The 57,671-nt window shown below is 38.5% G+C and carries 59 protein-coding genes and 3 pseudogenes (2 of these 62 only partly in view); 13 read left to right on the top strand and 49 right to left on the bottom strand.

Annotated features, from left to right (window positions below):
- On the top strand, window positions 1–1,066 hold the 3' portion of the coding sequence (locus tag H0Z36_RS01475) for a methyl-accepting chemotaxis protein (RefSeq protein WP_296863200.1). The gene continues 443 nt to the left of window position 1, outside the view; only the last 1,066 of its 1,509 coding nucleotides appear in the window; its start codon lies beyond the left edge, outside the window; it ends in the stop codon at window positions 1,064–1,066.
- A gap of 32 nt (window positions 1,067–1,098) precedes the next feature.
- On the opposite strand, the gene H0Z36_RS01470 is transcribed toward H0Z36_RS01475, so the two are convergent.
- Window positions 1,099–2,685 (bottom strand): DEAD/DEAH box helicase, encoded by a 1,587-nt coding sequence (locus H0Z36_RS01470; protein WP_296863198.1) that lies wholly within the window; start codon window positions 2,683–2,685, stop codon window positions 1,099–1,101.
- A 207-nt stretch (window positions 2,686–2,892) separates the two neighbouring features.
- On the opposite strand from H0Z36_RS01470, the gene H0Z36_RS01465 reads away from it, so the two are divergent.
- Together H0Z36_RS01465 and H0Z36_RS01460 are read left to right on the top strand one after the other, a co-directional pair.
- Window positions 2,893–3,963: a VanW family protein gene (locus H0Z36_RS01465; RefSeq protein ID WP_296863197.1), complete on the top strand. Its 1,071-nt coding sequence runs from the start codon at window positions 2,893–2,895 to the stop codon at window positions 3,961–3,963.
- Between the two features lie 22 nt (window positions 3,964–3,985).
- Window positions 3,986–5,014 carry a glycosyltransferase family 4 protein gene (locus H0Z36_RS01460; protein WP_296863195.1) on the top strand — a complete coding sequence of 343 codons (1,029 nt, stop codon included), beginning with the start codon at window positions 3,986–3,988 and terminating at the stop codon, window positions 5,012–5,014.
- Window positions 5,015–5,032: 18 nt separating this feature from the next.
- Here H0Z36_RS01460 and H0Z36_RS01455 read toward each other — a convergent pair whose 3' ends face one another.
- Together H0Z36_RS01455 and H0Z36_RS01450 are read right to left on the bottom strand one after the other, a co-directional pair.
- Complete coding sequence (locus H0Z36_RS01455; RefSeq protein WP_296863193.1) at window positions 5,033–5,887, bottom strand: DegV family protein; 855 nt, start codon at window positions 5,885–5,887, stop codon at window positions 5,033–5,035.
- Between the two features lie 157 nt (window positions 5,888–6,044).
- A complete protein-coding gene (locus tag H0Z36_RS01450; RefSeq protein ID WP_296863191.1) occupies window positions 6,045–8,219 on the bottom strand; it encodes an acetyl-CoA hydrolase/transferase C-terminal domain-containing protein in 2,175 nt (724 codons plus the stop codon).
- Between the two features lie 314 nt (window positions 8,220–8,533).
- Here H0Z36_RS01450 and H0Z36_RS01445 point away from each other — a divergent pair, with 314 nt between their 5' ends.
- Window positions 8,534–9,301, top strand: a complete 768-nt coding sequence (locus H0Z36_RS01445; RefSeq protein WP_296863189.1) for a 3-hydroxyacyl-CoA dehydrogenase — start codon at window positions 8,534–8,536, stop codon at window positions 9,299–9,301.
- A gap of 42 nt (window positions 9,302–9,343) precedes the next feature.
- Here the strand turns inward: H0Z36_RS01445 and H0Z36_RS01440 are convergent, their stop codons facing one another.
- The 3 genes and pseudogenes from H0Z36_RS01440 to H0Z36_RS01430 all read right to left on the bottom strand — a co-directional run.
- Window positions 9,344–10,513, bottom strand: a complete 1,170-nt coding sequence (locus H0Z36_RS01440; protein WP_296863187.1) for a MalY/PatB family protein — start codon at window positions 10,511–10,513, stop codon at window positions 9,344–9,346.
- A gap of 397 nt (window positions 10,514–10,910) precedes the next feature.
- The gene (locus tag H0Z36_RS01435) at window positions 10,911–11,066 is read right to left on the bottom strand and encodes a S1 RNA-binding domain-containing protein (RefSeq protein WP_296863184.1); all 156 of its coding nucleotides are present in this window, start codon (window positions 11,064–11,066) and stop codon (window positions 10,911–10,913) included.
- An 86-nt stretch (window positions 11,067–11,152) separates the two neighbouring features.
- A pseudogene (locus tag H0Z36_RS01430) lies at window positions 11,153–12,133 on the bottom strand (integrase core domain-containing protein); the annotation flags it as partial.
- Window positions 12,134–12,605: 472 nt separating this feature from the next.
- Here H0Z36_RS01430 and H0Z36_RS01425 point away from each other — a divergent pair.
- Together H0Z36_RS01425 and H0Z36_RS01420 are read left to right on the top strand one after the other, a co-directional pair.
- Window positions 12,606–12,869, top strand: coding sequence for a hypothetical protein (locus tag H0Z36_RS01425; protein ID WP_296863182.1), 264 nt, complete (start codon window positions 12,606–12,608; stop codon window positions 12,867–12,869).
- 645 nt (window positions 12,870–13,514) lie between these two features.
- On the top strand, window positions 13,515–13,787 hold the full coding sequence (locus H0Z36_RS01420; protein WP_296863180.1) for a hypothetical protein: 273 nt from the start codon (window positions 13,515–13,517) through the stop codon (window positions 13,785–13,787).
- Window positions 13,788–14,591: 804 nt separating this feature from the next.
- On the opposite strand, the gene H0Z36_RS01415 is transcribed toward H0Z36_RS01420, so the two are convergent.
- Complete coding sequence (locus H0Z36_RS01415) at window positions 14,592–16,724, bottom strand: Tex family protein (protein ID WP_296863178.1); 2,133 nt, start codon at window positions 16,722–16,724, stop codon at window positions 14,592–14,594.
- Between the two features lie 258 nt (window positions 16,725–16,982).
- Between H0Z36_RS01415 and H0Z36_RS01410 the strand changes: the two genes are divergently transcribed.
- A complete protein-coding gene (locus H0Z36_RS01410; RefSeq protein WP_296863176.1) occupies window positions 16,983–17,561 on the top strand; it encodes a DNRLRE domain-containing protein in 579 nt (192 codons plus the stop codon).
- A gap of 179 nt (window positions 17,562–17,740) precedes the next feature.
- On the opposite strand, the gene H0Z36_RS01405 is transcribed toward H0Z36_RS01410, so the two are convergent.
- Both H0Z36_RS01405 and H0Z36_RS01400 read right to left on the bottom strand, forming a co-directional pair.
- Window positions 17,741–18,574, bottom strand: a complete 834-nt coding sequence (locus H0Z36_RS01405) for a transposase (RefSeq protein WP_296863360.1) — start codon at window positions 18,572–18,574, stop codon at window positions 17,741–17,743.
- A 36-nt stretch (window positions 18,575–18,610) separates the two neighbouring features.
- Window positions 18,611–18,958, bottom strand: a pseudogene (locus H0Z36_RS01400) (transposase); the annotation flags it as partial.
- 590 nt (window positions 18,959–19,548) lie between these two features.
- Here H0Z36_RS01400 and H0Z36_RS01395 point away from each other — a divergent pair.
- Window positions 19,549–20,304 (top strand): hypothetical protein, encoded by a 756-nt coding sequence (locus H0Z36_RS01395; protein WP_296863175.1) that lies wholly within the window; start codon window positions 19,549–19,551, stop codon window positions 20,302–20,304.
- Window positions 20,273–20,725, top strand: coding sequence for a hypothetical protein (locus H0Z36_RS01390; protein ID WP_296863173.1), 453 nt, complete (start codon window positions 20,273–20,275; stop codon window positions 20,723–20,725). Before H0Z36_RS01395 ends, H0Z36_RS01390 begins: the two co-directional genes overlap by 32 nt.
- Window positions 20,726–20,949: 224 nt before the next feature.
- Here H0Z36_RS01390 and H0Z36_RS01385 read toward each other — a convergent pair whose 3' ends face one another.
- From H0Z36_RS01385 to fabG, 9 genes are all read right to left on the bottom strand, one after another.
- Complete coding sequence (locus H0Z36_RS01385; protein WP_296863171.1) at window positions 20,950–21,810, bottom strand: ABC transporter permease subunit; 861 nt, start codon at window positions 21,808–21,810, stop codon at window positions 20,950–20,952.
- Window positions 21,811–21,844: 34 nt separating this feature from the next.
- Complete coding sequence (locus H0Z36_RS01380; RefSeq protein ID WP_296863167.1) at window positions 21,845–22,699, bottom strand: betaine/proline/choline family ABC transporter ATP-binding protein; 855 nt, start codon at window positions 22,697–22,699, stop codon at window positions 21,845–21,847.
- Between the two features lies 1 nt (window position 22,700).
- A complete protein-coding gene (locus H0Z36_RS01375) occupies window positions 22,701–23,768 on the bottom strand; it encodes an ABC transporter substrate-binding protein (protein ID WP_296863165.1) in 1,068 nt (355 codons plus the stop codon).
- 141 nt (window positions 23,769–23,909) lie between these two features.
- Window positions 23,910–24,593 (bottom strand): TrkA C-terminal domain-containing protein, encoded by a 684-nt coding sequence (locus tag H0Z36_RS01370; protein ID WP_296863163.1) that lies wholly within the window; start codon window positions 24,591–24,593, stop codon window positions 23,910–23,912.
- A 300-nt stretch (window positions 24,594–24,893) separates the two neighbouring features.
- Entirely contained in the window at window positions 24,894–25,532 is a 639-nt protein-coding gene (locus tag H0Z36_RS01365; protein ID WP_296863161.1) for a flavodoxin family protein, read from the bottom strand.
- Between the two features lie 22 nt (window positions 25,533–25,554).
- Window positions 25,555–26,205 carry an HAD family hydrolase gene (locus H0Z36_RS01360; protein ID WP_296863159.1) on the bottom strand — a complete coding sequence of 217 codons (651 nt, stop codon included), beginning with the start codon at window positions 26,203–26,205 and terminating at the stop codon, window positions 25,555–25,557.
- A 54-nt stretch (window positions 26,206–26,259) separates the two neighbouring features.
- Window positions 26,260–27,000, bottom strand: a complete 741-nt coding sequence (locus H0Z36_RS01355) for a flavodoxin family protein (RefSeq protein ID WP_296863157.1) — start codon at window positions 26,998–27,000, stop codon at window positions 26,260–26,262.
- 80 nt (window positions 27,001–27,080) lie between these two features.
- Window positions 27,081–27,536 (bottom strand): response regulator, encoded by a 456-nt coding sequence (locus H0Z36_RS01350; RefSeq protein WP_296863155.1) that lies wholly within the window; start codon window positions 27,534–27,536, stop codon window positions 27,081–27,083.
- A gap of 79 nt (window positions 27,537–27,615) precedes the next feature.
- A complete protein-coding gene (gene fabG, locus H0Z36_RS01345) occupies window positions 27,616–28,359 on the bottom strand; it encodes a 3-oxoacyl-ACP reductase FabG (protein WP_296863153.1) in 744 nt (247 codons plus the stop codon).
- 245 nt (window positions 28,360–28,604) lie between these two features.
- Between fabG and H0Z36_RS01340 the strand changes: the two genes are divergently transcribed.
- Window positions 28,605–28,994, top strand: a complete 390-nt coding sequence (locus tag H0Z36_RS01340; protein WP_296863151.1) for a hypothetical protein — start codon at window positions 28,605–28,607, stop codon at window positions 28,992–28,994.
- A 56-nt stretch (window positions 28,995–29,050) separates the two neighbouring features.
- Here H0Z36_RS01340 and H0Z36_RS01335 read toward each other — a convergent pair whose 3' ends face one another.
- From H0Z36_RS01335 to H0Z36_RS01295, 9 genes and pseudogenes are all read right to left on the bottom strand, one after another.
- Entirely contained in the window at window positions 29,051–29,428 is a 378-nt protein-coding gene (locus H0Z36_RS01335; protein WP_296863150.1) for a 4Fe-4S dicluster domain-containing protein, read from the bottom strand.
- A gap of 50 nt (window positions 29,429–29,478) precedes the next feature.
- Window positions 29,479–29,592 (bottom strand): annotated as a pseudogene (locus tag H0Z36_RS01330) (CGGC domain-containing protein); the annotation flags it as partial.
- A 63-nt stretch (window positions 29,593–29,655) separates the two neighbouring features.
- The gene (locus H0Z36_RS01325) at window positions 29,656–30,765 is read right to left on the bottom strand and encodes a C4-dicarboxylate ABC transporter (RefSeq protein ID WP_296863148.1); all 1,110 of its coding nucleotides are present in this window, start codon (window positions 30,763–30,765) and stop codon (window positions 29,656–29,658) included.
- Window positions 30,766–30,977: 212 nt separating this feature from the next.
- Window positions 30,978–32,126: an aminotransferase class V-fold PLP-dependent enzyme gene (locus H0Z36_RS01320; protein ID WP_366508829.1), complete on the bottom strand. Its 1,149-nt coding sequence runs from the start codon at window positions 32,124–32,126 to the stop codon at window positions 30,978–30,980.
- Window positions 32,127–32,157: 31 nt separating this feature from the next.
- Window positions 32,158–32,739, bottom strand: a complete 582-nt coding sequence (yedF, locus tag H0Z36_RS01315) for a sulfurtransferase-like selenium metabolism protein YedF (protein ID WP_296863146.1) — start codon at window positions 32,737–32,739, stop codon at window positions 32,158–32,160.
- A gap of 16 nt (window positions 32,740–32,755) precedes the next feature.
- Window positions 32,756–32,968, bottom strand: coding sequence for a hypothetical protein (locus H0Z36_RS01310; RefSeq protein WP_296863144.1), 213 nt, complete (start codon window positions 32,966–32,968; stop codon window positions 32,756–32,758).
- Window positions 32,969–32,982: 14 nt separating this feature from the next.
- Window positions 32,983–33,744 (bottom strand): acyl-CoA dehydratase activase, encoded by a 762-nt coding sequence (locus tag H0Z36_RS01305; RefSeq protein ID WP_296863142.1) that lies wholly within the window; start codon window positions 33,742–33,744, stop codon window positions 32,983–32,985.
- Window positions 33,741–34,877, bottom strand: coding sequence for a double-cubane-cluster-containing anaerobic reductase (locus tag H0Z36_RS01300; RefSeq protein ID WP_296863140.1), 1,137 nt, complete (start codon window positions 34,875–34,877; stop codon window positions 33,741–33,743). Before H0Z36_RS01300 ends, H0Z36_RS01305 begins: the two co-directional genes overlap by 4 nt.
- Window positions 34,878–35,049: 172 nt before the next feature.
- Window positions 35,050–36,888, bottom strand: coding sequence for an acyl-CoA dehydrogenase (locus H0Z36_RS01295; RefSeq protein ID WP_296863138.1), 1,839 nt, complete (start codon window positions 36,886–36,888; stop codon window positions 35,050–35,052).
- A gap of 218 nt (window positions 36,889–37,106) precedes the next feature.
- Between H0Z36_RS01295 and H0Z36_RS01290 the strand changes: the two genes are divergently transcribed.
- The gene (locus H0Z36_RS01290; protein WP_296863136.1) at window positions 37,107–38,171 is read left to right on the top strand and encodes a hypothetical protein; all 1,065 of its coding nucleotides are present in this window, start codon (window positions 37,107–37,109) and stop codon (window positions 38,169–38,171) included.
- Between the two features lie 298 nt (window positions 38,172–38,469).
- Window positions 38,470–40,095, top strand: coding sequence for a lipase (locus H0Z36_RS01285; protein WP_296863135.1), 1,626 nt, complete (start codon window positions 38,470–38,472; stop codon window positions 40,093–40,095).
- A gap of 61 nt (window positions 40,096–40,156) precedes the next feature.
- On the opposite strand, the gene H0Z36_RS01280 is transcribed toward H0Z36_RS01285, so the two are convergent.
- The 19 genes from H0Z36_RS01280 to H0Z36_RS01190 form a co-directional block, all read right to left on the bottom strand.
- Window positions 40,157–40,312 carry a hypothetical protein gene (locus H0Z36_RS01280; RefSeq protein WP_296863133.1) on the bottom strand — a complete coding sequence of 52 codons (156 nt, stop codon included), beginning with the start codon at window positions 40,310–40,312 and terminating at the stop codon, window positions 40,157–40,159.
- A 283-nt stretch (window positions 40,313–40,595) separates the two neighbouring features.
- Window positions 40,596–40,988 carry a DUF190 domain-containing protein gene (locus tag H0Z36_RS01275; RefSeq protein WP_296863131.1) on the bottom strand — a complete coding sequence of 131 codons (393 nt, stop codon included), beginning with the start codon at window positions 40,986–40,988 and terminating at the stop codon, window positions 40,596–40,598.
- A 14-nt stretch (window positions 40,989–41,002) separates the two neighbouring features.
- Window positions 41,003–41,374 (bottom strand): fluoride efflux transporter CrcB, encoded by a 372-nt coding sequence (gene crcB / locus H0Z36_RS01270; RefSeq protein WP_296863129.1) that lies wholly within the window; start codon window positions 41,372–41,374, stop codon window positions 41,003–41,005.
- 140 nt (window positions 41,375–41,514) lie between these two features.
- The gene (locus H0Z36_RS01265) at window positions 41,515–41,931 is read right to left on the bottom strand and encodes an arsenate reductase ArsC (RefSeq protein ID WP_296863127.1); all 417 of its coding nucleotides are present in this window, start codon (window positions 41,929–41,931) and stop codon (window positions 41,515–41,517) included.
- 116 nt (window positions 41,932–42,047) lie between these two features.
- On the bottom strand, window positions 42,048–43,109 hold the full coding sequence (gene arsB, locus H0Z36_RS01260; RefSeq protein ID WP_296863125.1) for an ACR3 family arsenite efflux transporter: 1,062 nt from the start codon (window positions 43,107–43,109) through the stop codon (window positions 42,048–42,050).
- A gap of 73 nt (window positions 43,110–43,182) precedes the next feature.
- The gene (locus H0Z36_RS01255) at window positions 43,183–43,581 is read right to left on the bottom strand and encodes a (2Fe-2S)-binding protein (RefSeq protein WP_296863123.1); all 399 of its coding nucleotides are present in this window, start codon (window positions 43,579–43,581) and stop codon (window positions 43,183–43,185) included.
- Window positions 43,569–44,255, bottom strand: coding sequence for a cytochrome c biogenesis protein CcdA (locus H0Z36_RS01250; protein ID WP_296863121.1), 687 nt, complete (start codon window positions 44,253–44,255; stop codon window positions 43,569–43,571). The genes H0Z36_RS01255 and H0Z36_RS01250 overlap by 13 nt, the downstream gene beginning before the upstream one ends.
- Window positions 44,239–44,685 (bottom strand): thioredoxin family protein, encoded by a 447-nt coding sequence (locus tag H0Z36_RS01245; protein WP_296863119.1) that lies wholly within the window; start codon window positions 44,683–44,685, stop codon window positions 44,239–44,241. Before H0Z36_RS01245 ends, H0Z36_RS01250 begins: the two co-directional genes overlap by 17 nt.
- A 72-nt stretch (window positions 44,686–44,757) precedes the next feature.
- Window positions 44,758–44,997: a thioredoxin family protein gene (locus H0Z36_RS01240; protein ID WP_296863117.1), complete on the bottom strand. Its 240-nt coding sequence runs from the start codon at window positions 44,995–44,997 to the stop codon at window positions 44,758–44,760.
- 26 nt (window positions 44,998–45,023) lie between these two features.
- Window positions 45,024–46,073: a permease gene (locus H0Z36_RS01235; RefSeq protein ID WP_296863116.1), complete on the bottom strand. Its 1,050-nt coding sequence runs from the start codon at window positions 46,071–46,073 to the stop codon at window positions 45,024–45,026.
- Between the two features lie 2 nt (window positions 46,074–46,075).
- Entirely contained in the window at window positions 46,076–46,462 is a 387-nt protein-coding gene (locus H0Z36_RS01230) for a metalloregulator ArsR/SmtB family transcription factor (protein ID WP_296863114.1), read from the bottom strand.
- Between the two features lie 196 nt (window positions 46,463–46,658).
- Window positions 46,659–48,647: a methyl-accepting chemotaxis protein gene (locus H0Z36_RS01225; RefSeq protein ID WP_296863113.1), complete on the bottom strand. Its 1,989-nt coding sequence runs from the start codon at window positions 48,645–48,647 to the stop codon at window positions 46,659–46,661.
- Window positions 48,648–48,851: 204 nt separating this feature from the next.
- On the bottom strand, window positions 48,852–49,151 hold the full coding sequence (locus tag H0Z36_RS01220) for a cyclic-di-AMP receptor (RefSeq protein WP_296863112.1): 300 nt from the start codon (window positions 49,149–49,151) through the stop codon (window positions 48,852–48,854).
- 6 nt (window positions 49,152–49,157) lie between these two features.
- Window positions 49,158–50,888, bottom strand: coding sequence for a chloride channel protein (locus H0Z36_RS01215; protein WP_296863111.1), 1,731 nt, complete (start codon window positions 50,886–50,888; stop codon window positions 49,158–49,160).
- 283 nt (window positions 50,889–51,171) lie between these two features.
- Window positions 51,172–52,788 carry a hydroxylamine reductase gene (gene hcp, locus H0Z36_RS01210; protein WP_296863110.1) on the bottom strand — a complete coding sequence of 539 codons (1,617 nt, stop codon included), beginning with the start codon at window positions 52,786–52,788 and terminating at the stop codon, window positions 51,172–51,174.
- A gap of 84 nt (window positions 52,789–52,872) precedes the next feature.
- A complete protein-coding gene (locus H0Z36_RS01205) occupies window positions 52,873–53,271 on the bottom strand; it encodes an Rrf2 family transcriptional regulator (RefSeq protein ID WP_296863108.1) in 399 nt (132 codons plus the stop codon).
- Window positions 53,272–53,371: 100 nt separating this feature from the next.
- A complete protein-coding gene (locus tag H0Z36_RS01200) occupies window positions 53,372–54,010 on the bottom strand; it encodes an ABC-2 transporter permease (protein WP_296863106.1) in 639 nt (212 codons plus the stop codon).
- Window positions 54,003–54,869 carry an ABC transporter ATP-binding protein gene (locus H0Z36_RS01195; protein WP_296863104.1) on the bottom strand — a complete coding sequence of 289 codons (867 nt, stop codon included), beginning with the start codon at window positions 54,867–54,869 and terminating at the stop codon, window positions 54,003–54,005. Before H0Z36_RS01195 ends, H0Z36_RS01200 begins: the two co-directional genes overlap by 8 nt.
- A gap of 1 nt (window position 54,870) precedes the next feature.
- Window positions 54,871–55,245, bottom strand: coding sequence for a GntR family transcriptional regulator (locus H0Z36_RS01190; RefSeq protein WP_296863102.1), 375 nt, complete (start codon window positions 55,243–55,245; stop codon window positions 54,871–54,873).
- A 171-nt stretch (window positions 55,246–55,416) separates the two neighbouring features.
- On the opposite strand from H0Z36_RS01190, the gene H0Z36_RS01185 reads away from it, so the two are divergent.
- Entirely contained in the window at window positions 55,417–55,683 is a 267-nt protein-coding gene (locus H0Z36_RS01185; RefSeq protein WP_296863100.1) for a YciI family protein, read from the top strand.
- Between the two features lie 49 nt (window positions 55,684–55,732).
- Here H0Z36_RS01185 and H0Z36_RS01180 read toward each other — a convergent pair whose 3' ends face one another.
- The 3 genes in view from H0Z36_RS01180 to H0Z36_RS01170 are tightly spaced (at most 19 nt apart) and all read right to left on the bottom strand, a layout consistent with a single transcriptional unit that may run on beyond the window.
- Window positions 55,733–56,227, bottom strand: coding sequence for a DUF2703 domain-containing protein (locus H0Z36_RS01180; RefSeq protein ID WP_296863099.1), 495 nt, complete (start codon window positions 56,225–56,227; stop codon window positions 55,733–55,735).
- Between the two features lie 19 nt (window positions 56,228–56,246).
- Window positions 56,247–57,407 carry an iron-containing alcohol dehydrogenase gene (locus tag H0Z36_RS01175; RefSeq protein WP_296863097.1) on the bottom strand — a complete coding sequence of 387 codons (1,161 nt, stop codon included), beginning with the start codon at window positions 57,405–57,407 and terminating at the stop codon, window positions 56,247–56,249.
- A gap of 8 nt (window positions 57,408–57,415) precedes the next feature.
- A protein-coding gene (locus H0Z36_RS01170) for a diguanylate cyclase (RefSeq protein WP_296863095.1) crosses the window boundary here: on the bottom strand, window positions 57,416–57,671 show its final stretch. Its footprint extends 1,340 nt past the window's final position; only the last 256 of its 1,596 coding nucleotides appear in the window; its start codon lies beyond the right edge, outside the window; the stop codon is at window positions 57,416–57,418.

Raw genomic sequence — 57,671 nt, 5'->3', positions numbered from 1 at the left:
TCTGGGAATAAGATATGTATCCTTTGCCCTAGCATCAGTAGCCGCTGCTTTCGGAGCCAAGGCAACACAACAACTGCTTATACTTGCTACTGACCGGGAGGAAAAGGCAATCAGCTATAATGAACTTTTAAAGCATGAAGCAGAGAATATAAACATAAGCTCTCAAAAATTGGCTTCTACTTCTGATGAACTTTTCAAAACAGCCGAAATAAGCAAAGAATCTTTTACTCAAATTAACCACGGCATAGAGGACATAGCTTCTACCAGCTCTGAACAGGCAGGACAGATTGAAAAGGCTTCCCAGACTATAAACCAGATGGTTCAGGCATTGCATGATATAGGAGAGGAAATTGAAAAAATAAGCAAACTCTCCCATGATTTCATTCAGATTGTCAACACCGGACGTAAAACCATTGAAAATCAAACAACCACTCTGGCAAAAACCTCAGAAATAAGCAAAGAAGCAACTTCTGCAGTGCAAGCCTTAAATAAACAGTCAGAGGAAATTGGAAAAATTGTACTTACCATATCAAATATCGCTGATCAAACCAGCATGTTAGCCCTTAATGCCGCCATCGAAGCAGCCAGAGCAGGAGAAGCTGGCAGAGGGTTTGCCGTAGTAGCAGACGAAGTTCGCAAACTGGCAGATGAATCGGCAGCAGCCGCCGCCAATATCCAGAACATTATCCGTGAAGTACAGAACAATACACATAACACGGCAAGCAAGATCGAAGAATCCAACCAGGCAATAGCAGAACAAATCGCAGTTGTAAATGAAGGACATGAACTGTTTAATAAAATAGACCAGCATTCTTCTATAATAGATAACGCAGTTCACAACATTTCCGCAACTATTGAAGAATTGATTGCCTCAAATGATGAAGTGGAACGCAATATTCAAAATATATCTACAGGTGCTCAGCAGCTCGCCGCTGCATCGGAAGAAGTTACTGCCATAACCAATGAACAGCTTAAAATAATAGAAAATATATTCGAGGCTGTCCAAACAATAAATCAGATGGCAGCCAAACTTAAAGAAGATGCTGATAAACTGCAAAATCTGTAAATAAAAAAAGGAGGAAATCCTCCTTTTTTTATTTACTGGCATAATTCATCCGGTAGGCCGGAATTATACTTAAAGAAATTCCCCTTTCTTTGCCTTCCCGGCTTAAAATCATTCATCGCCTTATAAACTGCATCTACCTGGCTGAGAGGAACCTCAATATAACACTCTTCTTTTCCTATTTCAATTTCTCCAATTTCATTTAAAGATAAAGCTGTATTATCAACTAAAAAACGAATTATATTATCAGCATCTGCACCATGAACTTTCCCCCAAGGAATCTCAACATTTACCATTTCCAATTCTTCAACAGCCCCATTTTCAATCTCTTCAAGCCTAAATTCCTGCCATATTATGTTTAAAAGGGTTTTTACTAAATCCTCCGTCCTATATTCCTTCATTAATTTTAAAGCCAAAACAAAACTCATTTCATCACTTTTCTCCGTCATCTTATCTTTTATAAGCTTTTCCATTCGCAAGAGTTGCTTTTCTTGGAGCTTTTCATTATTCACATTCAAAATATCTCGCTTTATCCTTTTACCGGTATAATTTTCAATCGCTCTGAGCCTATTTATCTGTTCCGGTTCTACTAAAGTTATGGCAGTTCCTTTTCTTCCCGCTCTCCCTGTTCTCCCTATCCGGTGAACATAGCTCTCAGGATCCTCCGGTATGTCATAATTAATTACATGTGATACATGCTTTATATCAATTCCCCGGGCAGCAAGATCAGTCGCTGCCAGGATTGATATGCTGCGGCTGCGAAAAGCAGACATAACCCAGTCTCTTTCCCTTTGCGACATATCCCCATGCAGACATCCCGCTTCATAACCCTTTTTACGTAAAATCTTCGCTAAATTAGATGTGCTTATCTTCGTGCGGCAAAAAATCAAACAGGCAGATATTTGGCTGTTGTCTAAAACAGCACATAAAGCTTCATTTTTAAAACCAGGTTTTACCATATAATACTTCTGTTCAATCATCGGGACAGTTCGTTCAGGAGATGGAATAACTATAATTTTAGGATTTTGCATGTATCTGAAAGCAAGTTTTCTTACTTTTTCACTAAGGGTAGCTGAAAAAAGAAAAGTCTGCCTTTCTAAAGGGCAAAATCTGAGAATTCTTTCTATATCAGGCAAAAAGCCCATATCCAGCATTTCATCCGCTTCATCCAGCACCAAAAACTTCACTCCACTAAATGAAATAGTATTACGCCGAAGATGATCTAGTATTCGGCCGGGAGTTCCCACAACTATTTCCGGTCTCTTCTTTAAAGCATAAACTTGCCTTTCAATCGGCTGCCCTCCATATATTGCTACAACACCGATCATCATTTTTTTACCTAAAAACGATATTTCACGCATTACCTGGACTGCCAGCTCCCGGGTAGGACACAAAACAAGAGCCTGCAATCCTGCTCCTTTTTCTATTTTATTAAGTATAGGAAGTCCAAAAGCAGCAGTTTTTCCGGTACCTGTCTGTGCCTGCCCCATTATGTCCTTCCCTTTTAAGGCCCATGGTATAGCTTCAATCTGGATAGGGGTAGGACAAATAAAACCTTTAGCCTTAATCATTTCTAAAAGCTCTTCTTTTAGCCCCATATTGCTGAATTCTTTATTTTCCAAGTAAATAATGCCTCCTTTGTTGTGCGGATATGTTCCCAATGTCTTTATAAATATACCATACTTGCCCTTTTCCATCTATGTAATATTTTGATCTTTTGTGCATAAACCCTTTTCATATCGGCAATACTATTTCTCGGAGAAAAATTTTATTGGAATATTTTTACATGTGTTTCATAGCTATTTTATATAATTCAAAGGAGGAATAGAATGAAAAACACAAAAAAAATTCCGAATACTTTTTTCGTCATACTAATATGCGGAATTATCTTCCTTAACCCGGCAGCCAGCAGTGCAGCTCCTTTAGAGGGATCAAATCCCAATGATTACATAACCGTAGAAGAACAGCAGAATGATTTAAATGCAGAAAAAAGTTATGTTGACAGTTCCTTTTCTTATCCAAATAAAATAAGCATCGAAATAGATGGCCAGTTAGCCAATCTTCAAAATTCTGCATTTATAAATGGCGACAACCGCGCTATGATTTCAGCCGAAGATGCAGCCCTTCTCTTTGGTTTTTCCCTGGACATGGCAGACTGCAACCAGATATGGCTCAAAAAAGAAGGGATAAGCTGGTCTTTTCGCGCTAACGAGCTTCAGGCACTGCAAAATGAAGAAACCATAATACTGGACACTGTACCTGTAATCATAGAAGGAGAATTTTTCCTTCCCCTGCGTTTGTTAGCGGAAGAAGCAGGGTATGCTCCTTTTTATAACCCGGCTAAAAAAATCTTAACCCTTAGAAGTGCTGGCTTTACAAAAATTTCCGACAACCTCCCGCTCTGGGGAACATTTAATGAGGTGCCTGTTTTCAATGATCTTTACCCCAACCATAAAATCATGACAGGTTACTATACAACACTGCTTAGCAAATTGCCTAACCGCACTGATAACATAAATTTAGCCTGTCAAAAAATAAATGGACAGGTTCTTTATCCCGGGCAGATTTTTTCATTCAACCAAATTGTAGGGGAAAGAACTCCTGCCGCAGGCTTTAAAAAAGCCCCTGTGTTTGCCGGCAAAAAAGTCCTGCCTGGAATAGGCGGAGGAATCTGCCAGGTTTCCAGCACACTCTACAACGCAGTTTTAGATATTCAGCTTAAAGTAATAGAGAGGCATCCCCACAGCATGAAAGTAAGCTATGTCCCTTATGACAAAGATGCTACTGTTTCCTACGGTATACAGGATTTCAAATTCTGCAATACCCGAAATCACCCGATACAAATATTAGCTCAAGTTTTGGATAAATATGTAATAATTGCAATCGCAGAAGTACCATAAAAATTTAACAAAGGAGCAGAAAATGAAAATAGCACTGTTAGCACCCATAGCATGGCGCACCCCTCCTGAACATTACGGTCCATGGGAGCGGGTAGTATCCCTTCTGGCTGAAGGGCTTGTTAAAAAAAATATTGACGTAACCCTTTTTGCTACCGGCAACTCTATCACTGCCGGCAAGCTTGCCTGGATATGCCCGTACCCTTATGAAGAAAACCGGGATATAGATCCTAAAGTTTGGGAAGCCCTGCATATCTCTCATTTATTTGAAGAGGCAGAAAAATTTGACCTTATTCACAATCACTATGACTTTTTGCCTCTAACCTTCAGCCGTTTAGTAAAAACGCCGGTTTTAACAACCATCCATGGATTTTCATCTGATAAAATCTTGCCGGTATATCAGAAATATAATAAAAACACTTATTATGTATCAATAAGCAATGCTGACCGCAGGCCTGAACTGGAATACATCGCCACAATCTACCATGGTATAGATTTAAACGAATTTACTTTCGTGGAAAAACCCGGAAAATATCTGGTCTACTTAGGGCGTATCCACAAAGACAAAGGGACAACTGAAGCAATACAAATTGCCAGAATAACCGGAATGAAGCTTTATATAGCCGGAATAATTCAGGATGAAAATTACTTTGAGGCAAATGTAAAACCTTATATAGATAACCGCAATATAGTATATTTAGGCTCAATTGATCCATATAAACGCAATATCCTTCTAGGCAATGCTTATGCCCTTATTCATACCATAAACTTTGCTGAACCTTTTGGCTTAAGTGTGGTTGAATCCATGGCATGCGGCACCCCGGTCATAGCATTTAATCGCGGTTCCATGTCAGAAGTCATAAAAGACGGAATAACTGGATTCCTGGTAAATAATATAGACGAAGCAGTCGACAAGCTCAAATATATCAGTTGTCTCAATCGGGCTGACGCTAGAAAATGGGTAGAAGAAAAGTTCAGTCAAAACCGAATGGTAGAAGATTATATCAAAGTATATGAAAAAATTTTAAAAAACAAAGATAAGGGGTGTCCATAAAAAAACACCCCTTTTTCTTTATCCTTTGTTAAGGAAAAATACCGAATATGTCCCGGCTCCCACATGAGAACCTATTGCAGCACCAATTTCGGAAATAACAAAATCCTTGCACCCAAATCTCTCTTTGATCATTTCTTTAATCTCCAGGGCTCCTTCATAATCAGCCGAATGATTGATTCCTATAAGCTGATAAGGCAAGTCTTCCGCAGCCCTTTCTTCCATAATTTCCAGCATCCTCTTTTTAGCTTTTTTAAGCCCTTTTACCTTTTCTAAAGGTACTATTTTACCATCTACAAAGTGAAGTATAAGCTTAATATTAAGCAAGTTCCCCAAAACAGCAGAAGTAGCACTTACCCTTCCGCCTCTTTTGAGCATTTCAAAATTGCCAACTATAAATATGTGTTCTATTCTCCTTACATTATCCTCAATTTCTGCAATAACTTCTTCTTTGCTCTTACCGGCTGCTACTGCTTTAGCCGCCCTTATAACCGTAAGCCCATATCCTACCGAAGCACTCTTGGAATCAATGACTGTTATCCTTTCCGGGGCTACCATATCCCGCGCTATACAGGCTGATTGATAAGTACCGCTCAGTCCGGATGAAAAAGCAATATATATTATCTCATCATCTGTTTCTTTTATAACCTTTTCAAACTCCTGCTGAAACTCAGCCGGATTTATCTGCGCCGTAACCGGAAGGACTCCTGGTTTTGATATTAACTCATAAAATTCCTTCGGATTAATATCCAATCGATCCCTATAAGTCTTGCCGTTTATAGTTACCGGCATATGAAACATCCTTACTCCAAGCTTCTCAATAACATCTCTATCCAGGTCACAGGCATTATCCGCATATATTCTTATATTTCCCACTTGCCTTCCTCCCACATAAAAAAATCAAAAGCCAGAATCATTATCCAACATTTTACTACTTCAAATAGATTTATACAACCTTTAAAAAGCTCTAAAAATAGTGAAAATAAGGGGACTGATTATCCCCTTATAAAAAACAGCTTATTAATCAATGCTATTATATCCATTTATTATTCCTCAAAGCAAAAACCACCATTTTTCTCATAAATCTTTCTTTTAAACCTTTAGGGCTATCCAACTGCATCATTTCCAGATATTTTACGGCAGACCGTGGAACCGGCCTTAAGAGCTCTAAAAATAAACCACTTGTCATTTTAAGAGGATAGCCGGTAGAAAGTGCTTTTAAAGCTTTGAGAGAACCGCCAAGTATTATTTCATCTTCGGTTAGATCAGTTCCGAAAGGATAAGGCTTAAAATACCCCTGTTTTTGATAAGGTCCCAAAATGGAAGCAATCTTTTCGGGAGTATTGTTTCTATACTCAGGAGGTATATCATAATTTTTAGGTATAAGTTTGGCCTTTTTCGCTTGTTCGAGGAGCCGATCCTGGAACCTGGAATCAGCAATCTTAATCATTTCCATTACCACTTCTTTATGTGGCTTACCTCTTATATCGGCAATCCCATATTCGGTAACGATAATATCCCTCAAGTGTTTAGGAACAGAACAATGTCCATACTTCAAAACTATATTAGATTTGAGTTTCCTCCCTGTTCCCTTGGTGCTCTTAATCATAATTATAACCCTCGCATCCGGCAAAGCATGACCCATAGCTACGAAATTATACTGTCCACCTATACCGCTTACTACTCTTCCGTCTTCAAGCTGGTCAGAAGCTACTGCCCCCAAAAGAGTAGCTACCATGCCGGTATTTATAAAGCGGGCATCTTTGCGCTGAAGTGCTCTTAACTCTTCTCCCCCATACAGTTGGTTAACCTTATCAACCCCTGACATGCCAAAAAGTTTCCTCTCTTCTTCACTCATCGTATTAAGCGCATCATAAAAAAACTTAGGCCCTATAAAAAATGCTCCTAAAAGAATCTGCCCGTTTAAAAGCCTTTTCCCTAAAATTTTTCTGATTTCTCGGCGCGCTCTGTCATCATTCATATCAGCAGAATATCTTTCTTCTCCATCTATGATAAAACCATCTTCGAACCTTAAACCAGGCTTTAAAATACCAAAATAGGTCAAAAAATTAAAATCTTTTTGATTAATTTGGGGCTTAATAGCTTCCATCTCTAATAATTTATCTATTATATCTTCTCTTATATTATCAGGATCTAATTCTTCCGCGTTTATAAGTTTCATCAAAGGAATGCTTTCAAAAACCCGGCGCTTTAAGATGCCATTTTTATACATCTGTATAAAAGCATCTATAAACATTTCAGAGGAACCATAAAGCCCTTTTTGCAAGGGTTCCAGTCCGCCTATTCTATCAATAAGCTTGCCATATCTTCGTGGGATTTCCAACTTATTAATAATCTCCCTGTAAACATCATTATGTTCATTCCGCATAATAAGCCCGGAAACAATTGAATCCCCTAATGCTCCAATCCCTACCTGAATAGTTCCTCCATCCTTTACTAAGGTACTTACATTGAGACCTATCGCATAATCAGATAAAGCAACCGCATCCTTAGGGGGAGCAAAAAGCGCATAGTCAAAATAAGGCCCTTCCAATATAATATCAAATTTTTCCGGCCCTACTACTGCATCCCCATACATAAAGGGCATATTTTTGTTTACTTCTCCGATAATAGCTACTTTTTCTCCACTCATTCTTTTTTTCATTGTTAATTCCATAGCTTCCAGGGTCACATCAGGATTGCAAGCAGTGGAATACATCTTTTTTCCGTTAATTTCACCAGAAGCTAAAAGTATTCCCACAACATTAACTCCGAATTCAGATGCGTCACGGGGAATATGAGTGTAGTTAGAGGCCAGGTGGTTTTGTTGAAGTTCAGCGGAATGCAAATTAGCTCCTGCTTTGCAGAAAAACTCGTAGATTTCCACATTAGAAGGAAGTTCTCCTTCCCTATAATCAATTATATAATCAAAGTCTGGTACTCCAGCAAAAATTCTTTCTGATAAAGGTTTTAAAAATCTTCGTTCAATTTCTGATTGGCCGCGCGGCTTCTCTAAAGAAAGAGCGGTAACAATTTTAAGCTTTATTTCAGGATCTTCCTTAGCCCTTCGATAAAGTTCATTAATAAGTCTGGCTGGTTTTCCTAAAGCTAAGGTCATAGCAAAAGTAATATCTTTGCCTACATAATTAATAATCTCATCGACACATTTTCGCACATCATCATAAATAGCTCCCTCATTCGGTGTCATTAAATCACCTGCCTCCAAAAATTTTACAAAATCATTAAGGTGTGATGTATTTAATAATATTTTATTAGCCTGCAAAAAATTCCTGCTTAAATTTTGCAAAATTTTTATTATTTAGAATTATCAATTTATTTATCTAAAAAACCGCTCAAATACAAACAATGCATACATATTGCTTAAAATCAATAAAACGAATTTTCTGAATGTGAATTTTTTCTCCACTAAATTACATTTGTGTGATATTATTATGGTATACGGGAGGGTGAAGCAAAATCTTCCCTTATTAACAAAAATATCTAAAAAGGAGTGGGAATGTAATGAAAATCGCTGGCAAAACCGCCATTGTTACCGGTGGAGCTTCTGGTTTGGGAGAGGCTGCAGTTGTTCGCCTGCACAACGCTGGTGCCAATGTAGTAATCGCTGACCTGAATGAAGAAAAAGGTAAAGCATTAGCTGAAAAATTAGGAGAAAAAGTTGTTTTTGTAAAGGCCAACATGACTTCAACTGATGACATTAAAAATGTTTGTGCAACCGCCAAGGAAAAATTTGGTGCCATTCACATTCTGGTAAATAACGCCGGCGTAGGCGCAGCCGGACGCACTATCGGCAAAGATGGTCCCTATAACATTGACTGGTTTAGGATGGTTATCGAAATCAACCTGATCGGTGCTTTCAATATGCTGGCACACGCTGCATTTGAAATGGACAAGAATGAACCAGATGAAAGCGGAGAAAAAGGCGTTATAATCAATGTTGCTTCTGTTGCTGCATTCGACGGACAGATCGGACAAGCTGCCTATTCCGCATCTAAAGGCGGCGTAGTTGGAATGACCCTGCCTGTCGCACGCGACCTGGCAAGACACGCTATCCGCGTATGCACTATAGCTCCTGGTATATTCGATACTCCAATGATGAAAGCCCTGCCTGAACCTGCTCGTCAATCCTTGGCACAGCAAGTTCCCTTCCCGCAGAGACTCGGTAATCCTGATGAATTCGCAATGCTGGTAGAACAAATCGTAGTAAATGGCTACCTGAACGGCGAAACCATCCGCCTCGACGGCGCAATCCGCATGCAGCCTAAATAAGCTGATATATTTTAAAGGGGTGGTTTAAACCACCCCTTTTTATCATTTAAAAGCCTCTCTTATCCTTCTGAGTCCTTCTTCCAATATGGTTCGAGGACATGCTATGTTGATGCGCATAAACCTCTTCCCCGCTTCACCAAACCAGTATCCCGGATCTAGAGCTAATTTGGCTTTTTTTATCATTATTTGATTCAATTCTTCATAATCAGCACAAACAGACCTGAAATCAAGCCAAACCAGATAGGTGCCTTCCGGTTTTATCACCTTTATCTGCGGCATATTTTCTTCTATATAACTGATTAAAAAATTAAGGTTGCCCTCAAGATAAGAAAGCAATTGGTCAAGATATTCTTCCCCATAGTTATATGCGGCTTCCAAAGCTACCATGCCAAAGGTATTAATATGCGAAGCCCGATGAATATTAAGCATTTTCTTATAACAAGCTCTATATTCAGAGTCAGGAATTATAACCACCGAAGTCTGAAGCCCAGCCAGATTAAAAGTTTTGCTGGGAGATACAGTCGTTATGCTTTTTCGTGCCAGTTCAGGGCTCAAAGAAGCAAAAGGAATGTGTTTATACCCTGAATAGACCAAATCACAGTGAATTTCATCCGCCACCACTATAACATCATTTTTTAGACATATTTCACCTAAACGAATAAGTTCTTCCTTTTTCCATACCCTTCCTACCGGATTATGCGGACTGCAGAGAAAAAGCATTTTAGCCTTTTTATCTTTGACTTTATCCTCTAAATCATCAAAATCCATATAATATCTTTCATCTTTAAGAAGCAGATTATTTTCTATTATTATACGCTTATTATCACCTATTACATGATAAAACGGATAATAAACCGGAGGCTGAATAATAATTTTATCCCCTTCTTCAGTAAAAGCGCGAACGATTAGATTTAATCCTGTAACTACTCCGGGACTGAAACACAGCCACTCACGCCTCAAATCCAGATTATGCCTTCGCTTAAACCATTTAATAACAGCTTCATCATATGCATCTGTCTTTCTGTTATAGCCAAAAATCCCCTGTTTAGCCCGGGCAATCAAGGCATCAATAACCGGCTCTGGAGCCTTAAAATCCATATCCGCAACCCACATGGGAAGGAGGTCTTCTTCCCCAAAAATATCCTTTACTCCGTCCCATTTCATACTCCCGGTGTTTTTGCGATCTATAATCTCATCAAAATCATAAGGCATAAAGTTCGCTCCTTAAAGTTATTTATTCACCTTAATATAGTATACAATAAAACCTCCTTTCTACTTATCTAAAACCAAAACTCTACAGCTCTTATGGATCCTTTTAGATGTAGTATAAGCGTCTGCCATTACTAATAATAACTCAATCTAACTTCCAATCTTTGCTGTAAATAAGTTAGATCCGACATAAATGCAGCCGAATTTAAAATTTTATTTTTTATATTAATATGCTTATTAGCATTCCCCAGCCCACAAAAAACAAGGGAAATCTTATCTGCCTCCTCGCGTTTCATTATACAGAGACAAATAAAATCCCCCTCATTCACCATTATCAATCTCAAATTCTAACGCTTCATAGTAAGACCAATTCGTCCTTTTTTAACATCTCTGATAAAACTTATGCCTCAACCTTATTCCTTACCGAGACCATTTCTAAAGGATGGCGGACATAGTTGTGTGAAAGCTCGGAAATATGCACAAGTCCGCTTTTCTTTACCTCCATATCCACAAAAACTCCAAAATCAACTATATTGGTAACTGGTTCCTCTAACATCAGCTATCTAAAGTTTTGCCTTAATTATTCCTTCAATATTCCGTATTAATCTAACTAATAACGGCTTGACCCTCCAAATCCGGAGATTATGCACTAAAAGATTCAAGTTTTACAGAATTACTCATAAATGCTTCGTAAAATCCATTTGGAGTCATAAAATTTATACTTCCATTTCTTCGGCGCTGATTATAAAATTCCATATATTCTGTTATAACCTGGTAAGCATCCATAAAGCTGTCAAACTCATTTTGGCTGTAGCACTCATCTTCTAAAATTGCGTGGAACGATTCTGTATGAGCATTTATATTGGGCGTTTTTACAGGGATTCTTTCATGGAATAATCCTAATTCTTCCATCGTTTTTTTAAATTGGTTAGCTGTAAATTGTGGCCCATTATCTTCTTTATTTTAGGAAGCTTTATTCCTTTAGTAAGTTTCCTTTTTATTGAGGAGTTCTTTAAGACTTTGACAGCGTCTTTAGCTGTGCAGGATAATCCCAGATGATAATCAATAACTGAACGATCAAATACATCTATAAGTGACAATTGAAAGAAAAATACGTTTTTTACGCTGAGGTTTAAGAATATTAAGCTCCTTACAAAGTCTGTAAACTTTTTTACGGTTTATTTTAAGGTCATAATCTTCTCTAATACAGATGGTAAGTTTGTTATAACCATAGGAAAAGTCGTCACCGCAAACTAATTTGCACAAGAACTCTTTTATTTGTTCATCAGGTATTTTTTCTCCTTTACCGGTAAGGGAATACCCGGGAACAGGTCTTCCCCCATTGTTTTCAGGAGCAGTATATTCTTCAGACTTATTTTTCTCTGAAATGCTGCATCTTCTGGATATATTTTCATAATATGTGGATGGACAAAGCCCGATTTCTCGCTTTCTTTTTGCCTGATCTTTAGGTAATGGATTTAATGAACCTGTTTGTTTGATTTTTCGCATCCAGTTTCGAATAGTGTTAGAAGAAATATTATGTCTGCGTGCAACCAGTGCTATATTGCTAATTTCCTGACATTCTTTTATTATTTGTTCTTTAAATTCCCAGGTATATTCTCTTTTTTTATATTATTAATTACCCCTCGTTTTTAGTTCTTATCTTATCACTTAAATGCTTTTTCTCCAATTCGGTTAGGGGGCTAGATAGATAATTACAAATTACAATTATTTCAGTAATTTATTATACTGTCATCACTCAAAAAATAATTTGTTTTTCTCAAATCCATTCTTTAAAATCTCCAATTTAAAATTAAACACCATTAAACTTTTCTTTTTGGATTGACTTTATTTTTTTTTTTGGGTTATTTTATAAACAATAGAAATAAGTGGTTATTGTTTTAAAAGTTGTAAGGAGGTGGTTTAATTGCTTGTTTGAAGACTAATTAAATTCAATAAGTTTTAATAAAGTATATAACCTTAAATTACACCAGCAAATTGACCAAATTTTGTTCATAAATATAAAAACAAAAATATAAATAGCTTAATTCACGCACAAACCTACTCATGGGTGTTAAAAGGGAGGTAATAAAGTGTGAGTGTTCAGAAATCAAAAAAAATTTATTGGAAGCAACTAATTGCAACTATAATCATGTTATCATTAATAACAACCCCAGCATTAGCCGGATATGCAGCAACTCAATATATTGATCAAAAATTCAAATTAAACTTTGTTGTTCTTAACAACAAACATAATAAATATATGCTTAAAAAAGCACTTGCAGATGACAATGTTAAACTACTGATAAAAACATTAGCTGGTGACAATTATGTTATCAAAAAATCAAAGTCTTTATAATGTACATTAGGAAAGAAAATCGGTAATATAGTAATCTTATGGCTTAACAACAACGTAAGAATTGCATATTCGAATACTGATGGAAAAACAAGATATACTGCTGGAATTTTCTCCTCATCAGGTAAAAAAGTCGATATATATGATATCGTTGATGGTCAAGTTATTTATTCCGGATCTGTTGAAGCTACCGGCGATGAAATTAAAACTACTATCAATTCAAATTCTGATAATCCAAAGGTTAGTATTGAAAAACAAAATGCAGTTATTAAACTATCCAAACATAGTGCATGTGTTAAGGTATGCGATGCTATAACAAGCTTTGGATGTAATGGTTTCGGCGCCTGGAAATGTGCAGTAGTTTGTGGTGGTCTAGAAAACATTCCATGTGAAGTTATTTGCTTCGCAATCTGGTGGGCTGTATGTTACGCTTTTGATAAGTATAAAGATTGTGAAAACCTTTGCACATCCTATGGTTATTAGTAACCAGTTCAAATCATGATAGGACTTTAGAAGTCCTATCATGATGTTATTTTGCTTCTTAAAACATAACAAATACACCAAAATACAGTTATTTTAATATATTAATAAACGAAAATTAACTTTTTCTACTAACATTCTCACAAGGAGGCAAAACTAACACACTATGTGGCATATATATTTTATCTTTATAATCATTTTAATAATATTGTTTTTTTAAACAGAAAGTCAAAAATAACCGCAAATTTTTTCTTAGGCTTTATAATCATGATGATCGCTACTCTATCAGCTAACATAATAAAAAAGTATAATAATGCTTTTCTGCCAGGATTAATTACCGGAGTATCCGTAATATTAATCGCCTATTTTCTTATTTATAAATACCATGAAAAACGCTTTAATTCAATAAAAAAAACTAAAAGAGGGATACGCCGTGATTGAAAAAAATTTTTATAGATACACTACTGCTCTATGTTTAATTAACACTTTATTGCTCATTTATACAGCCTGGACTAAATATAACCCTGCAAACACAAACTGTGAGTCGTGTAACGGTAAATTCCTTTTTCTTCCTATTTCCGATGCTGGCATAGCTTTAATCGGAGCCGGAGCTGCATTAATGCTTTGCTTGTTAATGTCTTTATCACTACGGTTTAACTGGTGTAAATACTTAAGCTTGATAATTGCTGCTTTGTGTGCAGTTATCGCTTCTGCATTACAATTTTCTCAATTCAAATGGGCCCCGCAAATATGTTATTATTGTCTGATCTCAGCCATTATATTTTATGTTATATTTGGAATTTTAGCATACACTGTCACATTTAACCACATCATCAACCCCAAAAACTAACATTTTAGCACTTCTCAGGATAAAATCTCAAAAACAACAATCATGTCTTTTCTTCAGACATAAACAGGTGTACTTATAAACCAGAAATTATTTCCATAGGCCAACGCATATGCCAACGCATATATAAAAATTAACACCAGCACCGCAAAGATTGCAGGACTGCGGGTTCCTTATTCCAATAGGAAACTTCCTTCTTATTATGCAGCTATTTTATTTATAAAGTCGGATAAAGGAGCAGCCGTAGCCGATTTCATATGATGATATGATGGTATGCTGGAACCTTTATCCGGCAATCTTTTTGGAATGCAAGCTGTTCAAAAACATCCTGGAAAAATAAGTGTGAAGAAATCAAAACAATATTTTAACTCCCTATAAAAAGTTCTAAAATACTATCGCTATATCCTCATACTCAAAGCAATTCTCCCTTTCTCCGCATCCACCGATAAAACTTCCACCTCAACTACGTCTCCTACCGTCACTACTTCCATAGGATGACGCACAAAATGGTGTGATAATTCGGAAATATGAACAAGTCCGCTGTTTTTTACCCCTATATCAATAAAAGCTCCAAAATCAACCACATTGGTAACTGTACCTTTAAGCCTCATCCCAGGCTTTAGATCTTCCAGAGATAGAACATCCTGTCTGAATATAGGCAGAGGTAGCTCCTCCCGCGGATCGCGCTTAGGCTTTATCATATTTTCAATCATGTCCTCCAAGGTAGGAACTCCTATTTCAAGCCTTCCAGCTGTTTCCGCTAAATCAAGCTTCCTAATCTTTTCTTTAAGTTCTTCGCTTCCCAGGTCATTTAGTCCCATTCCCAGATAATCTAGAAGCTTTAAAGCAGCCTCATATGATTCAGGATGTATAGCTGTCCCGTCAAGTGGGTTATCTCCTCCTTCTATGCGCAAAAACCCGGCACACTGTTCGAACGCTTTGGCTCCCAACCGTGGAACTTTCAACAGTTCCTTACGATTTTTAAATTTTCCGTTTTCTTCCCGGTATTTGACTATATTGTTAGCAACTGTGCTGTTAATCCCTGCTACATAGCTTAAGAGGGAAGCAGAAGCAGTATTGACATCTACCCCTACATAGTTAACAGCTGATTCTACCACCCAGGTCAGCTTTTCCGCTAGAAATTTGGGATTCACATCATGCTGATATTGTCCCACCCCTATAGATCTAGGCTCGATTTTTACCAGCTCAGCCAGAGGATCCTGCAGCCTGCGGGCGATAGATACTGCGCTCCTTTCAGCCACATCAAGTCCGGGGAATTCCTCTTTTGCCAGCTCAGAAGCAGAATATACGCTGGCTCCTGCTTCATTAACAATAATATAGGCCAGGTTATACTCCTTGTTTTCCTGAATAAACTCAGCCACAAACTGTTCAGTTTCCCGGGAAGCCGTTCCATTTCCTATAGCGATTATATCTATCTTGTACTGTCTTACTAAACGGATAAACTCCTGCTTGGCTTCAGCCACCTTCTGTTGGGGTAAAGTAGGATAAACCACCCCTGTTTCCAGAAGCCTGCCGGTCTCGTCCACAACCGCCCACTTGCATCCTGTTCGATAGGCAGGGTCTACCCCCAAAACCATCTTATCTTTTATCGGCGGCTGCAGGAGTAAATGTCTAAGATTTTGAGCAAAAATTTCAACTGCATGTTCCTCAGCCTTTTTAGTAAGCTCATTTCTTATATCCCGTATAACTGAAGGCTCTATCAAACGTTTGTATGCATCTTCTGCCGCCTTTTGCATATAAGCATCATTAGCCAAGCAAACCGCTCTATAACTTTGCCTGATATGATTCAACATTTTATCTACATCAACCTCAACATCTACCTTTATATATCCTTCCCTTTCTCCGCGATTTATAGCCAATATCCTATGAGGTGGTATTTTGTCTACCGGTTCACTGTAATTATAATACATGCGGTAAACCGAATCCTTTTCTTCATCTTCAGCCCGGCATACCATAATCCCTGTTTTTCGCAGATAATTCCTGACATAGCCCCTTATATCCGCATCATCTGCTATTTCCTCCGCAATTATGTCCACAGCTCCTTTCAAGGCATCTTTTATTGTCACCACCTTTTCCGACAGATATTTCTCTGCTTCTTTTTCCGGATCTCCCTTTTCATACCTTATAAACAAGGCTAAGCCCTCCAACCCTTTTTCCCGTGCAGCAGAAGCCCTGGTCTTTCTCTTCGGGCGGAACGGCCTGTATATATCTTCCACCGCAGTTACATTGCGGGCATTAACAATGCTTTTCTCAATATCCAAAGTAAGCTTACCCTGTTCTGCAATAAGCCTTATAACTTCGGCTTTTCTTTCTTCCAAATTCCTGTACAGGCGCAAAAGTTCCTGAATTCTGCGTATCCCAGTTTCATCCAGGCCACCAGTAACCTCCTTGCGGTAGCGGGCAATAAAAGGCACTGTATTATCATCATCCAAAAGTTTAACCGTATTTTTTATCTGTCTTATATCAATCCCTGTTTCCTCGGCTATCCGGGCTAAAATCTTACCTTCCATTTTCTCCTCCTCATTTTCCAAATATAATCTCTCGGCCACGCCTGATTGCTTTATTATTATATAAAAATTACCCATAAAAAAATAAGAAAATAAGCAGCAAAAACAATGCGCCCAGCCATAAAATACTTATTTTATATTAAACAATAAATTTATCTGCCCTGGCAAAGCCATTCCTTTCTACAAATAACCCCCTTATTCAGTAACACTTTTCCAACAACACCAGTATTATATAGTGAAATCAAGGAAAGGAGGGATAACATGCCTACCCGGATATATTTTACCCCTGAAAAAGACGCTTATATTGCCCAATACTACCCGGATACCAACTTTGGCAACGTACCTTATCTCTATACTAACAGATACCAGGGGGCTAACGATGAATATCAAAGCCTGATAAAATTTGATTTATGCAGCCTGGGATGTAATCAAATTCCCCCCAATAGCGAACTTATTTCAACCAGATTATATCTAATGATCTATCGCAATGAAATCCCTTGTACCACTAGGCTTTACGCCTATAGAATAATGCAGTACTGGGATGAAAACACCGTTACCTGGAATAATAAACCTATGGTTGATTATTCCCAGGCAGTAGGTCATGTTGATATTGACGCCGGATACTTCGGATGGGTAAAGATGAAACTGACTCATAATATAGTTCAAAAGTGGTACAACGGCCATTACAGGAACTACGGGCTGCTGTTAAAATGCAAAGAACCATGTGACAGTCTTATAGGCTTTTACAGCCGGGAATTCCATAATCCCGATTACTGGCCCATGTTGGGAGTATGTTATTATCAAAACTGCTGTAAGGAAAATGAAATAATTTCTATTTGAGACTTTTGCATAACTCAAAAAATCAATATAGCAAAAGCAACTATTGAGTAATAGCATCACTGCAATATAACAGTTAATGCCGATTTTAACAGTTAAATTACATTCTATTATAACCAATTACAGTAATTGGGCATACTTCCCCCTTTGAAGGGAGAGTTCTTTAAAAACCTGATAAAATGCTATGCTGCTGACGACTTAATATTATTTTCCTGGTTAACTGATATTACAGCCGCAATCATTGTTATTGCACAAAGATAAGCATGAGCTTCTACTTTCTTAATCTTACGTACGGTTAACCCGGTTTCTAAGCCTAAGTTTTCTTTAAAGCGGCTGAAGCAACGTTCCGAATAGGTGCGCAAGTTATAAAGTTTTTGCCATTTAGCAGTACCCTGGTGGGGTGTGCAAAACAAGCGAGGATTGTCCTTAACTCGGGTTTTTACTACCATTCCATAGTTGCTTTCAGAACACCAGGCAGAACCAAAAGGACAATTACATTTACCCAAGACATGAGGACAGCGGAACTTGTTTTCACCTTTGTAAGATCCCCAGTATACCATCCTGTAACCAGCAGAACAGATGGGGGTTCCGTTCCAATCCAAGCCTGTTTTAGGCTGTTTAGCACTCCGATTGTTGAGTGCAATAATAGCTTGAGCCTGATACTTATCTCTGATTAGTGAATATACATTGTTTTGGTCATAACCCGAATCCATCAGGTAGTAGCATATCCGGGAATGTATATTCTCAGCAGTTAGTTCCAGAATCTCTTCAACTACACTAGCATCAGTAACATTGGCTGGTGTTACCTTAATAGCTACAGGAAGCCCAGATTTTACGTCAGTTACGATATGTAGTTTATAACCAAACCATTTTATGGGGTTACCATTAGTATCACTCTTAATACCCCAGTTGGCTGATTTCCCATCCTTGGCAATCTTCTTGTTGGGTACTGCCTTTTCATAGGCTTCAACCTTACTGGAGTCAATGGCTACAGCACTAAGATCGAGTAGTCCCATTTCTTCGGCTTGGTTAACTACTGATGAAAACAAGACTTTAAGGCAATCATCTTCTATGATCTTGGAGTAAAAACGGCTAAAAGAGGCTATACTGGGTGTCTTTCCAAAAACCTCAAAGCCACAAACGTAACGTAAATAGCCATCATACTTAAGTCGTTCGACCAGTTGGCTAAAACTATTCATGTTCTCCAGACGCATAGCAATTAGAGCATTTAGCATAGCATAAGTCGGATATGGTTTCGGACCAGATTTACTGTCGGATCTGTTAAATTTGTCAAGAACTGGTTTATAGTCAAGGGTGTTAATTATTTTTTCAAGTCTAGATTGAGGTTGAATTTTTAATGCATCCTCAAAGGAAAAAACACAGCCTTGTCGAATATACATAAGTGACTTCGCCTCCTTGCATTTTGGGTTTCGTCACCTATAAAATTCGGCAAGATAAGGGGTGAAGTCCTTTTTTTACCCCTTAAAAATTCCAATATTTCTTGGGTTAGTTAATATGAAAAAGTCTCATTTAGTTAACCTAATAAACCTGCAGTACCATTTTTTTATAATTTTGCATATTTAGAAACAATATGCCTTTTTGTATAAGATCTGCATCTAGCACAGGCAATTATGAAAAACTTAAAAGGCGGGAAAATTACCCGCCTTTTAAAACTGCAAAAATTATATTTAGCCATTAGATAAATTTTCTGTCATTTTTCTATTTCCAATTCTCATATATAACCCCAATATAAAATTAACTAAAAGCTTTTCTCTTACACTCAAATTGTTATCTTTTCTAACATCTATCTCTTAAAATATATAATCTAAGAATAAATTCCAACCAAAAATTCATTTAAGCTTGTTTTCTTTTTATATTTTATTTTATAATATTTCTAGATTTGGCAAATAAAGGAGGGGTATAAATTGCCTGTCTTGAGAAGCAACTGAATTAAAAACAATCATTATTTTACTGTAAAAGGGATGGGAATATGAGGAAGTTAATAATTGGATTATTGATATGTTTTATAGCTATTTACTCTAATCCTTGTTCAGCCTTTGGATTAGAAGAAGATTTGTATGGTAAAGAAATTATATTAAAAGAGTATCATCTTGACAATAATTTAGATAATATATTGAAAGATGCACAAATCTTTAATGAATTACCAACAGGAGAAAAAATATCTGCTTTTGTAAATGGGCAAAAAGTTAATTGTTATGTTGTCAAAGAAAAATTTAGAGATATTTTAAACCTCCAAACCAATCAAATTGAAAATATTTATCGAATCACAGTTTTTGCTACAGACTCATACACAGACGAAAAAAATCGAACTGACCCCGCTATAACAACCCGTGCTTATGTGCGAGCATATTTTGCAGGAAGCCAGACTAGAGATGGAATGACTTTTAATAGAATATCTAAATGGGAAGGTAGATATGATAGGTTGGATAATACTGTAACATATACTACGACAAAAGTATATGCTAGAGCTTTTGGGGAAACTTATAACGGCACAACGATAGGTAACTCTCCTTTTAATACTGCTTTTACTTCCAGAAATATTGATACTCCCGGACAGTGGTATACATTAAACCCCTATTGGAGTAATGAATATATTGTTCAAACCCCTATTATGGGACAAATGGGTGGAACATATATCGAAATAAAGCGTGGTACTTCTAATCCTTGGACTTTAGAAGTCAGAATACAAGATTATGGTTTACAAGACTGGAGTTTTGGAGGCTAGAAAAAAACTGATGAAAAAACAGACTTCTTTCTGGTTGATAATAATAGCTGTAGCTATCCTTATCTTATCTATATATATTATTTATAAATCCCCTACTGATAATGAACAGATAATTTTCGTCGGCCAGGGGCATGAATGGAAGGCCAAGATGGTAATGACTATAAAAGGGAATGAAGCATCAGAATTTATGGAAATAAAATACATTGGTTCAAATCCAGACGATATCGGAGAAGTTTTTTTCATTTATCAAATGCCTGGAAACAGCGTCAGTGGAAGACGTCACCTGGACAGAGTAACTAAAAGTATTACTTCACATACGTCGAGCCAAGGAGGATTCATACCCAACAATTCTGGAGACAATATAAACCTTAGAATCGAGTGGAATAAAAAGGAAGAAATTTTTGAGCTACAAAGGAAGTAAAGCATCAATATAATTAAAAGGATTGGCTCTTGCCAACCTGCGTCAGGCAGTGGAAAAAGAACAAGAAGGAAAAGCAGGGAAACAGCTTGATGCAGCTACCCGAGAAAAAAAGCTGGAATAATTTTAAGCAGAAGCTAATAAGCCAAGCAAAAATTGAATATAAAAGCTGATTACATTATCATTTCAAGCAGAGAGGCAGGCTAAAAAACCTGCCTCTTTAAATACTATTCTTTTGCCATTCCAGGATTTTGCCACCTTTGAGCAATACCCTGGGTTAAGCGATCTATGATAATAGCCAGAGCCACCACCACAAAACCAGCTTCAAAGCCCTTTCCAACTTCTAATCTGTTGATGGCTATCAAAACATCATAGCCTACTCCTCCGGCTCCAATCATACTGCAGACTATGACCATAGCTAAAGCCATCATCGTCGTCTGATTTATCCCTGCCAAAATTGAAGGCACAGACAGTGGCAGTAAAATCTCCTTCATCAACTGCCAGCGATTAGCTCCAAACGCCTCTCCCACCTCCACCAGATTGTCCGAAACCTGTCTGATTCCCAAATTGGTAAGTCGCACTACCGGAGGAAGGGCATAAATAAAGGTAGCTAATACTGCTGGCACCTTTCCCAAGCCGAATAACATTAAAACCGGAATAAGATAAACAAAACTGGGCAAAGTTTGCATCGCATCCAGTAGGGGAGTCAAAACAACTTCTACCTTGTCTTTTTGCGACATCAAAATTCCCAGAGGAATACCTAATAAAACCGCAAGCAAAACTGCTACGATAACTACCGCTAAAGTCTCCATTGCAGCTGACCAGTAACCGAATATTCCTGCTGACATCAACAGTAAAGCAAGAATTATACTCGAAACCAGTTTCCGCCTGCAGTACCAGTAAATTAAAGCTACCAGCACAATCCAAATCCACCAAGGTATAAATACAAGTAAATTGTATACAGTTAAAATCATGCTCAGCAAGCCTTTGCTTATAGCAGCAAATTGCGCCTCTCCAGCTACATTCAGCCAGGCTATAAATGCATCAATATGACTGCTGATATGATACTCCATACTTTCCGGAAACATAAAGCTTAATCCCCCTGTATCCTGCATTATCATCTTAGGCCGAAGCTATTTTAGAAGCTCCTGCTGAAAGTTCTTGCATTCTATTATGGTCCCCGACAAATCTCTGCACATATTCATTGGCCGGTCTAGCAATTACGTCTTCAGGAGAGCCTATCTGAACAATCTTTCCTGCGCGCATTACTGCCATACAATCCCCTAACCGCACGGCTTCATTAAGATCATGGGTAACAAACAAAACCGTCTTTTTAAATTCCTTCTGCAATCTTATCAATTCATCCTGCATCTCTCTCCTGATCAAAGGATCCAAACCGCTATACGGTTCATCCATTATCAGAAGGTCTGCATCCTGGGCTAATGCCCTTGCAATCCCTACTCGCTGCTGCATTCCACCTGACAAATTATGAGGATAACGACTTTCCCAGCCGGTTAATCCCACCCGTGCAATGACTTCTCGCGCGATAGCTTCTCTTTTATTTTTCTTAACCCCTCTTAGCTTCAATCCGAAGGCCACATTTTCTAAAACCGTCCGGTGAGGCAATAGCCCATAATGCTGAAAAACCATAGCCACCTTATGCCTTCTAAATTCAATAAGTTCCTGCTTTTTCATCTTCGTTATATCCAAACCGTCAAACATTATCTCACCGTGATTTGGTTCAATCAACCGCAATAAACATCTGGCCAGTGTAGATTTACCACTGCCAGACAAACCCATAACAACAAATACTTCCCCCCGCTTAATCCTGAAAGAAACATCTCTTACCGCAATAATTCCCTTTTTTTCTTCAATCATTCTTACATCCTCAGAAGTAAAACTACAACCTGTTAAATTATCTATTCCAAAAACCTTCCATAAATTTTTTACTTCCACCAAATGTTTTGATTCATCCATCCTATTTCATCTCCTTTAAGGCTTTTTCCACTTTTGCAGCAACATCGGCCGGCAACCATGCTTTCCAGGTATCCGGATACTGCTCAAAAAACCAGAGAGCTGCCTTTTCAGCACCTTCTTTGCCGCCACCATTGTCCTGCATATAGGCCAAAACAGCATTATTCTGTTTCAAAGTTGTTTCATAGTTTTTAAGAAACTCGACTACCTCAGGTGCTTTCTCCTCTAATCCGCTGTTTATAGTTATGGTAACCTTACTGGGCGGGAAATCACATCCATAATCCTTTTCCCAAACTTTTTCATCATAAACAGGTTCTTCCAGCTTTATCATGTCATATTTACCCATAATCCAGGTAGGCTCCCAGTAATAACCTAACCACGGCTTTCCTTTCTCATAAGCTGAAGCAATTGAGGTAGCTAAAGCTGCATCTGATCCTGATGAAAAAACATTATAATACTTGCTGAGTCCGTAAGCCTCCATTTTCTTTTCATTAATGGAAGTAACTACCCAACCGGCCGGGCTGTTATAAAAACGGCCCTTACCGGGTTCTTCAGGATCTTTAAACAGCTCCCAATATTTTGCTAAATCCGTTACCTTTTTAAGATCAGGTGCCATAGGTTCTATTCCACGCTCAGGATCACCCTTTATGACATAAGCCGGAACATACCAGCCTTGGCGGGCATCTGCGAAATTATCTCCCAAATCCTTAACATTTCCGGAAGCTATCATCTTGGCATAAGCTTCTCTAATATTATCCACCCAGGTTTCCATAGATATATCTATATCGCCTCTTTCAAGCCCCTGCAAAATAATCATGCTTTCCCCAAAAGTGTAATCAACGGGATAACCATAGCCTTTTTCAATAATAAAACCTGCAATCCGATTATGTACGAGAGCACTATCCCAGCTGTAATCTCCCAATATAATCTTAGGCTTAGTTTCTCCAGCAGGCTTGTCGGTTGTCCCACAGCCCATCCCGGCTAAAACCATCATTGCCATAAGCATAAGTAATCCAGACACCTTCAACATTTTTAATATCTTTTTACTACCATCCACCATCTTACCCATCATACAATCTATCCCCCTTAACTATTTCGTTAGATTTATTTTTGTTCACTAAATCATTATAAACTTTTTTCTTTTGCATAACAACCTGTCCGCAATCATAAGTTGTTAGTCATTTCAAAAAAAATAACCGATAATAATCCTAGTTCATTTTTTATCTTCTTCTCCCTGTACTAATTTTTCAATAGATGATTTGCTTTCTGAAGAACCGACAAAAACCAACAAATCACCCTCCTGAATCAACATCGCCGCATCCGGTGAAAAAATCTCCTTTCCATCCCTGACTATTCCTAAAACAGTTGCACCTGTTTTAGTCCTGAATTCAGCCGAGGACAAACTTTTTCCCACCAAACAAGAGCCTGGTTTTACTTCAATCTCTTCAATCTTTTCCAGCCTTCCGAACATTTTTGTAGTATAACTTACTAAACGGGATAAAGTTTCTGCAATCTTACTGTCAATACGATTTCGCTCTTCCATAAGCCTCATCAATTCTTCACGCATATTCTCGATAGTATAACGAAACTCAAACTCCCGAACAAAAGCTGCTGCAGCATCTTTAGATCCTACAATAATGCCTTTTCCCTGCTTTACTATCACCACATTCATGCTCTGCAGTATTGCTACTGCTCTTCTTACTGTTTCCGGAGAAGTATTATACTGTCCGGCCAGAGTTGAACGGCCATAAAGTTTTTCCCCTTCCGCATATTCATTGCGGGCAATTTTTTTTGCTATATCAAAAGCTATTTGTTCATAGCGCGGCGGCTTTAAATAACTAAGCATTTCCTTTCCCTCGCGATTTTCTTCATTACTTGTTAGACCCAAATCCTTCATAATCAATGCCCTCCATAAAAACAAATCCAAGCTTAAAACAAATTGATATACATTTTATTTTCTAAAAAATTATATAATTATAAAGTTTCATGTCAAGGTTCTGAACATAAAACAGGACCCCCGCAGTATTAGCAAATGAAAATTTTACATATTAACTAACCCAGAAAAATTTAGTTCTTTGTCAAAAAAAGCTTCATCCCGAATCTTATCGTATATTTTAAACAGCCACCAAAAAACAAAACATATTGGATTATATTTCCTTCATTTTTTTGCTTAAAAAATGAAATTATTGCAAAACTCTCAATTATATGTTTTCTTTAACTCTTTAATTTTTGTCTCGGTATCTTTTCTAAGCTTTATTGTCTTTACTAATCTTTCTCCAGCTTTTCTAGATTGCTCTAATGCTTTGTTATCTTGTAAAGCTTCACCAGCTTTAAAAAGACCTAATACTCTAACCATATCTACTACCCTATATCCCAAGGCTTCTAACGGTTTAGACATTGCTTCAGGAGTAAAGCCCATATCTTTTTCGTCATGCTGTTCACAAACCGCTATTACAACAGCATATTTACCTCCCAATACCTCATTAATACCCAGCCAGCAAGAACGGTCATCTTCTGCAAATACTTCAAAACAATAACATCTGTCAATAAAAGCTTTCATGTCAGCTGATATATTATAAAAGTAGGTAGGTGATCCCAAAATAATTCCATCTGCTTCCAAAAGAAGGGGATATATTTTTTGCATATCGTCATTAATTACGCATTTTAAAGTATCCTTACAACCTTCACAACCTGTGCAATCTTTTATGGAATAATCTCCGAGAAAAATTAATTCTGTTTCTGCACCTTCTTTTTGGGCCGCTTTAATAGCTTCTTGTACTAAACAAGATGTATTTCCTTTTTTTCTTTTACTGCCAATAACCCCCAAAATTTTCATTAACGATAAAACCTCCCTCAATCTAAATCAATAAATTTTCAAGCTCTTTTACAGTGCTGACAACATAATCCGCTCCCGCCTTTTCAAGCTCTTCCCTGCCTCCATAGCCGTAAATTACCCCTATGGCCTTTATATTATTGCGATGAGCTCCGATTACATCATGTTTTCTGTCTCCTATCATCACTGTTTTTTCTAAGTCTTTAATATCCATAACCCTTAAAGCCTCTTTGAGGACTTCTCCCTTGTCTACCCGGGTGCCGTCAAGATTGCTGCCTATTACATCAGCAAAGTAATGAATCAAGTTAAAATGCTCCAATATTTTGCGGGCAAAAACAGTCGGCTTAGAGGTTGCGACAATAAGCCTTCCACCTTTCCTGCAAAGCTTATCTAAAAGCCCTCTTATCCCTTCATACACCTGATTTTCATACATTCCCCTGCAGGCAAAATATTCCCGGTAAAACTCCACCGCCTGATAAGCTTCTTTTTCATTAAAATTGTAAAACTCCATAAAAGAATGAGCTAAAGGAGGACCTATAAATTTAGTAAGCTTATCTAAATCATCCTCTTTTATCCCCATCTTATTTAATGCATACTGCACCGATTTAGTTATTCCGACTTTAGGGTCCGTCAATGTTCCGTCCAGGTCAAACAGTATATTTTTATATCTCAACATAATGAAAAACCTCCATACACATAAATCACGGGGCATTCCCCCGTGATTTGATTTCTATAGATTTTCTTTTCTTTTGGCCTCCCACCTGTCAATTTCCCACTGCCAGTATTTATTACCTTCTCTTATAAAGGCTTCCTGATCCATTAAGTCCTGCGTTATAATCCTCATCGTCTCTTCTTTTATAATACCATCACGAACATACTCCTGACCAGCCCGTCTAGTTGCTTCTAGAATTTCCTCTTTCTTTGCCTTAAACGGCGGAGCAACTAAAAACTCGGCAGCCGGACGGTATATTTCGGCTTTTATATTTAAAAGCCCCCGTCCCTCCATAAACTTAAGCCACTCATGGATAGGTTTAAAATGATCCATTTCCGGAAAACCGCATACCGATATTATAATCTTGTCCTTGCTCTTTTCCTCATAACGCATAGGATGAGTACAAATTCCGTCTTTAATTTCAAAAAAAGGCTCTGCAAAAATCATTGTTCGGTCTAAAAAATTCTTAAACAATGCTGTAGGGCCGAAAAAATACATAGGAAAAGCCCATACCTCTAAATCCGCCTCTTTTAAAATTTCGATAATTTTCGGCATGTCATCTTTAAGGGCGCATTTACCCGGTGTTTTCGTCCAGCAGGTATAACATCCCGTGCAAAACTTAATATCATATTCATTAAGGTTTATAAGCTGAATCTTTGCTCCCTCATCACGACATCCTGCAAGAAAAGCGTCTAAAAGCCAGTAAGTCTTGGATATTTTTCCTCTCCGCGGAGAACCGTAAACAGCTGCTATTTTCATAAAAATACCTCCCCTTTTTTAAAAGAGGTATTCTATTTTGTTTGATAAATTCCTTCTTTGAAATAAATATCAAAGAAATTTCATTCTGCTTTTAATTTAGCTCCGCAAAAAGGACAGAAAAAATAATTTTTACCCCCTTTAGTCAAATCTCTTCCACAATAAGGACAAAACCGAAAACTTTCTACCTTTATCTCCATTTTTCCATCAAGTACTTTTCTCAACTGTTCCAGAGTAATCGGAGTTTTAAAAACCCCATCAACCCCTTTATCCTCATAATCTTCCAGATGTAGCGGGGTGCAGGAACAAAGGTAACACTTAATGCGCGGAAACTCTTTTTTTATCGCGAAAACTAGTTTATCTCCTGTTATATTTTGCATGGTGAAATTAACTATAACCGCATCCGGGGCATAATTTTTAAGATACTCAAAAGCAAAATATTCATCTACCGCTTCCGCCTCATAGTCTAATTTAGTAAGCTGGTCTTTAAGAATATACCTTTCCAACCGGGAATCATTTATAATTAAGACCTTCTTCATAAAAAGCCCCCCGGTATAAAATATTATTCTCTTTTTTCGCCCTTTACTCCTAAAATCCTGCACCAATCTCTACATAAAATTAAACTGAAATCCAGCCGCCGTCCACTACCATAACCTGTCCATTTATAAATTCAGCCTTATCCGAAGCCAAATACAAACAGGCTTCCGCAATATCAGCAGCCCTTCCCAATCTTCCTGCCGGAATATCATTTATTAATTCAGCTATTTCTTCCCGATCAAGCTCCGAATCCAGCATCTCTGTCTGTACCGGCCCCGGAGCAATAGCATTCACCGTAATTCCGGAATACCCTGCTTCCCGGGCTAAGGATTTGGTAAAAGCAATAAGCCCTCCTTTGGACGCCGCATAGACAGATTCACAGGAAGCCCCGGTTATGCCCCAAACTGAAGCAATATTTATTATCCTTCCATATCTGCGGCTTATCATGCCAGGTAAAGCCCGGCGGCTGCAGAGAAAAGCCCCTTTGAGATTGATATTAATAACCCTGTCCCATTCCTCAACTGCAGTATCAGTTATCAGCTTCTTAAGTCCCACCCCGGCATTATTAACCAATATATTTACTCCTCCCCAAGTTTTTTCTATCTTTTCAAACATAGCCTCTACCTGGGAAGGTTCTGCCACATCTGCCTTTACTGCTATCACCTCAAACCCTCTTGTCCGCATTTTTTCAAGCAGTGCAAAAGCAGCTTCTTTTGATGAATTATAATTTATAGCTACTTTAGCTCCGGATTCAGCTAGTTTTTCAGCTATTGCCGCCCCTATCCCCCGGCCTGCACCGGTAACTAAAGCTATCCTTCCCTTCATGCTGTCACTTCCTTATGCTGTCTTTTTTCTTTGGAAAAATATAATTTCAGCAGAACCTTTTATCGCAGATTTTATGTTAAACTATTTTAAAAAAGTAAATTTATTATTGTCTTTTCCTTTTTTAACAATAAAATATGGAAATTAAAACACCTTAATTAAGAGAGAGGGATAGTTCCCGTTATTCTCAGCCTTTTAGTATCGATAATAATATAAAATCGGTATATTAAAAGAAAGGTGGATTTCCTATGCTTAAAAAAATCCGAATAACCGTCATTTTTTACTTAATCACCCTTTTAATATTGATGTATCCCCTTTCTGCATATGCACTGGGTGATTACCATTATGCCTTTTTATACAAAAACATCCCGGTTGAGTTTAACGGTCAAAAAAGTGTTTTAGTCCTGGAATGCAAGGTATATCTTTTCTACGATCGCATCATATATATCCTTCCTGAAGAACCGGTAACAGTTATGCTCCAAAGTCCAAACAGCACATTGGTTAACGTAAAGTTAAGTGCAAGACAAAAAGATGACTATACTGTTACCATAAGTGGTGTCGTAGCAATAAGAAGTAATCACATGTTCAAAAACCAGTATTATTACAAAAATATAGACATATATGTAGATGTTAAATAGTCTTCCAGCCGGGTATAAGAGTTCATGCCCGGCTGTCATTTTTTTATTTTTCCTGGCTAACCATGAATAAGCTTAGGTAAGCACTTCGTGCAGTACCATAATGATTCTCCTCTATATTTAACCGCAATCATATAAGCTTCATCCTCACTTCTTCCGCAGGATTCACACTTTTGGGGAATATAATCTATATTCTGCGTTTTTTTGTGTTCTTTGACCGCTATCTCAGAAAAAGCTGGAGCCTCTCTGGTTTCTAATGTCAAAGCACCTGTAGGACAAACTCCAATACAAAAACCTGCTCCATCGCAAAGTTCTTCTCTTATTACCTTGGCTTTGCCATTAACTAAAGCTAAAGCACCTTCAGCACAAGGGCTTATGCAATTGCCGCATCCATTACAAAGTTCTTCATTAATCTTTATAATTTTTCTTTTAACCACTCTTTAACTCCTCCTTCTTTTGCTGCTTAGATAACTGTCATTAACATTATCTAATAATGTGTCCCCTCCACTACTTTTATTCCCTTGCTTTCAATAGACTTCTTAATGTCATCATAATGCGGACACTTAGGATAACTTCCTTCCATTATCATACAGGAAGAAAGATGTACTACATCTTATTATCCGTTATATTAGCGATAAAAACCTGCCAGACTTCAAAAACCATATCAATTACTGTTACTTTGCTTCAATCCTTCAGAAGGTGCTGTATGAGGAATAAATAAACTTCCATCTCCAATTCCTTTCAAGGTTTTAGCAAACGAAATCACCCAGAAAAAGAACAAGAGTAATGTTAACAATCCAGCATAGCCATGCACCAAACCAGAATTAAAATAATGTCCTACCTTAAGAGCAGACATAGTATAAACTGCTAGTGGAAATACAAAAGCCCACCAGGAAAGAGAAAAAGGTATACTACCCTGCTTAACATAGTCTATGGTAAGAACCAAAACCTGGACAAAAGCCCAGAATCCAAATCCCCATAAAATAAAGGCAAAGATATAAAGTATGTCAGGATTGACAATAAAGCCTAACATTTTTCCGGTATCAGCTATACCCATAAGTGACAAAACCCCAACTCCTACCGGCCCCAGTAGTATCCAGAAGCTGGGCGTCATACCAGCCGGAGACAAAGCATGCCTAACCAGGCGATTAAAAATAACACTGCCGACAAAAATAAAAAGGAAAAATCCAACCCCATAAAAAGTTAAGTTTATAAGCCAGGCCGTGTTAGCCCAGGCAATGCCTTTCTGATAAAGCATAGCCACCAAGGGACTTCCAACCAGAGGAATAATGATATTTCCTACTGGAGGAATAAACCAGGCAAAATTCATCATCTGTGGAGAAGTATTTTCTTCCTTCATCATGATAAAAGTAGCCCATACGCCTATTAAAAAGGCTCCCAATATCCCTACAATCCAAACAATTAAAAGAAATTTTAAAATAAACTCAGCAGAAAAAAAGCTTTTCCCCATCAAGTTGACATTGGTAGCAACAACCATAATGGCAATAGGCATAGTTGCAAAAAAATTGCGCAGCAAGGGATGATACAAATCCTTTTTAACCTCATCATAATATAAAATCCATCTTAAAATCCACGGAATTAAAAAAATTACAAAAAGCGCTGCAGTCAACCATGCCAGAATAACTCCCAGATTATAAGCTGGAATCCAACTTTTTCCCCATATATAAACTACATTAGCTAATCCTCCGGTTCCCATAACCGCAGCAAACCAAGCTGGAGAAAAGTTTTTAATAATACCCTCTCTTCGTAGCATTTTCATACCTCCTAATATTTAATAATCTCGTATCAAAAGTCATTATATACCCCTTAGGGGTATATGGCAACAATTTTCTTAAGCCTTTTTTATTTTTTTAATTTTTTTATATAATTATTAATCAGCCAGGAAACCTGCATTTAGCACCAAAAACAAAGAGGACGGCTCTGATGCTTAAAAACCGTCCTCTTTACTATTTTTTCAACCTGCACCTACTTTTGCCTGGCTATTTCATGAACCGCTTTTATTACTTTTTCTATCTCTTCCTCCGTAGTAAAAAATCCTGGACTTAAACGGCAAGCGCCTTTTTCAAAAGTCCCTATAGTTTTATGGGCTAGAGGTGCACAATGCATACCTGCCCTGGTGATAATACCGTACTCGTGGTCGAGAACTAAAGAAACATCTCCACAATCTATATCTTTAATATTAAAAGCTAAAACAGCAGTCTGTTTTTTGACATTCAAAGGCCCGTAAATCTCTATCCCAGGGACTTCCTTAAGTCCGCATAAAAGCATATCCATAAGCTTTTGCTCATGTTTTCTTATATTTTCAATTCCGGTTTCCAGTATAAACTGAACCCCTGCCAAAAGCCCTGCGATGCCTGGAGTATTAGGAGTTCCGCTTTCTAAAAGGTCCGGCATTATGTCAGGTTGTTCAAGATATTCAGATAATGAGCCGGTTCCTCCATAACGCAGAGGCTTTATTTCTATATCCGGCCTAACATAAATGCCTCCAGTTCCCTGCGGGCCTAATAAACCTTTATGTCCCGTAAAAGTTAAAACATCGATAAACTGCTTTTCCACATCTATTGATAAAACTCCAGCCGTTTGTGCAGTATCTACTATAAATATAATTCCATGCTCCCGGGCGATTTTGCCCACCTCTGCTATGGGCATAATGGTTCCGGTAAGATTAGAAGCGTGAAGCATACATATAACTTTAGTGTTAGGCTTAATAGCTTCAACTATCTTCTTCGGATCTAAACTGCCATCAGAAAAACAGGAAACTGTTGTCCACTCTATACCTTCTTCAGCTAAGGCAAAAACCGGACGGGCTACCGCATTATGTTCCATGCTGGTGGTAATAATATGGTCTCCCGGCTTCAAAATTCCCCTTAAGGCAGTATTCAAAGCATCAGTTATATTAAGGGTAAACGCAATCTGCGAACTTTCTGTAATATTAAAAAGCTGGGCTATTTTTTCCCTGGCTTCCAAAAGCACCGAACCGGCTCTTAAGGTCTGCTGATTGCTTCCCCGACCGGGATTGGCTCCTAAGAAGCGGTTAAAATAGTCTACTGCCTCATATACTGCCTCTGGCTTAGGGTAAGTAGTAGCAGCATTATCCATGTAGATAATATTCAAGCGAGCATCTCCCCTTTTTAAAAGAAACCTTTTATAAAGTCAAACTCTTATGGGCAGAGGTTAATATTTCCACCGCCGTGTACATGTTAGTTACGCTTCCCACCTTCAACTTATCTTTCATCTGATAATAGTCTAAACAGGTGCCGCAGGAAAGTATATTAACCCCTTCCTCTTCCATAACCTTTAAATGCTCCAGAACTGGGGAACCTTCACATGCTAAAAATACTCCGCTGTTCATAAAAATTATATGCTTAATATCGCCTTTCATCTCCATTAGAGTATAAAGAAAACTTTTCATCAAAATCTGCCCTAACTCTTCTTCTCCTTCTCCAAACAAACGGCTTTTTATAAGGATAGCAATCTCTTTCTTCTCTTTACTTTCCACTGAAGCCGTTGTCATTTTATACATATGAATATAAAAATCCCCACCTTTTTCTTCTACTTCATATTCATAACCCTGGCTTACCGCCAATTTACTTACATTTTCTAGTGCTACCTTCTGATTTACTATAGTTGTTATTTTATAGCTTCCATCATTTTCATCCATCGCCCTCTTGGTAAGAATAACCGGCTGGGGACAGTTAAGACCTCTGGCATCAACTATTTTCTCCATATAAATACCTCCCAAATTATTCCTCCTCTTCTTTTAAGGCCGCCTTCTCCAGTTTACGAATAAGCTCCTCTAAATCAAAATTATAATCCTTGCTTACTGCTTCTAAAGTGTTAAAAAGATGGGAACACATAATACAACTTCCCACTTTTTCTTCATAAGAACGAAAAACTTTTTCGGTTTCCGGATACTTGTCAATCACATCTACTACCAACATTTCTTTTTCAATCACATCAAAGCCTCCTTTTATGATTCAAACCCTAGCAAAGCTGCTCCTAAAGCACCAGTAAACTGGCAAACATCAGGAATTATTATGTCGCAACCTAATTCCCTCCCTAATGCCCTTCTGATACCGGCATTGAGGGCAACCCCGCCGGTAAAAGCTACTTTTTCCTTTATTCCTACCCTTTTAGCCATAGCTGCTACCCGCCTTGCCACCGACTCATGTATCCCGGCAATTATGCCTCCTTTAGAAACTCCTCTAGCCATAAGGCTTACTATTTCTGATTCGGCAAATACTGTGCACATGCTGTTTATAGTAACCTTTTCCTCTACAATCTCTGCTACTGAAAGCTCACTCACATCCATCCCTAAAGTATTGGCCATAACCTGAAGGAAACGGCCGGTTCCTGCCGCACATTTGTCATTCATGGCAAAATCTACAACTTTACCCTTTTCATTTATCCTTATAACTTTGCTGTCCTGTCCGCCAATATCTATAATCGTTCTTACCTCCGGATAAAACTCGGCTATTCCTCTAGCATGACAGCTGATTTCCGTAACTGCTTTATCCGCTTCATCTAAAGCAACCCGACCATAGCCAGTAACTACTATCGCATTAATTTCACTGCGTCTTATCCCTGAAACATCTAAAAGGTGCTCAATTATATTATGCCCTGCATCACGCGGACTCCAGCCGGTAGGAAGCACTACCTTAAAGCTCCTGTCTCCAGCCAGCATAACCCCTTTGGCTGCAACTGAACCAATATCCAGCCCTATGCTTATCATCCTGTTACCATCTCCAACAATGCTTCAATTCTTATCTTTAAGCTTTCCAAATCTGAATTAGAATAGTCGCTTTCCAGATGCAGATAAGGAATCCCCTTGCCTTTTACCATTTTTTCTACGGCATATGCCTCAATATTGTAAGTATGACATGCCTGCCAGGTTAAATCTATAACTGCATCTGCTTTAAAATCATCAATCATGCGCCCTATAAGCTCAAGACGATAAGCGTTAGGGCTCATACAGGAGCAGGGAATCTCAATATACTTATGAGCCAAAGCCACAATCGGGTCATCAAACTCCTGGCTGGTCAGGAGTTCTAAAGTTTTATAACCAGAACAGTTTTCCATGGCAACTACTGCTGCCCCCAGCTCCTCAGTAATTCGTATAACCTTTTCAGTGCCTAAGCCTACCGGGCATCCTGTTAAAAGCACTCTAGCCCGGGGACGTGGACGGTTTACTTTCTTTTCTAAAAGCCTTTTCTTAAAAGTTTCCAGCATATTCGTAACTTCATTTTTATCTGCAGTAAAGCTACGCGACCAGGTAACGGTTAAAAGCTCCAAACCGCTTAACGGAGGCGGATCCATCTGGTTAAGATCGCATATATCCTTGGCAGCACGGGTCTCAGCATTTACTGTATCAATAGCTTTCCATATAGCTTCATCTTTTATGTCAACTTCTAATTTTTCCTCTAAAAATTTCTTAAGTCTGTGCAGTTCCTTTATCCAAAGCTCAAGCCCGGCTTCGCTGTCTTTCAGATGGGGAAGCTGCATAACATGAACTGGCTTAATCTCCTGCATAATCTCAAACATCTTCTTTTTGCCGTCACAGGTAGTTTCCCCAATAATTACATCAGAAAAATGAAAGAATGGGCAAGTATCTGTTGCTGCAAAGCCATAGGAAGATTTTATAAGCGGACAGAGATTGCGAGGCAAAACTTCCTCGGCTGCGGCAATAGGTTCTTCTTTAGTCCCACAAAGCCCTACTGGAATAGCTCCCGCCGCCAATATAAGCTCTTGCGGACAGTAAGTGCAGTAAACACCTACTACCTTCCCTCCCTGTTCCTTGGCTTCCTTTATTCTCAGCAAATTTACTTCCCTTATGCTGGTAAAATCTTTAAGTTCAACATTTGACACTGTGCTTTTTCCTCCCCTTTCATGTCTAAAATCAATATAACACACAAAGTATTATATTAAAAATAAAAATAAGTTATACCAGTTAAATAAAATTAAATCTTAAGTCAAATAAAAAAGGCATCTCCTGTTTGTCCAGGAAATGCCTTTTAAAATCTTATCAAAATTTTTATTTTTAGAAATCGCCTAAAGCTTCTTCAGGGACTTCAATAGCAGTTGCATCTTCCCCTTCAATCATTCTCCTTATCGCAAATACCTGCGGTACTACATTCATAACATAGAATTTAGCAGTTGCCACCTTGCCTTTATAGAAGCTAGCATCATAATGGTCTTCTCCCAATTCTTTGAGCTTCTTATTGGCTAACAAACCCTGTTCTAACATCAGTTTCCCACAATAAACCATAGCGCTGGCATGTAATATGCGGGTAGCATACAGCGGCATCATAGATATTTTACCTTCACTTAAAAATTTATTAAGCTGTCCTAAAATAGCCTGATATTCAGCATAGCAGTCAGACAGCATCTTAAATTCTTTTTCAAATTCCGGATTATTCTTATTATTTTCAATAAAGTCGCTTATTTCCTTAAGCCACGCCATTAAATACTTTCCGCCACCCATGGTAAACTTACGGGCTACCAGGTCTAAAGCCTGTATATAGTTAGTTCCTTCCCAGATGGAGAATATCTTTACATCTCTTGCCAGCTGGGCTACCGGATATTCTTCAATAAAGCCGTAACCGCCATAAGTCTGGATAGCTTCTCCACACATAAGCCATGCCATATCCGAAGTATACGCTTTACACAACGGGTTATTCAGCATAAACATATGGTGGGCATATTCTCTTTCTTCCGGATCCGGGCTTTCATGAGATAAATCAACATAATAGTAAGTTTTGAAAAGAAGAGCACGACATGCTTCCACCACTGATTTTTGCAAAAGAAGCATACGGCGGACATCTTCATGTTCAATAATCCTTACTCTAGGGCCTTTAGGATTAGTAAGCTTGGTTCCCTGTACCCTTTCCTTACTGTAAGCTATTGCATTATAGCAGGCAGCGGCCATAACACCTTGGGCAAGAAGCCCGGTATTGAGCCTTTCCTCATTCATCATGGTAAACATCTGTTTCATACCCTGTCCTTTACCGTCTTCACCCGGGGGATCACCTATAAGCCAGCCGTAGCATTTGTCATTTTCGCCATATGATAAAGTACAAGTAGCCGATCCTTTAAGCCCCATCTTATGCTCAATACCGACTGTAGTAACATCATTCCACTCGCCTAAACTCCCATCTTCATTTACCCATATCTTAGGAACGATAAAAAGGGATAATCCTGCCGTACCTTCGCGAGCTCCTTCAATTCTGGCCAAAACCAAATGTATAATATTTTCTACTATATCATGATCCCCAGCAGTTATAAACATTTTGGTTCCCTTAATCTTATAAAGCCCCGGAGTATCTGTCGGATAAGCTTTAGTAGTAGCTGCTCCCACATCCGATCCGGCTCCCGGCTCGGTTAGATTCATGGTTCCTCCCCATTCTCCTGAAAACATCTTAGGTAAAAATCTCTTTTTAAGCTCAGGTGAGGCATATTTCTGTATAACCCCGGCCGCTCCGGCTGAAAGTCCCCAGTAAGTTGGAATTGCCGCTGAAGCAGCTATAATCATTTCTCCCATAGGAGCATATATAGCCCAGGGAAGATGACCTTCCACTTCACGGTCGGCAATCTGAGGGCCTAACTCTGCTTCCATACAGGTCTTGTAAACATTTTTGAACGATTCGGGGGTAACAACCTTGCCATCGATAAACCGGGCACCTATCTCGTCGGCATCTTCATTGGCCGGAGCTACTACATCGCGGGAAACTTTGTAAGCAACATCAAGAAAAGCATCAACATCATCAACTGAATAGTAATCTTTAAATGCAGGATAACTTAGCAGTTTTTCTAAATCCAACCATTCTTTAAGAACAAATTTAGCATCTCTAAGGTCGTAAAGAAAATTGGTAGCAGCCATCACTTTCCCCTCCACAAAAATTAATATTTATTATGCTTTATTATATTTTATAACCTTATGCTATATTGGTAAAGAATTTTGTTTGCAAATTAATATTATATAAAATTTTCAACATTAAAGTATAACAAGCCTTTTCCTTAATACTATTTCCTTAAAACTTGCTATTACCCTTAAAAATGATAAAATAATGAAAAAACTGCAACAATTCCGGAGGTATTATGTCTGCCATCTATTTTTACCGCATCTATGAAACAGGAACAGAAATAAACCTGGACAAGCTTGAACAGGAAATATCCGCCGATCACAGCATAAGTCGCCGCCGTTTTTCCCGGGTTAAACCAAGTTCTATACAGCTAGATACGCCTCCCCTTCTTATAAATCTCGGCACCTTTACATTCAGCCTGGAAAAGCAAGAGATACCACTCATTGCTAGGGCTAGGATTTATGACATAGGAGCAGTCAGCATCTGTCTGTTTTTTGAAGATAGAAATCACTCTGATAAAATCCCCCTTGAAGACATTGCCCTTTATTTTTCCGGTCAGCAGGGCTTAGACCAAGTATTCAGCCTTTATGTTGACATGCTGATAAATACTTTAGCTTCTTATTTAGAAAAAATAACAATAAACCTTGATTTTTACGAAGACTACATCATCTATTGCATAAACAATAAAGAAGAAATTTCTGACCCTATGATTATTCTTATGGGAGAAAAAACTAATTTCAGCCCTCAAATGCGACAGCAAGTCCTGAATAACACTTTATCCTACAGCCAGGACGATTTTGCAATCATCAGCTGGGATTCCGCTCTTTTATGCGATTCTGAAGACCCGCAAGACCTGCAGGACTTAATCGAATTTGCTAATGTTCAGCTTTTAAAGCTGCGCTACTACGATAATCTGGTAGCTCGCCGGATGGAAAAAATGTACGATGATATTGAACAGGCAGAAAAACTATCCCGCTATGCCCGCCTACGCCGCTACCGGCAGATTATGTCCGAACTCATGGAAATAATAGGCGATATTACCGAAGTAACTGAAAAAATAAAAAACTTCATCAAAATAACTGAAGACATATACTATGCCCGGGTCTATGAGACTACCCTCAGGGTTTTAAGAACAGGTCAGTGGTCGGAAAGCTTAAATCGTATGATCAGCGTAATTTATCAAAATTATTCCCTTCTGAGCAACGAAGTTAATATTCAGCACTCCAACTTTTTAGAATGGATTATAATAATCCTTATTGCCTTAGAATTTATCTTCGCTATTTTGCAGAGTATTATCTAAAAACTTCACAGGCCTTATTTTTAATTTTCTTTATTTTCTAAATTAACTTTCGATTATGCCTTTTTTCTATATTTCAAATAAATAAAAATAATAATTTGTCGTTTTAAAACCCGAATAAATAGGTGTTCGGGTTTTTTATTTTGGTATTTTTTTGCCTTAAAACTTGCCTTATTTATATTTGTGAAAAAATGTCAAATTTAATTATGTATTGACATAAAAATATATATATGTAATATTTATAGTTGATCTTTTAATATCTTGTTAAGGAGGCAAAATGTGAAAATTAAGGAGGTAAAACATGAAAAAAAACTTTAAATCCCTAGCTATTTTTATTCTTTCTTTATTTTTTCTCAACATCAGTTCACTTCTTCCCGCTCTAGCAGAAACAGCTACCCCTCAAAGCGGCAACCGCTATCCGATAGTCCTGGTTCACGGGCTCGGCGGATTTGGTCGCGACGAAATGCTCGACTTCAAATATTGGGGAGGCCTTTATGACATTCAAGAATACCTCAAGGCCCATGGATATGAAGTCCATACAGCCGCAGTAGGCCCTGTTTCCAGCAACTGGGATAGAGCGTGTGAACTGTATGCACAGCTGGTAGGGGGCACAGTCGACTATGGAGCAGCTCATGCTGCCAAATACGGACATGCAAGATATGGCAGAACCTATAAAGCATTTATCCCAGATTTAGGAAAGGTTGATCCGGAAACCGGCGAAATTAAAAAAGTTCACCTCATAGGGCACAGCATGGGTGGACAAACCATTCGCACTTTAGTTCAGCTTTTAGAACAAGGAGCAGAAGAAGAAAGATCCTACACCCAAGATAATCTTTCTCCTTTATTTGCCGGCGGCCACTCCTGGGTGCACAGCATAACTACTATTTCCACTCCTCACGATGGAACCTCACTGGATAACGCAATAAATAAAGGAATGCCCTGGCTACAGAGCTTTATTGGATTTATGTCAACACTCAGCACCCCCAACCAGCTTTACGATTTAAAACTCGACCAGTTCGGTCTTACCAGATACCAAGGAGAACCGGTTGATGCCTACCTGAAACGCGTTTTCGAAAGCAGCTACTGGAAATTAAACCGTGACCTTTCCAACTGGGACTTGGCGGTTGAAGGTGCTCGCGAACTCAATGGCTGGGTCCAGGCACAGGAAAATGTATATTATTTCTCTTGGGCAACCAACGCCACCCGCAAATTCCTTTTTGCTGACTATCAAGTCCCAAAAATCACCATGAATCTCTTTCTAGTGCCTTTTGCTCTGCATATAGGTTCATATACCCGCAATGTTCCAGGGCAGGTTCCTATAGATAAAACATGGTGGCCTAACGACGGCTTAGTAAGCCTTATATCCCAGAATGGCCCCAAGATAAATTCGACCGACCAGATAATAAACTATGATGGCAATCCACGCAGAGGGGTGTGGAATTACATGGGAGTTTTAGAAGGGTATGACCACCTAGATATAATAGGCATCGGAACTCTGTGGAATCCATGTCCCTGGTATCTTAAACATGCCCAACTTTTAGCATCACTTCCTGCCGACTATGCTGAAGTCCCGGAAAAAGACGATGAAAATACTCAAACTATTCCGGAACATGAGCAGGATTTAACCTCTGAAGATAATTTAAACCCATCATTCTCTGAAACAACCGAAGAGCAAACAAATGAAATTCCGGAAAAAGACGATGAAAATATCCAAACCATCACAGAACATGACCAAGATCTGACTTCCGAAGATACTTTAAACCCGTCATCTTCCGAAACAACTGAAGAACAAACAAATGAAGCCCCAGAAAAAAACGATGAAAATATCCAAACCATCACAGAACATGACCAGGATCTGACTTCCGAAGACACTTTAAAACCTCCATCTTCCGAAACAACTGAAGAATCAACAATTTCTGAAAATTAAGCATAAACTTCCGAACAAAAAAAGGACGGAAAATTACCGTCCTTTTTTACATTCAAATCTATTATTTCCAGTAAGGCAAATAACGTTCTACATCTATTCCATGACAATACATCCAGTCTATAAATTCCCTATAATCTCTTTTATTCCACATATCATCAGAGTTAATAGAAAAACTCCACCACTTGGTAAGTTTTTCAAAAGCTCTACAATACAACATAAACTTCCACCTGCCTTTTTTCCAAAAGCCGTTTTAGAGCAGTTCTTTTTAAAAACCAAAAACGGGCATTATCTTTTAGCTTAAAGATAAATTGCCCGTTCTAAACTTCTTCTCCACGCATAATCATCGCCTCTCTTTCCTGTTTAAGGCTTAATAAGCTCTAAACTTCTGAGAGACCTGCTTTCTAATTTTAGCTTATAAAGAAATACTTATTTTGTCCAGTAAATTGAACGATGCATACAATATTCTTTAATCCTCTTTATTAATTTTGACTTGGACAAGTTTACTTTTGTTCCTTTTCCAAATTTTCTTTCAGCCTTTTTAATCTCTCTCCTGTTAAGTTGGAATATTTTATAATCTCCACATCATCCATTGTAATAAGCCCTTCATTAATCATTCCGTCAATCGCCTGCAGATATTTTTCAATATACTCCACACTGTCAACTATTTCTACTATAACCGGCAAATCAGATGATATATCAACAATACGGCTGGTTACTATCCGGCTGTTCGCACCGAAACCTTCTATTCCTTTACTAACTGTAACCCCGGCCATATCCAATTCTTTTGCTTTTAATACCAGAGCATGATAAAGCGGAATATTCCTATATTTTTCTCTTTCCCCGATAAAAATCCTAAGCCTTTTCGCCGGTCCCGAAAATTTAAATTGACCCATCTGAGCCACCTCCATTATAAAGCTTTAGCCAGAACAAATCCTAAAAAAGTAGCGGTTAGACATAAAAATAAGTTCAATGCTATATTTAATAAAGCATAAAAATAAAGTCCATCCTTTAAAAGAAGAACGGTTTCAGCCGAAAAAGAAGAAAAAGTGGTAAAAGCCCCGCCAAAACCTACTACCAAAAATAAACGCCAGTTGGAAGATAAACCTCCTTCGATACCTTTAACTACTAAATATCCAACTATAAGACATCCAATAACATTTACTAGAAGTGTCCCATAGGGGAAGAAAGCCCCCCACTTGGAACTTGCCATAGTAACCGTAAAATAGCGGGCTACCGCGCCTAATATTCCTCCCGCAGCTACCAGCACTAATGGGACCACTGCCCGGTCACCTCCTGCGATTATTGAAAATACTTTATGTCCATTCTCCTCATATGCAAAAAAATAAGCTGTTTACTCTAAACATAATAAATAAACAGCCTCAAAAAAACAAATATTTTATTTTATATCAGCTTCCATCCCTAATCGTTAAAATTAGCCTTAAGCCACTCCTTAATTTCATCCCGCACCTTGGCAAAAACCATTAATATCTCCTTTTCGCTCCCCTCAGCCTTTGCAGGATCAGGGAAACTGTGGTGCAGGTATTCTTTCCCTCCCGGTATATAAGGGCACTCTTCTTTGGCATTGTCACATACGGTAACTACATAATCAAACTCCATACCGATAAATTCATCTATACTTTTGGAGCGATGTTTGCTGATGTCAATTCCGATTTGCTCCATAGCCTTTATAGCATAGGGATTAACCCGAAAAGGTTTAGTTCCAGCACTAAATACTTCATATTTATTGCCATACATAGCCCGCATAAGACCTTCCGCCATCTGGGAGCGGGCTGAATTCTGGGTGCACACAAATATTATCCTCTTTTTTTCTGCCATTCTTTTTCCCCCTTAATTTAAAACTGTTTTAATTTTAAATTTTAACCTCATTTTGTAAATTCACCTTCATATATTTTGTAAAAAATTTTAAAAACCCAAAGGGGCAAAAGCCTTTGTCAGACTGCCCCTTTTTCCTCACTGAAATATTTTTTCCTCCATCTTAAAGCTATATTTACCAGCCAGATCATAACTGGCACTTCAATTAAAGGACCTACTACAGCGGCAAAAGCTTGCCCCGAATTAATGCCGAAAACAGCTACCGCTACCGCAATTGCCAGCTCAAAATTATTGCTTGCTGCCGTAAAAGAAAGTGCAGCAGTCTGAGAATAGTTTATTCCCAATCTGCGGGAAATAAAGAAAGAAACCACAAACATAATTACAAAATAAATAAGCAAAGGCACCGCAATCTTAAGAACATCTAAAGGCAAAGTTACGATATATTCACCTTTAAGAGAAAACATCACAATTATAGTAAAAAGCAAAGCATAAAGAGCAATCGGGCTTATTTTAGGAACAAACACTTTGTCATACCAGTCAGCCCCTTTAGCCGGGCGCAGGAAATAACGGGTCAAAAATCCGGCTGCAAAAGGAATACCCAGGTATATTAATACACTTTTAGCTACCTCCCCCATCGACACCTTTACTTCCATACCTTCCAATCCCAACCAGGTAGGAAGTACAGTTATAAAGATATAGGCATATACCGAATAGAATATTACCTGGAAAATAGAGTTAAATGCTACCAAAGCAGCGGCATATTCATTATCTCCGTCAGCCAAAGTATTCCACACTATAACCATAGCTATACAGCGCGCAAGACCAATAAGGATTACCCCTACCATATATTCAGGATGATTAGGAAGAAGGATAATAGCTAAAACAAACATCAGAATAGGTCCTATTATCCAGTTCTGCAAAAGGGAAAGTCCTAAAACCTTGCGGTTTTTAAAAACATTACTCAATTCTTCATACCTTACCCGGGCTAAAGGAGGATACATCATAACAATGAGGCCTATAGCAATAGGTATGGAGGTAGTTCCTACCGACAGGCTGTTAAGCCAGTCGGCAAAACCGGGAAAGATAAACCCTAAACCTATTCCTACAAACATGGCTAAAAATATCCACAAAGTAAGAAATCTATCCAAAAAAGAAAGTCTCGCACTCACAGACTGTTCCATATTAACACACTCCCTTATTTTAATTTCTTGCTTCTAGTGCATGTGCAATCACCGACTGCACTACCTTGCCGCATCACGTTCCGGCCGGATTAGTCTCTATACATCGGCATCCTGTATTAGCCCCGGTATGGTTTTGTATATCCTCAAGTGTACTGCAGCATTTATCTATTGCTACATGCTTCCATATTTCTTCATCTGTTATGTTCTGGCAGTAGCATATAGGAACAGGCGAATTTTCTTTAAACCACACAGGAACGTCAAGTTTATCTTTAGGAATAACTTCTCCCAAAGAAGTATAATAGCCAGCATTACACCCAGGAGAAAGACAAAGATAGTATTTTTCTTCCTTTACTTCAATCTCAGGACATAAGCTTTCTACAGTTCGCTTGGGAACCTTTCTTCCCTTAGTATTACACCAAGGACACTTGCTCTCATCAAAGCTTACAATTTCTATCCCAGTTAAGCCAGCCATGCAAAGTAACCTCCCATAATTATTATCACTATACCTGCCGCTTTTTCTAAGATGTTATTCCATCTGGCAAAAACATCCATACGTGTTAAAACCCCGGTAAAAGTCCCAGCTGCTACAATAGGAACACCTCTCCCCAATGCATAAACGAAAAGCAGGGTAGCACCATAAAGCCACTTGCCGCTAGCTAAAGCTAGAGAAAGTATAACTAAAAGAACCGGAGTTCCACACTGCGATCCCACCAGTCCCATAACCAGCCCCAAAAAATAGGCTCCGGTTATACCTTTTGCATTATCTGTGTAATTCAGCAAATTTCCGCCAAAATTGAGGTTAAATCTTAAAACACCCAGAAGGTTTAATCCTACTACAACACATACCGCAGCTACCAGATAATAGATTATACTTTTACTCATTCCGAAAATCCCACCCACAAGAGCAATAAAAAGTCCTAAAAGCATAAAGGTAGTAGCTGTTCCCAGAGTAAATGCCAGGGAAAGCACAAAACTTTTCTTCCTTCCTGTTTCCTGTCCCCCTACATAGGCTACTATTATAGGCATAATACTAAGGTTACAAGGACCTATACTCGTTATAACCCCGGCTATGAAAACCAAAAAATAACCATAAAGAGAAAACTCCTTAATTATCTGAGGCAGAATTTGATTAATCCACTGTTCCATTTTTTCTCGCCACCTTATCAAGTTCTGCCCGCAAAGCTTCTTCTTCAATAAGCCCTATGTTGTGGTAACTTACATTTCCTTTGGCATCTATTATATAAATTGTAGGAATATACTTTATTTCATATTCCCTCATAAGCTCATAATTTTCATCTTCATCAACACTTATGTTTATAAATCTTACCTTCCCTTCATATTCCGGCTTTATCCTGTCAAAAATCTTCTTCATCTCTACACAGGGAGGACAGGAAGCGGAGCTAAACAAAAGCCACATACTCTCTCCATTTTCTTCAGCTTCTTTTATTTCCTGAACAGCAGTCTTGCCCTCTCCTTCAGGCAAGTTTTCCTTTTTGAGAGACTCTTTATACAAATAAAAAAAAGCCAACAGTAAAACAACAATCAAAATCAATATGATATTTTTATTCTTAGCCATATATGCCGCCCCTCCTTTTTCAATTTAAAATTCCAGCAGGCAGTTAAAATTTTTCCTGCTGGAAAATATTTTTTACATTTCTTCTTGGATGATTTTTTTTATTTCATCCCTCTTTAAAACCTTGCCGGCTGCCTTAACTTTACCATTAACAACCAGAGCCGGAGTCATCATAACCTTATAGCTCATGATCTTCTTAATATCTTCCACTTTAGATACCTCTGCTGCCACATCCATTTCTGCCAGGGCATTTCTCACTTCTTCCTCCAGCTTCTTGCACTTGGCACATCCAGTTCCCAAAACTTCGATTTTCATATTATCATCCTCCTCAATTTAAAATTTTAGCCAAAGAAAAATCCATAAATCCAGCCAGTTAAAGTCGCCATTATCACAACCAGGATAAAATAAGCCAAAGTTCTTTTAAATCCCATAATTCGGTTTACCACCAGGAGATTTGGTATGCTCACCGCTGGACCCGCCAGAAGAAGAGCTAAAGCAGGTCCCTGATTCATTCCCAGATCAACAAGTCCTTTTACGATAGGAACTTCCGTTAAAGTGGAAAAGTAGAATAAAGCCCCTATCAGGGAAGCGGCAAAATTGGCCCCAAAAGTATTGCTTCCTACATATCTGGCAATCCACTCCGGTGGAAGAACTGCCGTAACCATACCTACAAGAAATACTCCTATCAAAAGAGTAGGAACTACCATCTTAACCAAGCTCCAGGTCTCTTCCATCCAGGAGTTAAACTCCCCTTCAACAAAATAGTGATGAACCATAATAGCCAGTGAGTTAATAAGCCCAATATCTATAGCAACCTTAAGCCAAGGTTCCAGCTTGCTGGTGCTTACAATAAGTATAGCTACCATAACACCAAAAAATACTACTAAAAACTTACCTGACTTCTCACTGCTTTCTCCCGGCAGAGTCTCAATTTCACCAAGTCTTTCTTTTTCAGAATTGTGAAATAAAAATGACATTATTATACCTATTACTATTGAAAAAATAATTGCCCCAACTCCACGAGCTAACCCCATATGCCAGCCGATGGCCGCTCCAGTAAGAGCAATTGCCAGTATATTTATGGCAGGTCCAGAATAAAGAAAGGTTACTGCCGGACCTATCCCTGCTCCCAAACCATAAATACCGGCAAACAAAGGCAAAACCGTACATGAACAAACCGCAAGAAGCATTCCTGATACAGAAGCTACTCCATAAGCTATCCATCTTTTCGCCTGGGCTCCAAAATACTTGATAACCGCCCCTTTGGTAACCAAAACTGCCATAGCCCCGGCTATAAAGAAAGCGGGCACCAAACATGTTATAACATGGGCGGAAAGATAATTTAAAAGCTCTTTTACGCCACCTTGAAGCATAGTAATTATAAAATTCATGACTATTTACTCCTCCTCTTGCAAGTTTCATTTGCTCTCATGTTTTTTACTTTAATCGCACAAGTATCACAGCCTTCTATTTTCTTCATCCGTTTAACTTCTTCTTCAAATCCCTCCACTTCTTCTAAAGGAAGATTCATAAAAAGGCAAAAATCATCTAAAACCTGGGTAAAAAAATCCCGGTTAAAGGTAAGCATCCTTTTTTGGCCTTCCCTGCGTTCCGTTATAAGACCTGCCTGCCTTAGAATCTTGACATGCTGGGAAATACGCGGCTGGCTTATCCCCATTATTACTTCCAGGTCACAAACACACAGCTCTTTTTCGGCAAGAAGCCTTATAATCCGCAAACGGGTAGGTTCGCCAAGCGCTTTAAAAACATCTTCTATCATATGTTCACCTTCTTTCTCTTCAGGGAATATTTTTTGTTCAGGAATAAATATATAAATATATGCTTATATGCTAATATCATTTTAAAACTTTCTCAAAAATAATCAACAATATTGTCTTTATCAGCAATAAAACTTATTTATTTGATAAATAAAAAGGCTTTAAGCCGAAACGCTTAAAGCCTGCTTTTCACCAATATTAAACTTTAAATTTACTTATTGTTGCCTGAAGTTCCTGGACTATATTGGCCAAATTCTGGGCGGTAGCCGCAACTTCTTCAGAAGAAGCCGTCATTTCCTCTGAAGAAGCAGCTACTTCTTCAGTAGCCGCTGAATTTTCCTCAGCAACTGCGCTCGCGCTTTCAACTTTTTCTACCACCAAATCCTTGGCCTCTACAATCCCCTGCATCATTTTGTAAGTTTCATCCATATATTCAGGAACTTTATCTACGGACTCCAGTATATCATCAAATGATTTAACGGTATTTTTAAGTATTTCAGTCTGATCTCCCACCAGTTTTTCAACTTCCTCTGAAGTCCTTGTAACTTCAGCCGCATCCTGAGTTATGGAACTAATCAGATTAACTATTTTTTCGGCAGAATGCCTGGATTCTTCTGCAAGTTTACGCACTTCATCCGCTACCACAGCAAAACCGCGTCCGGCTTCCCCCGCTCTGGCTGCTTCTATTGCAGCATTAAGAGCCAGAAGATTGGTCTGTTCCGATATGCCGGAAATAAGATCGGTTATACTGCTTATCTCCTGAACAGACAAGGTTAAAGTATTCAACTTATCTACTACTATCGCAAAAGCATTGCGAATATCATCAATAGATTCTTCCAACTTATCCAGTTCTTCCTTGCCATTGTCTGCCTTCATTGCAGTATTCTCCGCTTCTTCTTTTACATCTTTTAAGGATTTATAGACATTATCAATACTGTCTATAACCTGCTGCATAGCATTTGATATCTCCATCAAATCCTCAGCCTGGTTCACCGCCCCTTTTGCCACCTGCTGTATGGTAGTGGCCACCTCCTGAGAAGAAGCCGACATTTCCTGGGATACTGCCGCTAAAGATTCAGAATTTTTCCCTACATCCGCAGTCCTACTTCTTACATCACCTATAACGGAACGCAAGGAATCCTGCATTTGCTTAAATGCCCGCACCAGGCTGCCTACCTCATCATTTATCCGCATAAATCTTTCATCTATATCTTCTGTAAAATCAAGCTCTGCCATTTTTCCCACATGCCCTATAGCAGCAATTATCGGTTTAGAAATAATATTACCCAAACCATAGCTTATCAAAATACCTATAGCCAATATCACAAGGGTAAAAATAATATTGTTCTTCTGCAGTTTGCCTACTTCATATAAAAATTCTGCTTCAGGCACAGTTACGGATAAAATCCAGCCGGTGCCTTCTACCGGCATATAGGCATTATAGATATGATCATTATTAAAATAATAACTTGAAAAGCCGCTTTTTTCCTTAAGCATCTTTTCAAAGGTCTTGGCTGCCGTCTCCATGCTTTTGTCTTCTTTAGCTTTTTCGATCGGATTAAGCTGGTCAATTACCTTCTGCCGGTCATAGTGGGCAATAACTGTTCCTTTTTCATTTATTATGTATGCATAGCCGGTCTTTCCAAATCCCATGTCATCTACCATTTCACTCAAGGCATCACCGGCCCGTCTGCCAATCAAAGCCCCCACAATCTGCCCATCTTTCTTTATAGGAGCAGCAAACATAACCACCGGCTCTCCAGTAACCCTGCTTATAATAACATCTGAAACTGCCGATTCACCTGATAAAGCTTTTTTCACGTAATCCCTGTCTGCCAAATCCGCTACCGTCCCATCATCATAATAAGCCTTGCCATCAGGATGCACGATGCCCAGTGCCAAAAAACCGTGCTGATCCTTGGCAGCTTTCAAAACAGGCAACTGTCTTTCCAACACCATGCTTTCTATATCTCCCTGCGCGCTTATCGTCTCTAATATTGCTTTCTGCATTTTTATTCTATCCGCAACCAATTTTGCATCCTCTTTAGCCGAAGTTTCAAGGGCAATTTGGGCCTGTTCCAAAACTGCTTTTTCCGCTCCTTGAGTAGCTATAAAACTTAAAATAATCGACGATAAAAGCAAAACAGCTGACAGTGCAGCGATAATTTTAGTCTTTATGCTCCGCATAATCCAGGCTCCTCCTTCAAATAAATAATTATGGAAAAATTTTGCAGTCCAATCCTAATTTTCTTTTCTGACTTATTTTTTCATTTTTCTACAAAAAATTCATATATTATATTAAATAATACATTTAGGCAAAATAAAAAGCAAGATATAAATCTTGCTTTTTCAATACATTATTTTTATATATCCAAAATAACTGCCGCCCTTTTAAAAATGGAACATCTTCTCCACCGGCAAAACAAAAACAGTTGCCATCCCTTCTTCCAACTTTTTTCTACTACTCCCTTCCTCAATTTGCTGTAAAGTCTTCTTCTGGGTGTATTCTTTTATAATCTGCAGCACAATTTTTTCTTCATCATCATCCACACCACTTATTATCGTAGTATTACCCTTTTGCAACCAGCCGCCTGAGCTGGAAATCTTAGTTACCCGAAAGTCTCTTTCTGTAAGTTTTTCAATAAGCCCGGAAGCTATCTGGTCATTCACCACCGCTACTATCAGCTTCATGATTTATCAGCCCCTTTCGCCGCTTACCATCGAACCGTAAGCATTAATAATATCACTCCTGGTTATTATTCCCAGTAGTTTACACGGACATTCACGGGATACTACCGGGATATGACCTATATCCTGCTGTGCCATTTCCTTCATAACCGTTAATATCTTATCCTCCGGTCTGACTGTAGCAAAATCCCTCCTGGTTACCTGCTCAACTTTGCAATCCTCTTTCCCTTCCTTTATTCCATTTAATATGTCTTCATAAGTAACAAGTCCTAAAAGTTCCTCTCCCCTGAGGACAGGGAAAACGCTAAAACTGTATTCCAACATTTTCGTTCTCGCTTCCTGCAAAGACATGTCTGCATTGACAGTCACTACAGACGTTGTCATTATATCGGAAACTGATATATCCTTTATCTGATCCAAATAAGCTTCTTCTCTGACATTGAGTCCCCTACGGGCAAGCTTTTCAGTATATATGGTTTCCGGATAAATTCCTCTGGCTGTCAAAGAGCTTATAACACACACAACCATAAGCGGTAGGACAACCATATAATCACCGGTCATTTCAAACAGCATTATAATCCCGGTAATTGGAGCCTGTGACATACCCGCAAAAACACCGCCCATGCCCACTAGAGCATAGGCTCCTGCCGGAGCAGTATGAGCAGGGAATAAACCGTGAACAATATAGCCGAAACTGCCACCCAGCATCGCTCCCATAAAGAGACCAGGGGCAAAAACCCCTCCTGATCCCCCTGAAGCTACCGTTACCGAAGTAGCAAAAAGCTTTAAGAAAAGCAGGCTGAACATAAGCAGCCAAGCCATATCATTTTTTAAAACCCCTTCTATGGAATCATACCCTACCCCAAATACCTGAGGGAAACTCAGTCCGACACATCCGACTATAAGTCCTCCAATAATCGGTTTAACATAAGCAGGAATCGCTTTTATATTATCGAATACATCTTCCGTCTTGTAGAGCACTTTTATATAAAGTACGGCAAAAAGCCCTGACAGTATTCCTAAAAGCAAATAAAAAAACATTTCTTCCAATGATACTAAACTGTAAGGAGGCACCCTAAAGGCCGGATAATTACCTAAAAAAGCCCTACTTATTATAGAAGAAGTAACTGATGATATAACTATGAGTATAAATCGATTGGTAGCAAACTCACCCAAAATCAGCTCCTGAGCAAAAAGCACACCCCCAATCGGTGCGTTAAAGGTAGCTGCTATCCCTCCTGCTGCCCCACATGCTACTAAAGTCTTCAAAATACTTGGAGGAAGCCTTAATATTTGCCCTACTGCAGAACCTATGGCAGAACCTATTTGTACAATAGGCCCTTCCCTTCCGACCGATCCTCCCGATCCTATGCTGATAGACGAAGCTAAAGCCCTGACTACCACAACCCGGGGATGTATTATTCCATCCTTTTCGGCCACTGCAGCCATAACTTCCGGAACTCCATGCCCCTTAGCCTCACTGGCAAAAAAGTAAACTATAGGTCCTACGATAAGACCACCAATGGCAGGAATAAGCATAACATAATACGAACCCATAATACCGGATAATATCTTTTCTCCACCATCAAAAAACAGCAGGTGGAAAAATTTAATCATCTTTTGAAAACCAATAGCAGCAAAGCCTGTTCCTATTCCAACTAAAGCCGCAACAATTATTAAAAATGATGAATCAAACCAAAAATACTTTTGCCTGTAATCCTTGATAATTCTTTGCACCATACGCACCATTCCTTTATCAAATTTTTTCTATAAACATCTGCTGAAAAATGGCAAGCAAAAACTGGTTCTATTGTAAACAGAACCAGCTTAAAGTATATAGTATATAAATTAAAACCCCATTTAATATATATGTAAAATCTATCCAATATTATATTCATCACTTCAATCTTTAATTATATCACATTATTTCATAAAATCACCAGGAGTTAAAAATAAAAATTTAAAAACACAAATAAAGGGCAAAGAGCTTCTAAAATACTCTCTGCCCCTTGCTAATTTAAAATTATTGTCCAAGAATAACTTTCAAATCTTCTTCTGCCGTTGTTACAGGCTTAAGACCGAACTTGTCTGACAAAACTTTAAGCACATCTTCCGAAATAAAAGCCGGCAGGCTCGGGCCTATCCTTATATCTTGAATACCCAAATATAACAAAGTAAGAAGAATGGAAACCGCCTTCTGTTCAAACCAGGATAAAACTAAAGATAACGGAAGTTCATTTACATCGCAGTTAAAAGCTTCCGCTAAAGCTAAAGCAATCTGAACAGCTGAATAAGCATCATTGCACTGTCCAACATCCAAAAGCCTTGGAATACCGTCTATTGTTCCCAGATTTTTATCAAAGAAGCGGAATTTGCCGCATCCTAAAGTTAAAATAACTGTGTCTTCCGGAGCTTTTTCTACTATCTCGGTATAATAGCTGCGGCCCGGTTTAGCTCCGTCACAACCGCCCACCAGGAGAAAATGTCTAATGGCTCCTGCCTTTACTCCTTCTATAACCTTATCTGCTACACTTAATACCGCATTGCGGGCAAATCCAGTCATAACCTGTCCCGAATCCATATCTTCCTCAAAACCCGGCATTTCTAGAGCTTTAACAATAATTTCGCTGTAATCATGGTTTTCAATATGTTTAACCCCCGGCCAGCCTACCGGACCTGCAGTATATATGTTTGCCTCATAAGATTCTTTAGGCTTCTGCAAGCAGTTGGTAGTCATTAATATAGGCCCCGGAAAGCTTTCAAACTCCCTGCGCTGGTTCTGCCAGGCCGTGCCGTAATGTCCATAAAAATGAGGGTATTTCTTTAATTCCGGATAACCGTGGGCCGGCAACATTTCGCCATGAGTATATACATATATGCCTTTGTCTTTTGTAGCTTCTAACAAAACCTTAAGGTCATAAAAGTCATGGCCGGAAACTAAGATACACTTGCCTTTTTTATGCCCTAAAGGAACTTCAGTTGGAACAGGATGGCCAAAAGCCTCAGTGTTTGCCTTATCCAAAAGCTCCATGGTTATAAGATTTATTTCTCCGGATTTAAGAAGCATATTAAGCCATTCTTCCATGGTAAGATTTTTGCTTCCGATAGTTGACAAAGCTTCATAGACAAAAGAATAAATCCTTTCATCTTCATGTCCTAGAACTCGAGCATGATAAGCATAAGCTGCAATTCCCTTTAAACTGTAAAGCAAAGTTTCCTGCAGAGACTTAATGTTAACATCAGGATGATCGCTTATAAGTCCTATCTTTTTAGAATCAGCTATAAGTTTTTCGATGCTTTCCGCAGGCTGGTAACTTAACGCTGGTTCATCACTGTTAAGCCGTCCTAACTTAGCCTTAAGTCCATCACGCGCTGCCGTCACTTTTAAAATATAATCCTTTATTCTTTCCGGGTCAAAATTTACATTAGTTAAAGTAGAAAATAACGCTTCCAATACCAATCCATCAATCAAATCATCTTTTATTCCCTTTTCCCTTGCCTCAACCTCTACCAGAGCTAATCCCTTAAGAGCAAATGTAAGTAAATCCTGCAGCAAGGCGACGTCTTCCTTTTTGCCACACACCCCCACCGAAGTACAGGCTATTCCTTTAGCCGTTTGTTCACACTGATTACAGTACATTCCATCTTCCTCCTCTTCTTTATTTTTATTTAAGGGGACATTTGGATTATTTTTACCTTTTTTGTCTAGTTTAAGCTAAAAATTTTACTTTATCAAATCAGCCAGAGTATGCCGGTTAAGTTCTTTCAGCATTGCCTTCTGCGCCCGTTCCAATTCGCGTGAAATCGGACACTCAGGCTTATTAGGACACTGGTAGCCGGGAAGCAGACATACATTAAGGGCAATCGGCCCTTCAACCGCGGATATAATATCGGCCAGAGTAATTTGATCTGCCGCTTTTGCCAGCCTTATCCCTCCGCTGTTTCCCCGCTGGGTAATCACAAGATCTGCCAGTGCTAATAGTTTCACCGTTTTCTTCAAAAAATCTTCTGGAATATCTTGTCTTTCAGATATTACCCGGGTGGAAATCAACTCCCCCGGCTCAGCCTTGGCAAGTTCCAGCATAGTTCGTATAGCATATTCACTCTGTCGCGTTATTTGCAATTTCCTTACCCCTTTTGTGGATTAATTTAGTCCCCTTTATTATCTATACTATAAACCATATCATCTCATTGCGCAAGAACAAAAAACGATTCTCACCTTTTTAAAAATCCCGAGCCCTGTAGAAACGAAGGGAAAGCAAAACAGACACTACCTGCACGCACAAAAACAATAAAATAAACAGCCCGGCTATAATCTCAGCCCTGACCTCCATCAACCCCGACATTCCCCCCGGGAGTCCACTTCCCGCAAAATTTGACAGCACAGGCATAACTCCTCCAAAAATGAGAAAAAATACGATAAAATTAACCAGCCGCGATTTCATATAGCCCAGTTTAAAATAAAAGGGAAAATAAATACTGCCCAAAAAACCTATTATCAACAAAGCAGCTATTGCTTTCACCCCACTTAGCTTTGCCAAATGCACCGGCAGGGGTAAGATACTTATGACCCAATAAAGCAAAGCATAAAACACCATCATACTAAGTGCAAAAACATAAACTGATAAATAACGTGCCCATACTATGGTATCACGTTTTAATGGCAGACTGTTTAATACCATATCAGCTTTGCTTTTATCATCATAAGCACAGGCCGTAAGCAGCATAGCATAACTCAGAACTATAATACTGGCTACGTCTCCGTAATCCCGGAAAGCTATAACCATGACAGCAACATATAAAAAAGCAAAAAGGAAAGTTTTTTTCTGAAGCAAAAAATCTTTCAATATGAGATTATACATTTTCTTCCCTCCCACTGAAATAGAGCATAATATCTTCCAAGGTAGGCTTTTCTAAAACTGTCCTGCCTTTAAGTTTTCTTGCCATATTTTCTTTATCAAAAGCCAAACCGGTAAACCCAAAGCGATTCTCCCTGATTCCTATAAAATATTTCTTTATATCTGCATCCAGCAAATCCTTTTCTCCCTTTACCAGCACATATCTATCCCACAATTCTTCTTTGGGGCTGGAAAATACTATCTTCCCCTCATTGATAAACGTTATATAATCTGCTATCTTATCCAGATCGGAAGTAATGTGAGTTGAAAAAAACACCCCTTTATTTTCATCTTGGATAAATTCGCCCAAAATCTCCAGAAGCTCATCCCTTATAATCGGATCCAGTCCGGAAGTAGGCTCATCCATTATCAAAAGCTCAGCATTATGCGACAGAGCCACTGCCAGGGAAAACTTCATTTTCATACCTTTGGACAAATCTTTAATCTTCCTCTTAGGCGGAAGAGAAAACTTCTTCATATAATGTTTAAAAATCTTGTCATTCCAATTAGAATAAAAAGGGGCTATAATCCTTTTCATTTCACTCACGGTAAGTTCCTCATAATAATAATTCTCGTCAAAAACAAAGCCTATCCTGTTTTTTATCTCCTGTTCATTTTTTACATGATCAAGCCCAAAAACCTTAATATCTCCCCTGTCTTTCCTTAAAAGATTGAGAATCAGCTTTATTATAGTACTTTTTCCCGCTCCATTTGGACCTATAAACCCCATAATATAACCTGGTTCCAAGCTGAAACTTACTTCCTCTAAAGCAAAGTCGCCAAAACTTTTGCACAAATTTTTCACCTCTAAAATAGGCGCCATCTTATACCTCCTCATAAAGCAGCTTTAATATTTCCTTAAGTTCATCTAAAGTAAGATTTATTACCCGCGCTGCTTCAATAGCTTCCGTAAATTTTTCTTCCACTATCCGCAGATACCTTTCTCTCAAAATTTCCTTATTTTGCGCCGCAACAAAACAGCCTTTGCCCGGCACAGTAACAATATATCCTTCATTTTCCAGTTCCTGATAAGCCCTTTTAGTAGTAATGACACTTATTTTAAGCTCTTTAGCCAAATTCCTGATTGAAGGCAAAAGTTCATTGGGGCTTAATTCTCCGCGCATAATCATATCTTTAATCTGGCGGGCAATCTGTTCATAAATAGGTTCAGGAGAGCTGTTAGAAATAATAATCCTCAATTAACCACCACCCGTTCGGAACATTTCATCTATATCGTTTATATGTGTATATATTCATTATATACAGCTGATGAAACAAAGTCAATCTAAAAATATCTCACTTGTTTATTTAGCAAATTATGATAATATAAACATGTCACATCAAATGTAGCAGAAAAAGGAGGAATTGATATGCCTTATTTCATAGCTTTTCTGCAGACGGTGGACCCGGAAAAAGATGCCGCCATTCTTGCTGAACACAAAGCTTATCTTGATAAATACATCAAAGAAGGCAAAATATTCGCCAAAGGCCCTTTTCTCGACCACAGCGGCGGGCTTATCATCTACCACACCGAAACAGAAGAAGAAGCTTATCAAATCGCTTTGAACGACCCGGTTATAAAAGAAAAAAGCCGAACCATGATTTTCAAAGCCTGGAAAAGCACTTTAGGGGAATAGAAAATAAGAAGTCGGGCAGAGTATTCCGCCCGACTCTAAAAATTAAATTTCAAAAAAGATCTATTCTCCTTTTTTGCTGTATTCCCCGATAAAAACGCTTTAAGTTTTCTGGAAGAACATATTCTTTTTCTTCTAAATCTCTTTCCTTTCCCTTACCGTATACTTCATTTAAAATAGCTTCTACAATCATTTCCTTAGGAGCCTCAGTATATTCTTTTCCTTTGTAAACCCATACCCTGCAGTCAACATCAGTTCCGCATAAATCACCACATGAAGTGCAGGAACTCTCCTTCACTTCCATCTGAATATCTCTGCCGTTAACCCTTATAGTAGGCGAACTTACAAACTTATACTTATATGCCAGATCTTCATTTATTACATTAATTTTGTTAACTTCCACTTCTATGTCGTCTTTTTCTAAAATATTTTTTACTTCTGCTAAAGCTGCCTCCAAACTAGCATCTGTTCCCTGACACCGCTCACATACGCTCAAATCAAGATATAAAAAATCAATTACTACTTTCCTGGTTTCATCTGTGTTCATGTTCTTCCTCCTTACAATTTTAGAATGCATTTTTAAGTATACTTAAAACATCCTGTCTGTTAAGCTTCTTAAACCTTCCCAACTCTTCATCTGTTACTGCCTTTTCCGCCATTATTTCAAGATCTTCCCTTTGGATTCCCACCTCATTAAGTCTTGATGGCAAACCTAAAGCTTTAAAAAATGCTCGGGTTTTCCCAATCCCTTCCTTGGCCATTTCCCATTCATTATTACCTGTTACTCCCCATACATTAATTGCATAAGCCGCAAACTTCCCTACCGTCTGCTCGTCTAACACATACTCCATCCAGTAAGGAATAAGAATAGCCAAACCTACCCCATGAGCTATATCGTATAATGCGCTTACTTCATGTTCTATCATATGGGTAGCCCAGTCGGTAAGCTTGCCGGTCGACAAAATTCCATTTAAAGCTATAGTGCTTGCCCACATAAGATTAGCCCTGGCTTCATAATTTTCAGGTTCTTTTAAGGCTATGGGAGCATAATGAATACAAGTTTTAAGTACAGATTCCGCTATTCTGTCCTGCAGGTATGCACCTTCATTAGCACTGAAATACTGCTCAAAAACATGGCTCATTATATCAGCAACTCCGGCTGCAGTCTGAAGAGGGGGAACGGTGCAGGTTAAAAGAGGATCCAATATGGAAAATTTAGGCAAAAGGTGACTGCTTCCTACTCCCTTCTTTGCTTTAGTCTCATCATTGCTTATAACCGCATTTCCATTCATCTCCGAACCGGTAGCAGCCAAAGTAAGAACTGCTCCTATCGGCAAAGCTTTCTCTATTTTAGCCTTGCGGGTAAAAAAGTCCCATGGGTCACCATCATAAAAAAATCCAGCAGCTATAATTTTAGCACAGTCGATAACACTTCCTCCGCCAACTGCTAAAACCATATCCAAACTATGTTCCCGACAAAGTTTTATTCCTTCTCGGACACTGTCAAGGCGCGGGTTGGGTTTAACCCCGGAAAGCTCTTTGTATTCTATGCCTGATTCCTTTAAAATATCTACCACCTGGTAATAAATCCCGTTTCTCTTTATACTTCCTTCTCCATAAACTAAAAGTATCCTCCGGGAATAAGGTACAATTTCCTCTCCCAGCTTACTTATCTTTCCTTTCCCGAAAATAATTTTGGTTGGATTATGAAAAACAAAATCAAGCATCTTTTAATCTAATCCTCCTTTATTTGTTCTTCCCTGCATTTTTTATTTTTCTTATCTTTGTACATATTATAATCAGCCTGCCTAAAAAGCTCATCGGCAGATATCTTGCTATCTTCCCTCAAGGCATATCCTGCTGATATACCCGGTTTCGCAACTCCTTTTCCCAATTCTTCCTCTGTAAACCTTTCCTTAATCTTTTCAGCTATATCAGCAATGGTTTCCTTATCAACATCATATAAAATTATCACAAATTCATCCCCGCCT

The organism is Thermosyntropha sp. (assembly GCF_017656155.1).
In the GTDB taxonomy this organism is placed as follows: Bacteria; Bacillota; Syntrophomonadia; order Syntrophomonadales; family Syntrophomonadaceae; genus Thermosyntropha.
The sequence above is the reverse complement of the archived record's forward strand: the minus strand, read 5'-3'. Positions and strand labels throughout refer to the sequence as shown.

Excerpts from the sequence above, each read along its gene's own strand:
- H0Z36_RS01185 (WP_296863100.1), top strand. The coding sequence starts at position 55,417 with ATGCCTTATTTCATAGCTTTTCTGCAGACGGTGGACCCGGAAAAAGAT.
- H0Z36_RS01355 (WP_296863157.1), bottom strand. The coding sequence starts at position 27,000 with ATGAAAATAGCAGCTGTTTACGGTTCTCCGCGGAGAGGAAAAATATCC.
- H0Z36_RS01340 (WP_296863151.1), top strand. The coding sequence starts at position 28,605 with ATGCTTAAAAAAATCCGAATAACCGTCATTTTTTACTTAATCACCCTT.
- H0Z36_RS01305 (WP_296863142.1), bottom strand. The coding sequence starts at position 33,744 with ATGATAAGCATAGGGCTGGATATTGGTTCAGTTGCAGCCAAAGGGGTT.
- H0Z36_RS01200 (WP_296863106.1), bottom strand. The coding sequence starts at position 54,010 with ATGTATAATCTCATATTGAAAGATTTTTTGCTTCAGAAAAAAACTTTC.
- H0Z36_RS01440 (WP_296863187.1), bottom strand. The coding sequence starts at position 10,513 with ATGCCTTATGATTTTGATGAGATTATAGATCGCAAAAACACCGGGAGT.
- H0Z36_RS01365 (WP_296863161.1), bottom strand. The coding sequence starts at position 25,532 with ATGAAAATTTTGGGGGTTATTGGCAGTAAAAGAAAAAAAGGAAATACA.
- fabG (WP_296863153.1), bottom strand. The coding sequence starts at position 28,359 with ATGAAGGGAAGGATAGCTTTAGTTACCGGTGCAGGCCGGGGGATAGGG.
- H0Z36_RS01290 (WP_296863136.1), top strand. The coding sequence starts at position 37,107 with ATGTCTGCCATCTATTTTTACCGCATCTATGAAACAGGAACAGAAATA.
- H0Z36_RS01415 (WP_296863178.1), bottom strand. The coding sequence starts at position 16,724 with ATGGAAGGTAAGATTTTAGCCCGGATAGCCGAGGAAACAGGGATTGAT.
- H0Z36_RS01230 (WP_296863114.1), bottom strand. The coding sequence starts at position 46,462 with ATGATAGAAGATGTTTTTAAAGCGCTTGGCGAACCTACCCGTTTGCGG.
- H0Z36_RS01445 (WP_296863189.1), top strand. The coding sequence starts at position 8,534 with ATGAAAATCGCTGGCAAAACCGCCATTGTTACCGGTGGAGCTTCTGGT.
- H0Z36_RS01405 (WP_296863360.1), bottom strand. The coding sequence starts at position 18,574 with ATGGGACTACTCGATCTTAGTGCTGTAGCCATTGACTCCAGTAAGGTT.
- H0Z36_RS01285 (WP_296863135.1), top strand. The coding sequence starts at position 38,470 with ATGAAAAAAAACTTTAAATCCCTAGCTATTTTTATTCTTTCTTTATTT.
- H0Z36_RS01175 (WP_296863097.1), bottom strand. The coding sequence starts at position 57,407 with ATGCTTGATTTTGTTTTTCATAATCCAACCAAAATTATTTTCGGGAAA.
- H0Z36_RS01180 (WP_296863099.1), bottom strand. The coding sequence starts at position 56,227 with ATGAACACAGATGAAACCAGGAAAGTAGTAATTGATTTTTTATATCTT.
- H0Z36_RS01265 (WP_296863127.1), bottom strand. The coding sequence starts at position 41,931 with ATGGCAGAAAAAAAGAGGATAATATTTGTGTGCACCCAGAATTCAGCC.
- H0Z36_RS01275 (WP_296863131.1), bottom strand. The coding sequence starts at position 40,988 with ATGGGTCAATTTAAATTTTCGGGACCGGCGAAAAGGCTTAGGATTTTT.
- H0Z36_RS01450 (WP_296863191.1), bottom strand. The coding sequence starts at position 8,219 with ATGACACCGAATGAGGGAGCTATTTATGATGATGTGCGAAAATGTGTC.
- H0Z36_RS01465 (WP_296863197.1), top strand. The coding sequence starts at position 2,893 with ATGAAAAACACAAAAAAAATTCCGAATACTTTTTTCGTCATACTAATA.
- H0Z36_RS01240 (WP_296863117.1), bottom strand. The coding sequence starts at position 44,997 with ATGAAAATCGAAGTTTTGGGAACTGGATGTGCCAAGTGCAAGAAGCTG.
- yedF (WP_296863146.1), bottom strand. The coding sequence starts at position 32,739 with ATGGAGAAAATAGTTGATGCCAGAGGTCTTAACTGTCCCCAGCCGGTT.
- H0Z36_RS01215 (WP_296863111.1), bottom strand. The coding sequence starts at position 50,888 with ATGGTGCAAAGAATTATCAAGGATTACAGGCAAAAGTATTTTTGGTTT.
- H0Z36_RS01220 (WP_296863112.1), bottom strand. The coding sequence starts at position 49,151 with ATGAAGCTGATAGTAGCGGTGGTGAATGACCAGATAGCTTCCGGGCTT.
- H0Z36_RS01410 (WP_296863176.1), top strand. The coding sequence starts at position 16,983 with ATGCCTACCCGGATATATTTTACCCCTGAAAAAGACGCTTATATTGCC.
- hcp (WP_296863110.1), bottom strand. The coding sequence starts at position 52,788 with ATGTACTGTAATCAGTGTGAACAAACGGCTAAAGGAATAGCCTGTACT.
- H0Z36_RS01460 (WP_296863195.1), top strand. The coding sequence starts at position 3,986 with ATGAAAATAGCACTGTTAGCACCCATAGCATGGCGCACCCCTCCTGAA.
- H0Z36_RS01195 (WP_296863104.1), bottom strand. The coding sequence starts at position 54,869 with ATGGCGCCTATTTTAGAGGTGAAAAATTTGTGCAAAAGTTTTGGCGAC.
- H0Z36_RS01435 (WP_296863184.1), bottom strand. The coding sequence starts at position 11,066 with ATGTTAGAGGAACCAGTTACCAATATAGTTGATTTTGGAGTTTTTGTG.
- H0Z36_RS01375 (WP_296863165.1), bottom strand. The coding sequence starts at position 23,768 with ATGATGGGTAAGATGGTGGATGGTAGTAAAAAGATATTAAAAATGTTG.
- H0Z36_RS01350 (WP_296863155.1), bottom strand. The coding sequence starts at position 27,536 with ATGAAGAAGGTCTTAATTATAAATGATTCCCGGTTGGAAAGGTATATT.
- H0Z36_RS01235 (WP_296863116.1), bottom strand. The coding sequence starts at position 46,073 with ATGAATTTTATAATTACTATGCTTCAAGGTGGCGTAAAAGAGCTTTTA.
- H0Z36_RS01360 (WP_296863159.1), bottom strand. The coding sequence starts at position 26,205 with ATGTTGAGATATAAAAATATACTGTTTGACCTGGACGGAACATTGACG.
- arsB (WP_296863125.1), bottom strand. The coding sequence starts at position 43,109 with ATGGAACAGTCTGTGAGTGCGAGACTTTCTTTTTTGGATAGATTTCTT.
- H0Z36_RS01245 (WP_296863119.1), bottom strand. The coding sequence starts at position 44,685 with ATGGCTAAGAATAAAAATATCATATTGATTTTGATTGTTGTTTTACTG.
- H0Z36_RS01390 (WP_296863173.1), top strand. The coding sequence starts at position 20,273 with ATGGTTTACAAGACTGGAGTTTTGGAGGCTAGAAAAAAACTGATGAAA.
- H0Z36_RS01380 (WP_296863167.1), bottom strand. The coding sequence starts at position 22,699 with ATGGATGAATCAAAACATTTGGTGGAAGTAAAAAATTTATGGAAGGTT.
- H0Z36_RS01295 (WP_296863138.1), bottom strand. The coding sequence starts at position 36,888 with ATGGCTGCTACCAATTTTCTTTACGACCTTAGAGATGCTAAATTTGTT.
- H0Z36_RS01325 (WP_296863148.1), bottom strand. The coding sequence starts at position 30,765 with ATGCTACGAAGAGAGGGTATTATTAAAAACTTTTCTCCAGCTTGGTTT.
- H0Z36_RS01280 (WP_296863133.1), bottom strand. The coding sequence starts at position 40,312 with ATGTTGTATTGTAGAGCTTTTGAAAAACTTACCAAGTGGTGGAGTTTT.
- H0Z36_RS01255 (WP_296863123.1), bottom strand. The coding sequence starts at position 43,581 with ATGGCTGGCTTAACTGGGATAGAAATTGTAAGCTTTGATGAGAGCAAG.
- H0Z36_RS01250 (WP_296863121.1), bottom strand. The coding sequence starts at position 44,255 with ATGGAACAGTGGATTAATCAAATTCTGCCTCAGATAATTAAGGAGTTT.
- H0Z36_RS01225 (WP_296863113.1), bottom strand. The coding sequence starts at position 48,647 with ATGCGGAGCATAAAGACTAAAATTATCGCTGCACTGTCAGCTGTTTTG.
- H0Z36_RS01370 (WP_296863163.1), bottom strand. The coding sequence starts at position 24,593 with ATGAAGGATTTGGGTCTAACAAGTAATGAAGAAAATCGCGAGGGAAAG.
- H0Z36_RS01385 (WP_296863171.1), bottom strand. The coding sequence starts at position 21,810 with ATGTTTCCGGAAAGTATGGAGTATCATATCAGCAGTCATATTGATGCA.
- H0Z36_RS01395 (WP_296863175.1), top strand. The coding sequence starts at position 19,549 with ATGAGGAAGTTAATAATTGGATTATTGATATGTTTTATAGCTATTTAC.